This is a genomic window from Paenibacillus sanguinis 2301083 = DSM 16941 (assembly GCF_000374825.1).
Lineage (GTDB): Bacteria > Bacillota > Bacilli > Paenibacillales > Paenibacillaceae > Fontibacillus > Fontibacillus sanguinis.
In genome coordinates this window covers 349,480-407,150 of sequence record NZ_KB895376.1, presented here as the reverse complement: position 1 = coordinate 407,150, position 57,671 = coordinate 349,480, and the positions used below count along the sequence as shown (strand labels likewise).

47 protein-coding genes (1 of these 47 running past the window's edge) are annotated in these 57,671 nt (G+C 50.4%); 31 read left to right on the top strand and 16 right to left on the bottom strand.

Annotation, left to right across the window (positions count from 1 at the left end):
• Positions 1-931 carry the 3' portion of a helix-turn-helix transcriptional regulator gene (locus tag C557_RS0101925; protein WP_018750129.1) on the top strand. Its footprint begins 20 nt before the window's first position, so only the last 931 of its 951 coding nucleotides appear in the window; its start codon lies off the left edge, out of view; its stop codon occupies positions 929-931.
• 64 nt (positions 932-995) lie between these two features.
• Complete coding sequence (locus C557_RS0101920; RefSeq protein WP_018750128.1) at positions 996-1,364, top strand: VOC family protein; 369 nt, start codon at positions 996-998, stop codon at positions 1,362-1,364.
• Positions 1,365-1,452: 88 nt separating this feature from the next.
• Here C557_RS0101920 and C557_RS0101915 read toward each other — a convergent pair whose 3' ends face one another.
• The 4 genes from C557_RS0101915 to C557_RS0101900 form a co-directional block, all read right to left on the bottom strand.
• Positions 1,453-1,626, bottom strand: coding sequence for an aspartyl-phosphate phosphatase Spo0E family protein (locus C557_RS0101915; protein ID WP_018750127.1), 174 nt, complete (start codon positions 1,624-1,626; stop codon positions 1,453-1,455).
• A 78-nt stretch (positions 1,627-1,704) separates the two neighbouring features.
• A complete protein-coding gene (locus C557_RS22805; protein WP_018750126.1) occupies positions 1,705-3,072 on the bottom strand; it encodes a hypothetical protein in 1,368 nt (455 codons plus the stop codon).
• A 217-nt stretch (positions 3,073-3,289) separates the two neighbouring features.
• Entirely contained in the window at positions 3,290-4,120 is an 831-nt protein-coding gene (locus C557_RS0101905; RefSeq protein ID WP_018750125.1) for a carbohydrate ABC transporter permease, read from the bottom strand.
• Positions 4,120-5,007, bottom strand: coding sequence for a carbohydrate ABC transporter permease (locus C557_RS0101900; protein ID WP_018750124.1), 888 nt, complete (start codon positions 5,005-5,007; stop codon positions 4,120-4,122). The genes C557_RS0101905 and C557_RS0101900 overlap by 1 nt, the downstream gene beginning before the upstream one ends.
• A 188-nt stretch (positions 5,008-5,195) precedes the next feature.
• Here C557_RS0101900 and C557_RS0101895 point away from each other — a divergent pair, with 188 nt between their 5' ends.
• The 10 genes from C557_RS0101895 to menA all read left to right on the top strand — a co-directional run bounded on the left by C557_RS0101895 (position 5,196) and on the right by menA (position 19,141).
• Positions 5,196-7,025, top strand: coding sequence for a cache domain-containing sensor histidine kinase (locus C557_RS0101895; protein WP_040676285.1), 1,830 nt, complete (start codon positions 5,196-5,198; stop codon positions 7,023-7,025).
• Complete coding sequence (locus C557_RS0101890) at positions 7,018-8,667, top strand: response regulator transcription factor (RefSeq protein ID WP_018750122.1); 1,650 nt, start codon at positions 7,018-7,020, stop codon at positions 8,665-8,667. Before C557_RS0101895 ends, C557_RS0101890 begins: the two co-directional genes overlap by 8 nt.
• 149 nt (positions 8,668-8,816) lie before the next feature.
• A complete protein-coding gene (locus tag C557_RS0101885; RefSeq protein ID WP_018750121.1) occupies positions 8,817-10,145 on the top strand; it encodes an ABC transporter substrate-binding protein in 1,329 nt (442 codons plus the stop codon).
• A 97-nt stretch (positions 10,146-10,242) separates the two neighbouring features.
• Positions 10,243-12,348, top strand: a complete 2,106-nt coding sequence (locus tag C557_RS0101880) for a glycoside hydrolase family 36 protein (protein WP_018750120.1) — start codon at positions 10,243-10,245, stop codon at positions 12,346-12,348.
• Between the two features lie 159 nt (positions 12,349-12,507).
• Positions 12,508-13,485, top strand: a complete 978-nt coding sequence (locus tag C557_RS0101875; protein ID WP_018750119.1) for an aldo/keto reductase — start codon at positions 12,508-12,510, stop codon at positions 13,483-13,485.
• Positions 13,486-13,624: 139 nt separating this feature from the next.
• Positions 13,625-14,191, top strand: coding sequence for a TetR/AcrR family transcriptional regulator (locus C557_RS0101870; protein WP_018750118.1), 567 nt, complete (start codon positions 13,625-13,627; stop codon positions 14,189-14,191).
• A 191-nt stretch (positions 14,192-14,382) separates the two neighbouring features.
• Positions 14,383-15,879 carry an MDR family MFS transporter gene (locus tag C557_RS0101865; RefSeq protein ID WP_018750117.1) on the top strand — a complete coding sequence of 499 codons (1,497 nt, stop codon included), beginning with the start codon at positions 14,383-14,385 and terminating at the stop codon, positions 15,877-15,879.
• A gap of 262 nt (positions 15,880-16,141) precedes the next feature.
• Positions 16,142-17,176, top strand: a complete 1,035-nt coding sequence (gene hemH, locus C557_RS0101860) for a ferrochelatase (RefSeq protein WP_018750116.1) — start codon at positions 16,142-16,144, stop codon at positions 17,174-17,176.
• Between the two features lie 125 nt (positions 17,177-17,301).
• On the top strand, positions 17,302-17,850 hold the full coding sequence (locus tag C557_RS0101855) for a hypothetical protein (protein WP_018750115.1): 549 nt from the start codon (positions 17,302-17,304) through the stop codon (positions 17,848-17,850).
• Positions 17,851-18,196: 346 nt separating this feature from the next.
• Positions 18,197-19,141 carry a 1,4-dihydroxy-2-naphthoate polyprenyltransferase gene (menA, locus tag C557_RS0101845; RefSeq protein ID WP_018750113.1) on the top strand — a complete coding sequence of 315 codons (945 nt, stop codon included), beginning with the start codon at positions 18,197-18,199 and terminating at the stop codon, positions 19,139-19,141.
• A 93-nt stretch (positions 19,142-19,234) separates the two neighbouring features.
• Here the strand turns inward: menA and C557_RS0101840 are convergent, their stop codons facing one another.
• On the bottom strand, positions 19,235-19,741 hold the full coding sequence (locus C557_RS0101840; protein ID WP_018750112.1) for a hypothetical protein: 507 nt from the start codon (positions 19,739-19,741) through the stop codon (positions 19,235-19,237).
• A gap of 207 nt (positions 19,742-19,948) precedes the next feature.
• On the opposite strand from C557_RS0101840, the gene C557_RS25130 reads away from it, so the two are divergent.
• Positions 19,949-20,125 (top strand): hypothetical protein, encoded by a 177-nt coding sequence (locus C557_RS25130; protein ID WP_018750111.1) that lies wholly within the window; start codon positions 19,949-19,951, stop codon positions 20,123-20,125.
• Positions 20,126-20,201: 76 nt separating this feature from the next.
• Here the strand turns inward: C557_RS25130 and C557_RS0101830 are convergent, their stop codons facing one another.
• Complete coding sequence (locus tag C557_RS0101830) at positions 20,202-21,026, bottom strand: aldo/keto reductase (RefSeq protein ID WP_018750110.1); 825 nt, start codon at positions 21,024-21,026, stop codon at positions 20,202-20,204.
• A gap of 206 nt (positions 21,027-21,232) precedes the next feature.
• Between C557_RS0101830 and C557_RS0101825 the strand changes: the two genes are divergently transcribed.
• Positions 21,233-22,015: an ABC transporter ATP-binding protein gene (locus C557_RS0101825; RefSeq protein WP_026263241.1), complete on the top strand. Its 783-nt coding sequence runs from the start codon at positions 21,233-21,235 to the stop codon at positions 22,013-22,015.
• A gap of 3 nt (positions 22,016-22,018) precedes the next feature.
• A complete protein-coding gene (locus tag C557_RS0101820; RefSeq protein ID WP_018750108.1) occupies positions 22,019-23,659 on the top strand; it encodes a hypothetical protein in 1,641 nt (546 codons plus the stop codon).
• 73 nt (positions 23,660-23,732) lie between these two features.
• Here the strand turns inward: C557_RS0101820 and C557_RS0101815 are convergent, their stop codons facing one another.
• Positions 23,733-24,755, bottom strand: coding sequence for an ABC transporter substrate-binding protein (locus tag C557_RS0101815; RefSeq protein ID WP_018750107.1), 1,023 nt, complete (start codon positions 24,753-24,755; stop codon positions 23,733-23,735).
• A gap of 314 nt (positions 24,756-25,069) precedes the next feature.
• Here C557_RS0101815 and C557_RS0101810 point away from each other — a divergent pair, with 314 nt between their 5' ends.
• The 7 genes from C557_RS0101810 to C557_RS0101780 all read left to right on the top strand — a co-directional run bounded on the left by C557_RS0101810 (position 25,070) and on the right by C557_RS0101780 (position 34,226).
• The gene (locus C557_RS0101810; protein WP_018750106.1) at positions 25,070-26,479 is read left to right on the top strand and encodes a cytochrome ubiquinol oxidase subunit I; all 1,410 of its coding nucleotides are present in this window, start codon (positions 25,070-25,072) and stop codon (positions 26,477-26,479) included.
• Positions 26,466-27,482 carry a cytochrome d ubiquinol oxidase subunit II gene (gene cydB, locus C557_RS0101805; protein WP_018750105.1) on the top strand — a complete coding sequence of 339 codons (1,017 nt, stop codon included), beginning with the start codon at positions 26,466-26,468 and terminating at the stop codon, positions 27,480-27,482. Before C557_RS0101810 ends, cydB begins: the two co-directional genes overlap by 14 nt.
• The gene (gene cydD / locus C557_RS0101800) at positions 27,482-29,218 is read left to right on the top strand and encodes a thiol reductant ABC exporter subunit CydD (RefSeq protein WP_018750104.1); all 1,737 of its coding nucleotides are present in this window, start codon (positions 27,482-27,484) and stop codon (positions 29,216-29,218) included. The genes cydB and cydD overlap by 1 nt, the downstream gene beginning before the upstream one ends.
• Positions 29,215-31,110 carry an amino acid ABC transporter ATP-binding/permease protein gene (locus C557_RS0101795; protein WP_018750103.1) on the top strand — a complete coding sequence of 632 codons (1,896 nt, stop codon included), beginning with the start codon at positions 29,215-29,217 and terminating at the stop codon, positions 31,108-31,110. The genes cydD and C557_RS0101795 overlap by 4 nt, the downstream gene beginning before the upstream one ends.
• Positions 31,111-31,398: 288 nt before the next feature.
• On the top strand, positions 31,399-32,310 hold the full coding sequence (gene gltC / locus C557_RS0101790; protein WP_018750102.1) for a glutamate biosynthesis transcriptional regulator GltC: 912 nt from the start codon (positions 31,399-31,401) through the stop codon (positions 32,308-32,310).
• A 288-nt stretch (positions 32,311-32,598) separates the two neighbouring features.
• Entirely contained in the window at positions 32,599-33,033 is a 435-nt protein-coding gene (locus C557_RS0101785) for a DUF1641 domain-containing protein (RefSeq protein WP_018750101.1), read from the top strand.
• Between the two features lie 14 nt (positions 33,034-33,047).
• Positions 33,048-34,226 (top strand): NAD(P)/FAD-dependent oxidoreductase, encoded by a 1,179-nt coding sequence (locus C557_RS0101780; protein WP_018750100.1) that lies wholly within the window; start codon positions 33,048-33,050, stop codon positions 34,224-34,226.
• An 83-nt stretch (positions 34,227-34,309) separates the two neighbouring features.
• On the opposite strand, the gene gdhA is transcribed toward C557_RS0101780, so the two are convergent.
• A complete protein-coding gene (gdhA, locus tag C557_RS0101775) occupies positions 34,310-35,686 on the bottom strand; it encodes an NADP-specific glutamate dehydrogenase (protein WP_018750099.1) in 1,377 nt (458 codons plus the stop codon).
• A 976-nt stretch (positions 35,687-36,662) separates the two neighbouring features.
• Between gdhA and C557_RS0101765 the strand changes: the two genes are divergently transcribed.
• The gene (locus C557_RS0101765; protein ID WP_018750097.1) at positions 36,663-37,640 is read left to right on the top strand and encodes a Gfo/Idh/MocA family protein; all 978 of its coding nucleotides are present in this window, start codon (positions 36,663-36,665) and stop codon (positions 37,638-37,640) included.
• 82 nt (positions 37,641-37,722) lie between these two features.
• On the opposite strand, the gene C557_RS0101760 is transcribed toward C557_RS0101765, so the two are convergent.
• The 4 genes from C557_RS0101760 to C557_RS0101745 form a co-directional block, all read right to left on the bottom strand.
• Positions 37,723-39,141 (bottom strand): copper amine oxidase N-terminal domain-containing protein, encoded by a 1,419-nt coding sequence (locus tag C557_RS0101760; RefSeq protein ID WP_018750096.1) that lies wholly within the window; start codon positions 39,139-39,141, stop codon positions 37,723-37,725.
• Positions 39,142-39,182: 41 nt separating this feature from the next.
• Positions 39,183-40,571, bottom strand: coding sequence for an MBOAT family O-acyltransferase (locus tag C557_RS0101755; protein ID WP_018750095.1), 1,389 nt, complete (start codon positions 40,569-40,571; stop codon positions 39,183-39,185).
• 189 nt (positions 40,572-40,760) lie between these two features.
• Positions 40,761-41,444 carry a CidB/LrgB family autolysis modulator gene (locus tag C557_RS0101750; protein WP_018750094.1) on the bottom strand — a complete coding sequence of 228 codons (684 nt, stop codon included), beginning with the start codon at positions 41,442-41,444 and terminating at the stop codon, positions 40,761-40,763.
• Positions 41,441-41,812, bottom strand: a complete 372-nt coding sequence (locus C557_RS0101745; protein WP_026263239.1) for a CidA/LrgA family protein — start codon at positions 41,810-41,812, stop codon at positions 41,441-41,443. Before C557_RS0101745 ends, C557_RS0101750 begins: the two co-directional genes overlap by 4 nt.
• 144 nt (positions 41,813-41,956) lie before the next feature.
• Here C557_RS0101745 and cidR point away from each other — a divergent pair, with 144 nt between their 5' ends.
• The 7 genes from cidR (at position 41,957) to C557_RS0101710 (ending at position 50,578) form a co-directional block, all read left to right on the top strand.
• Positions 41,957-42,856 (top strand): cidABC operon transcriptional activator CidR, encoded by a 900-nt coding sequence (gene cidR, locus C557_RS0101740; protein ID WP_018750092.1) that lies wholly within the window; start codon positions 41,957-41,959, stop codon positions 42,854-42,856.
• Between the two features lie 144 nt (positions 42,857-43,000).
• The gene (locus C557_RS0101735; protein WP_018750091.1) at positions 43,001-44,416 is read left to right on the top strand and encodes a branched-chain amino acid transporter BcaP; all 1,416 of its coding nucleotides are present in this window, start codon (positions 43,001-43,003) and stop codon (positions 44,414-44,416) included.
• A 151-nt stretch (positions 44,417-44,567) separates the two neighbouring features.
• On the top strand, positions 44,568-45,344 hold the full coding sequence (gene pdaA / locus C557_RS0101730) for a delta-lactam-biosynthetic de-N-acetylase (RefSeq protein WP_018750090.1): 777 nt from the start codon (positions 44,568-44,570) through the stop codon (positions 45,342-45,344).
• 197 nt (positions 45,345-45,541) lie between these two features.
• Positions 45,542-46,018 (top strand): MarR family winged helix-turn-helix transcriptional regulator, encoded by a 477-nt coding sequence (locus C557_RS0101725; protein ID WP_018750089.1) that lies wholly within the window; start codon positions 45,542-45,544, stop codon positions 46,016-46,018.
• Positions 46,019-46,038: 20 nt separating this feature from the next.
• Positions 46,039-47,769 carry an ABC transporter ATP-binding protein gene (locus C557_RS0101720; protein WP_018750088.1) on the top strand — a complete coding sequence of 577 codons (1,731 nt, stop codon included), beginning with the start codon at positions 46,039-46,041 and terminating at the stop codon, positions 47,767-47,769.
• Entirely contained in the window at positions 47,766-49,658 is a 1,893-nt protein-coding gene (locus tag C557_RS0101715) for an ABC transporter ATP-binding protein (RefSeq protein ID WP_018750087.1), read from the top strand. The genes C557_RS0101720 and C557_RS0101715 overlap by 4 nt, the downstream gene beginning before the upstream one ends.
• Positions 49,659-49,774: 116 nt before the next feature.
• Positions 49,775-50,578, top strand: a complete 804-nt coding sequence (locus C557_RS0101710) for a MurR/RpiR family transcriptional regulator (RefSeq protein WP_018750086.1) — start codon at positions 49,775-49,777, stop codon at positions 50,576-50,578.
• A gap of 113 nt (positions 50,579-50,691) precedes the next feature.
• On the opposite strand, the gene C557_RS0101705 is transcribed toward C557_RS0101710, so the two are convergent.
• From C557_RS0101705 to C557_RS0101695, 3 genes are all read right to left on the bottom strand, one after another.
• Positions 50,692-51,396 (bottom strand): N-acetylmannosamine-6-phosphate 2-epimerase, encoded by a 705-nt coding sequence (locus C557_RS0101705; RefSeq protein WP_018750085.1) that lies wholly within the window; start codon positions 51,394-51,396, stop codon positions 50,692-50,694.
• 5 nt (positions 51,397-51,401) lie between these two features.
• Positions 51,402-52,976, bottom strand: coding sequence for a glucose-specific PTS transporter subunit IIBC (ptsG, locus tag C557_RS0101700; RefSeq protein WP_040676326.1), 1,575 nt, complete (start codon positions 52,974-52,976; stop codon positions 51,402-51,404).
• A 255-nt stretch (positions 52,977-53,231) separates the two neighbouring features.
• Entirely contained in the window at positions 53,232-53,945 is a 714-nt protein-coding gene (locus tag C557_RS0101695) for a Crp/Fnr family transcriptional regulator (RefSeq protein ID WP_018750083.1), read from the bottom strand.
• A gap of 191 nt (positions 53,946-54,136) precedes the next feature.
• Between C557_RS0101695 and C557_RS0101690 the strand changes: the two genes are divergently transcribed.
• Positions 54,137-54,592, top strand: coding sequence for a V4R domain-containing protein (locus C557_RS0101690; protein ID WP_018750082.1), 456 nt, complete (start codon positions 54,137-54,139; stop codon positions 54,590-54,592).
• 582 nt (positions 54,593-55,174) lie between these two features.
• On the opposite strand, the gene abc-f is transcribed toward C557_RS0101690, so the two are convergent.
• Positions 55,175-57,280 (bottom strand): ribosomal protection-like ABC-F family protein, encoded by a 2,106-nt coding sequence (gene abc-f, locus C557_RS0101685; protein ID WP_018750081.1) that lies wholly within the window; start codon positions 57,278-57,280, stop codon positions 55,175-55,177.
• Positions 57,281-57,671: the final 391 nt, after the last annotated feature.

Here is a 57,671-nt window from a genome sequence, read left to right as displayed (position 1 = left end):
TTTAGCGATTGTGATGGAGCTACAGCGAAGCAAATTGCTGACGGCCGATGCCTTGGCAGAGAGCTTGGGAGTCAGTGCAAGAACGATCTATCGCGATATGCAGGCTTTGAGTGAAGCCGGTGTTCCTGTCATGAGTGAGACCGGATCAGGATATTCCTTAATGGAAGGTTATTTTCTGCCCCCCATTAGTTTCACTGTGGATGAGGCTGTATCGCTGCTTCTGGGTGCTGAATTTATAGAAAAGCGTTTTGATCCTGCTTATCGTCACAGCGCGCGTTCTTCCCACAGAAAAATCGAAGCCCTGCTGTCTCTTCCCATCCGAGAGGAGACAAGCCGCATTCAAGGGAGCATCCGTCTGCTCCAAAAAGATGAATTGGATATCCTGACTAGGGAGAAAGTAAATCTGGGAAGCATTCGCGAGGCCATGCGGGAGGGTAAGAAATTACGGTTCACCTATCATAAAGGGGTTGCTGGAGCGGATGGAAACCGGGTTACGGTGCGCACCGTATCGCCATTCGGATTGGCACATGATGAGCAAAATGGCTGGCTCTTGCTTGCTTTCTGTGACCTGCGGGAGGACATTCGTCATTTTCGAGTTTCTCGAATCAGTGATCCTGCCCTGACGGATGATACGTTTCAACTTCCGGATAACTTTGATCTCCATTCTTATCGACCGAAGGATACCCGCAGCATCCGGGTCTGTGCCATTTTCAATCCAGCAGTCATCGATAAAGTCGAAGAAGCCAGCAACTATTACATGGAGACTACCGAGTCTAAAGAGGACGGTTACCATGTCACTTTCCGAGTGCGTCAACCGGAAGAATTGCTGTCCTGGATACTTGGATGGGGAGCGGATGTGGTAGTGACGGAGCCTGAATCCTTCAGAAAACAGGTAAGAGAAGAAATTACAAAGATGAAAGAACGCTACTGACATACTGGTGGCAATAGGGGTCTTGTACAATCAAGATATACTAATAACAAGGAGGACATTTATTATGTCAGCAATTGGACCAGATTTCATCTCACTTCAAGTGAGTAATCTTGAAGGCTCTGCAGAATTCTATCAAAACTATCTTGGACTGGTTCGCTCACAGGCGGGGCCCCCTCATGCCGTAGTCTTCGATACCAAGCCGATTACTTTTGCTCTTCGTGACCTGATTCCAGGAACGGAACTCGGTTCAGGTACTCAGCCTGGACTTGGTGTCGCTCTGTGGCTTTATGCCCCGGATACGCAAGAAATTCACGACAAGCTTGTAGCAGCAGATGTAAAGATTACATCCGAACCCATAGACGGACCCTTCGGGCGAACCTTTACCTTTGCCGATCCGGACGGTTACCTCATTACCCTTCACAGTAAAGCCTAACTAATCAGATGTAGCCAGCTCTCCATACGGTAAACAGGTGAAATAATAAAACCTGTTACTGTGAGGGGAGCTTTTTTATGTCGAGCAATTAGTGCTCAATTGAATTTTTGATGAATTGATTGTATTCATTTATGAGCTTGTCTAGCCGTACTGATTGACGAATGACATGAGGATGGCTTAATTGCCCATTATATCTTTCAGTCAGTACATGGAGTTTTTTTCTGGCAGTTTCAATACGTTTTTGCAGGCTTTGCAATTCCATATAGACATCCTCCCCATGTAATATTCTAGGGGATTATGTTAAAATCTTGTACAACTCATTAATGACAGAAGAATATTTCTATATCATGTTGCTTTCATCTAAAAATGCTGTTTTTAATTGTGTAAACCGCTGTTTCTCCTGATTACCCGCATGGTCACTGTATTCCTGGAATAAAACAACACTATTAATAATATTTCTGACACTGCTTATTCTAACGGATAATTGCAGTGCTTCCAGGACTAGATTTAATGCAGCCTTGGGATTTTTTTTGCCTCTATAGGCCGCTAAATCACAAAAGAATTGTACCGTTTTTTCTGCCATCACGGTCTCATTGTACATGCCATAGTTAGCATTAACCATGGTTGAGGAGGGGAGATATGGAGCAAACCTTTCAAGTATAGGATCAATATTATAGTTATACTGATTTGCTGCCTTGATGATGTGAGTCAAACCAACAAAAATTTCATCTGGTCTCGTTTCTATATATTTTGCATATTCTGTTAACGCTTCCTCATGCCCTGATAAGACCTTATACAAATATGTGTTAGCAGTGGCCCATTCTTTGAATTGTGAAATGATACGCTCTGCGATCTCGTCTTTCTCCCGAATCCAATTCGCACCATTTGCATAAAGCGTTACAAATTCCAACGCCTTGTTATAGTCCCCATATTGTTCATGAGCGGTGGCGCGGGCCAGATATGCATAAAGAATATAATAATATAATGGCTGTGCTGTTTGAATTAAGGATTCTTCTTTGCGGCACGACCCACCATGTAAATGATACAAAGAGGATGCCAACTGCTGTAGTTGAACTGCTAATGCCTCTACCTTGGGCCATTTATGGACCATGCCAAAAATATGCATAAGCTGCTTTAGAGCCTCTAATTGCTCCATTTCAGGCAGGCGATTGGTATAAGGCTCAAACTGCGTGGCTGCTAATAGGTTTTCTTCTAAATCTTCTCCTAATTGAAGGCTAAACAAGCGGTACCGACAAAGAGCGAGGCGCTCAGAGTGTTGATACCGTTCAGACTCGGCAACCTGTCTATAAATCAAAGCTGCTGCCTTTACCTTTTCTTGCTTGAAAAGCTGCTCAGCAATCGCAAATAAAGCGGTATTGTACTGACGATCTTCCAAAAGCCGTCCAACAACCTCTTCTATACAATCCAGCCGCTCTAGCTCAGCACAACGCAAAATAAATGGTCGAATTCGGCGTAGATTGCTGGATGAAGCAAAGCATTCCTCAATATACTCTTCGTATAAGCCGTCCTGTGGTAGCTTCATAGCGTTCGTAATAAGTTGTAGCTGCCCTAGGGAGATTGGCTTTAACCCCTTTAAAATCCGGCTTAACGTTCCTGTGTTAATGGTAGATATCTGTGAGAACCTGGATATAGACAGCTCCTCTTCTACCATATATTGTTCTAATATTTCACGTATCGATCGCTGCAAAGAAAGACCTCCAGCCTCAAATGCCATATATTAGGATGATTATTAGTTTTACAGTATACCTAAAATTAAATTGGGGTCAACTGCAATACTTAATAATAGGCTCGGTTGGTTTTAAACATGGTACTCCTCATAAACATCGAAAAATAAAAAAGCAGCCGCCGTATCAAAACGGTTAGCTGCTTTGCATTTTCATGATGTATTGTCTACGGCTCGAAAATTACCCCTTCACCGCTCCCGCCACTACGCCTTTGACGATGTATTTCTGCAAGAAGATGAAGACGATGATCGAAGGCAGGACAGCCATAACCATGGCGGTCATTGCGTATTGCCAGTCGGAGGTATATTGTCCGACGAAGGTGTAGGCGGCCAAGGTCAACGTCTTGGTGGCTGGTGACCCATTGACCATCAAGAGTGGAAGCAGGAAGTCATTCCAGATCCACATCACATCGATAATGATGATCGTGGTGGTCACCGACTTCAACAGCGGGAAGATTACGCTGAAGAATAAGCGAAAGCCGGAGGCGCCGTCTATAGTGGCACTTTCATCAATCTCTCGTGGTATGCCCTTCACGAAGCCATGGTAGATGAACAGGGCCAGCGGAGCGCCAAAACCCCAATACAGGATACCCAGCCCCCAGGTGCTATCCGACAAGTGGAAGCTCTTGGCCATTTGCAGCACGGTCAGCATGATCGATTGAAACGGAATAAGCATTGGCATAATGCAGATGAAATAAACGATCGAGCTGGCTCTGGATTTGGTGCGGGCTAATTTGTATGCCGCGATGGAAGAGATCAACACAATGCCAGCCAGACCCAATACGGTAATGACTGTATTGTTCAGGAACAGCCGCGGGTAGTTGATGAACTCCCAGACGTAGCTATAATTCTCAAAAGCCAGCTTCTTCGGCAAGGCAATGACATCAGTCATGACCTCGGAGAAGCTTTTTAGCGAGTTGTTGATGGTCAGGAATAACGGGTAGAGGAACAGGATGGACAGCAGCACCATCCCGATCTCCAAAATAATGCGGCCCACTTTGTTTTTGTTCATTATGCCTCAACCTCCCTGCGTTTGAAGATGGTAAGCTGGATGATCGTAATGATCAGCACCGCTACGAACAGAATCAAGGCCTTGGCCGTACCGTAGCCGTACAGGTTGTTCTGGAAGGTATCGCGGTAAATGTCATAAGCTACGCTGTAGGTGGTTCCGCCCGGGCCACCGCCCGTCAGGGACAGGATTACGTCGAACACCTTGATCGAGTTGGTCAGCGCCATGAAGACGGAGATGGTAATGGAAGGCGCCAGCAGTGGCAGCGTGACATTGAAGAAGCGGCGAAGCGGTCCTGCGCCGTCTACAGTAGCAGCTTCCTTAAGATCATCCGGCACCGATTGCAGACCGGCGATATAGATCACCATGTAGAAGCCGATGGACTGCCAGATGGAGACGAACAGGACGGATATGAAGGCAAGTCCCGGCTCGCCCAGCCAGCTTAAGGCGAACATTCCCCATCCGGTGCTCTCTCCAAGTGATTCAAAGCCCTGCATGAAAATAAACTTCCAGATGAAGCCGACAATAACCAGGCTGAGAATATAAGGAATGAAGAAGGCGGCTCTTAGCCAGCTTGTCGTCTTCAGCTTCATATCGAGAACCAGTGCCAGCAGAATGGCGAGTACGTTAACCAGTACGATATAGAGAATGGCATATTTGATCGTGAACCAGGCGGCACTTGTGAAGTTGGCATCGCCCATGAAGATCTGCTTGAAGTTATCCAGACCGATAAAGGTTGGATGCTTGGAGATCCCGTTCCATTTTGTCAGGGAATATCGAATCGTCATCATGAATGGATAATAAAATACGGCAACAATCGCGATCAGAATCGGCAAAGTAAAGACGCCAAACTCCAGTTTTTCCGCTCGCTTTCTCCCAAGTTTAGACATAATGCACCTCTTTTTTATGACATTTAGTGATAGACAGGGTGTTTGCTTGTTCTACACATATCGCCCTTTTCGGCTATAATGTAATTATAAAACAGCGTTTACATTGCCAAAATGGATTTAAGAAAACAGTTAAGGGTAAAAAGGTGAACTGGCTGCGCAGCGGTGGATGGGCCAGAAACGGGGGCAGTATGTCGAACTGGATCAGGCGAGTAGTGATCAGGCTTAGAGACCGGGTGTCGCGCCGATTGGTCAATAAGCTTATTCTGTTATTTACGGCAATGATTGTATTGGTCGTTGGATTGTTAACCGTTATTTCCTATCAGATGCTAGAGCGGGAATCGGTGAGCTATAGCATTGAAAGTACGACCAGCAACCTGAAGCTGGTGAATCAGAAGCTGGAGGATTATATGCAGGGTGTTGAGCAGTTCTCCTTGCCACAAATCCGATATGAAGAAATTTTACAGGCTGTGGTTAGCGAAGAGACGGAATATGCGTCAAGGATGTATCTGGAGGATTACTTGCGAGAGTTGTTCTACTCACGTAATGATCTGGAGAGCATTTATTTATATCTGATCGATCAGGGAAAGTATTATTCAATTACCAGGGAGGCCTATAACATCACCGTTCGATCCAGCTTCCGTGAAGGCATTCCGGAGCAGCCGTGGTATCAGCGGGCGATGGAAAGCTCGCGGAACCGTTCCTATCAATCCTTTATCGTCCCTGGCAGCGAATCTGGATATGGCATGAGCGAGGAGCCTAGCTTCATGGGCTATCATCGTGTGCTTCGCTCTCTTGTTACACGAGAACCGAAGGCGGTGGTCTCCTTCTACCTAAAGCCTGCTGTGAAGGATCAAATTTTGAACGATGTGCCGTTTGAGGAGGGCGAGCATCTGTTATTCCTCGGGCCGGACAATGAGCCCTTTCATGTGGACAATCTCGAATTCCTGCGGCAGCTTGAGCAGGCTCCATGGCTGGACCGTTTGGGCGAGGACCCCTTCATGAAGCCTCTGACCTGGACGGATGCAGAAGGCCACAAGTACCTGGTGGTCTATAATGTGGAGGACAGCGAGGGGTGGAAGCTGGTAAAGCCCATTCCTTATAGTAATATTTATGCTGCTGCCAATGCGACTCGGAATCTGGGATACCTCATTGGTCTGGTGTTTCTGGTCATTTCCATCGTGCTGGTGACGTTAATTTCCAATGCCATTACACGTCCGCTGAAGGATCTGTCTCTGCAGATGCGGCGGTTCAGCGAGGGAACCTTTGATGCGGAGATTCCCGTACGGGGCCGGGATGAGCTGGCTTATTTATCCCGCCATTTCAATCGGATGGTGCGGCGCACTCATGATCTCATCAATGAACGCTATAAGATGAAGCTGGTTGAGAAGAATGCGATACTCAAGGCGCTGGAGGCGGAGATTAATCCCCATTTCCTCTATAATGCCCTGCAAGCTATTTCCACTAAGGCACTGAAAAGCGGGGATGAAGAAGTGGCGGATATGGTAGATGCGCTGGCCTTAACTCTACGTTATTGCATCAGCGGCAAGGATATCGTGAACGCGCGGGAAGAATTGCGACATATTGAGCGTTATCTGGTCCTGCAGCAAGCCAGATTTGGCAGTCGCCTGCAGGTGACAGTGGAATGGGAGGAATCTTTGAAGGACCTGCAAATCCCCAAGCTGTCCATTCAGACGCTGGTGGAGAACTCCATCAAGCATGGCCTGGAGAAGGTATCGACCGGTATTGTGATCATCATTCGCGCGGAGCTAAGCGAGAGCCATGCGGTTATCTCGGTACAGGATAATGGGCCGGGCATTCCTCCGGAGCGGTTGGAGCAAATCAAGCAGTCGTTCGCCATCGTTTGGGACGAGCAGGAGGGGGAGAATATCGGACTCAAAAATTTGTATACCCGGCTAAGACTACTCTATGGGGAAGAGGCTGAACTGGCCATACGCAGCGAGGGAGCCGGTACAGAGATGATTATGTTAATACCGCGAGGGGGCAGCAGTCATGTATAAAGTGTTGATTATCGACGATGAGGAGCCTCTTCGGGAAGCGATACGCATTCTCGGCAACTGGCAGGGGCTGGAGATCGGGGAGGTATTGGAAGCCACGGACGGCAAGGCGGGCCTGGCGATGCTGGAGCAGCATAAGCCCGACATCGTTATGGTGGATATGAAGATGCCGGAGATGAACGGGGTGGAGTTCCTCAAGATCGTTGAGCAGGCCTATCCCGAGCTACTGACCATCGTCATTAGCGGGTACAATGATTTTGAGTTCACCAGACAGGCTATTCACTCCAAAGTAGTGGACTATCTACTCAAGCCGGTTAATCGTCAGGACTTGAATCAGGCCTTGCGCAAAGCCATCGATGTGCTCGCAGCCAAACGGCAGCTCCAGAGCGAATCTATTACAAGAAACATCACCTTCAATATGTCGCTGCCCAAGCTGAAGGAGAAGATCTACTTGTCCATTATCGACCGCAGCTTCAAGAAGCAGAGCAATCTGGGGTTCCTCCCTCTAATAGGAGCAGATGATCCGGATAACCGCTTCGGAGCGCTGGTGTTGCGCATTTTGAATCTGGAAGCGATCCGGGACAGTCGCTTCAATCAGGATACGGAGCTATTGCATTTTGCCGTTGCGAACGTCATTAACGAGGTGGCCGGGAATCACCTGATCTGCTTCAGCTTCGCTAATCCCAAGCAGGAGCGGGAGATCATCGCCGTTTATACCGCGCACGGTGGTTACCCCAAGGAGGTTAACTTCCGATCGGGAGAGCTGATGAAAAAGGTGGTCGCTACTTTAAGCAGCTTGTTTGGCATTTTGACGGCGGGGGGCGTCGGATCTGTCTGCGAGGATGTGCTGGCCGTAGCCGACTCCTATAAGGAGGCGGTGGACAAGATTGAATGGATTGATTTGCTCAAGCTTGAGGGGAAGGCAATCATAGGCGCCGGGGGCAGTTCACCCGTGCAGGATAGCTTCTCCTTCACCAGCCGCTTGCCCATTCTTCGCAGCGCCCTGGAGGCCGGGAACCTTAAAGCTGCCAAGACGGTCATGAGCGAATACGCCAAAAAAATAAAATCCGGCGAATCCTTCACCCTCGGGCAGGCGGACCGTACACTGCGCGAGATTATCGTTCTATTAAATGATACCGCTACTGACCTTGGCGTTCCGACAGACCGACTTCCTGGCGCCGGAGGAGAGCGGGCGCTGAGCGCGATAGGTCTGTCTACCGACTATGCTGCCTTCGAGCAATACGAAGCATTGCTATGGAGGCTGACGGCGTACTACAATGAGCAGATTCGCCGTTCGTTAGCGGGCAACAGACCATTTAACGTGGATGACATCAAGGTTTACATCGAAGATCATTATTTTGAGGATATCAAAATTTCAATGTTCACCGAGAAGTATTTTCTCAGCAGGGAATACTTGATGAAGCTGTTCAAGCAGCAATATGGTCACGGTATCCATGAATACGTTCAGAAGGTGCGGATGGAGAAGGCAACGGAACTGCTGAACGATTCTTCCTTAAAGATTCAGGAGATTTCCGAGATGCTTGGCTATAAGGATAAGAACTATTTCAGCAAGGCGTTTCGGAACTATTACGACCTGTCTCCCTCCGAATATCGTGTGCGTCAGGAGGCAGGGGTTAAAAAGTGAACTAACCCATCATTCCACTTTTTTACCCTCAAATCATCACATATCTACATTTTGTCTGTTAAATCTATTCAGTAGAATAAGGGCATGGCAGCTCAAGTGTGGCTGCTATAAGGATGTTAACAACTTCAAAGAAGCGGGGGCGTTATGAAATGAAGAAAAAGATCCTTGCCCTATCCTTCAGCCTGGTGCTGATTATGGGGCTGCTGTCAGCTTGTGGCGGGAACGGCAACAACGCTGAGGGCAATGGAGCCGGAGGCGCCAATGCTGGAGGCAATAATGCAGCAGCGGATGAATCCAAACCGGTTACCATTAACATGTTTACAGCTTCGCCCGAATACACGGATGCCTTCAACGCCTACATCAAAGAATACAAACAAGTGAAGCCCAATGTAACTATTAATCTGGAGATTATGCAGGCGGACTACAATACCGTGCTCAAATCGAGAATTGCTGCCGGAAGCACACCGGATGTCTTCCAAACAACGGCAGGCGGCGATATCGACACCTTTGCGGAGTACAGTGCCGATCTGACGAACGAGCCGCTGGCCGCAGCCATGACGGACGCTGTTCGCGCCAATATGAGCTCGACGGACGGCAAGGTGCTGGGACTGCCGGTCAAGGGCAACCTGTTCTCCCTGATTTACAACAAAGAATTGCTCGACCAAGCGGGAGTGGCCACCTTCCCGAAAACAGTGGCAGAGCTGGATGATGCCATCACCAAGCTGGAAGCCAAGGGAATTACCCCATTCGCCAATGCCTATAAGGAATGGTGGGTATGGAAGCACGTCTTCCAGCACTTCGTGAATGCAGCAGCACAAGATGCAGGGGTAACTTCACAGGAATTAGTAAGCGGATTCATTGCCGGAGATGTTAAAATCAAGGATTATCCGGTGCTCTACAACAACTTCTTCAGCTTCATCGATACGACCGTCAAGCATGGTACGGACAAACCGCTCGAACGTGACAGCAATGCTGAAGTTAGCGATTTTGCTTCCGGCAAAGCGGCCATCATGACAGGTAAAGGTGCATGGGACGAAGAAGCAATTAAGAAAATTACGCCGGACATTAAAATTGGCATCGCCGGATACCCGGTCAGCGACAAGCCGGAGCAGGCGACGATTATTACAGGTGCGGACCAAGCGTTGCGCATTAACAAGGATTCGGCCGTCGTCAAGGAGACCATTGAATTCTTCAACTGGCTCTACACTTCGGATTATGGGAAGAACTGGTTCTCTAGCGTAGCGAAAGTTATCCCTCCAATCAAGGATGCGCCGATGCCGGAACTCGATATGCCACAGCAAATGAATGAAATTTTGGCCTCTGAGCCATCGGGTGATTTGTCGATCAACTATTCGCTGGATACGTTCCATCAAAAATTCGGCGAAATTATGCAGGCCTATATTGGTGGCAGCAAAACGAAAGATCAGGCTGTGACTGAAATCGAACAGGCCTGGGTGCAACTGGGTTCCGCTCAATAAAGATTAAAGATGTACCTACGATGAACTCAGCACCATCCTCGGTGCTGAGTTCATTTTGCTATCATCAAGATCATAACGAAGCTAAGGAGGAACTACGATGTCCAGACTCATTCAACTGATGGAAAACGGTCTTCATCTGGTGCTGGAGGTGACCGCGGAGAAGGATGTGCGTTTGTTGCATTTCGGTACGGAGGAATGGGTGGATGAACTGCTGCATGAAGAACAGAAGCCAGGCTTTCGTCTCATGGAGCTGCAACTGACAGGAGAAGACCGGGGAGAACATCATGGGCGAACGCATCGTGCGAGCTACCCGGGTCTTCGCATGGCTTATGTCAGTCATACAGATATAAGAAATCAGCTTGGCCGCAAGCTGGAGCTAACCCTGTGCGATCCGGTAACTTCATTGCAAGCTGTGCAGCACTTCCAGTTCTTTGATGGGCTGCAAACGATTCGTTCCTGGGTCACACTGTTTAATGCCGGGTCAAATGCGTTGGGCGTTGAGTATGTGTCCTCCTTTGCTTTGAATGGGCTGGATAAGGAGGGACGGCAGGATCGTGACGAGAAGATGTTCCTGTCTATTCCGCATACAGGCTGGCAAAGTGAGCTGCAATGGCGGACATATCGTCTGCCGGAGTTGGGACTCTCTCATATGACGGACCGTAGTTCCAAACGGATATCCTGTAGTAATACAGGGTCCTGGTCTACGGCAGAGCATGTTCCTATGGCGGTGCTGGAGAATCGGGAAGCTGGAAACAGTCTGTTCTGGCAGATTGAGCACAACGGCTCCTGGCATTGGGAGATGTTGGACCAGAACGATTATTTGACACTGCTGATCAGCGGGCCCACCGAGCACGAAAATCACTGGTGGATATCACTTGCACCGGGTCAGTCATTTGTGAGCGTACCGGTGGCGGTCGGAGCGGTGTATGGTGGCTTTGAGCAGGCGGTTGGCCAACTGACTGCTTACCGCCGGCGTATTCGCCGCCCGAATGCTGACAATCGGGATTTGCCGATTATATTTAATGATTACATGAACTGTCTATGGGGCTCGCCAACTACAGCGAAGCTCCTGCCACTCATCGATGCCGCCGCAGAGGCAGGCTGCGAATACTTCTGCATTGACGCCGGCTGGTATGCGCCGGGTGAATGGTGGGATGGTGTAGGGGAATGGCTGCCTTCCTCCGAGCGATTCCCCGAAGGCATCAAATATGTATTGGATTATATACGGGGCAAAGGCATGGTTCCGGGGCTGTGGCTGGAGCTTGAGGTGATGGGCATCCGCAGTCCAAAGCTGGCAGAGACGGATGATAGCTGGTTCTTCATGCGGCATGGCAAGCGAATGATGGACCGCAGCCGTTATCAGCTGGATTACCGCAACCCGCAGGTCATTGCCCATGCGGATGAAGTCATTCGTCGTCTGGTGGAAGACTATGGTGTAGGCTATATCAAGATGGACTACAACATCAATGCCGGTATCGGCACCGAGCTGGCGGCGGACAGCTATGGTGATGGATTGTTGCAGCATAACCGCGCTTATCTGGCCTGGCTGGACGGGATTTTTGCCCGTTACCCCGATTTGGTTATCGAAAATTGTTCCAGCGGCGGGATGCGTATGGATTATGCCATGCTAAGCCGGTACAGTATTCAATCGACCAGCGATCAGGAGGATTACGTGAACTACGCGATGATCGCCGCAGCTTCGCCTTCGGCCCTGGCCCCCGAGCAATCAGCCATCTGGTCCTATCCGCTGCGGGAGGGGGATGATGAAGAGGTTGTCTTTAACATGGTCAATGCCTTGCTGCTGCGGGTGCACCAGAGCGGGCATCTTGCTGAGCTGAGCGCTCGCCGCCGTGCGCTGGTTAAGGAAGCGTTGGATTATTACAAGCTGATTCGCAGGGATATTCCAGAGGCCTTTCCTTTCTGGCCGCTAGGCTTGCCCAAACGGGAGGATCACTGGATGAGCCTGGGACTTCGCCGCACAGAGAAGCCGGTCATTTATTTAGCAGTATGGCGGGTTGGTGGGGACGCTTCTTCACAGGTGCTGTCACTTCCCGAGCTTAGGGGAGAGGAATTGTCCATTCGTTGTGCCTACCCGCAAAACTTCGCAGGGACATGGAACTGGGATGCCGCAGCAGGGAATCTGAAAGTAACGTTACCTCAGGCTAGAACGGCCCGACTATTTGAAATCCGGCGTGGGCAGTGAGGGTGAACCAGTTAGATAGGGAGATAGCTTAATAGGAGACGGCAGACTTTTATCCAACCGCCCATCTGGTATATAATGGTTGTGGACTTCATCCAGACAAGTTTTGGGCAATAGGTCAAGCTAAGCACCTGATATCAAAACATTGAGGAGGCTGCAGTCATGAAGTATACGAGCTTGGGAAGAACCGGTTTAAAGGTAAGCCGTCTGTGCTTGGGCACGATGAATTTCGGCCCTACCACCGAGGAGAAGGAAGCATTCAGAATTATGGATGCGGCGCTTGATGCAGGCGTCAACTTCTTCGATACAGCGAATGTGTACGGTGGGACGCCGCATCGCGGGTGGACCGAGGAAATTATCGGACGTTGGTTCGCCCAAGGCGGCGGACGCAGGGAGAAGGTTGTGCTGGCCACCAAAGTATACGGCGGCATGGGCGACGCGGAGACGGATCCGAATGGGGGGCCCGGCTTGTCGGCCTATAAGATTCGCCGTCATCTGGAGGACTCGCTGCGCCGGCTTGGCACGGACCACATCGAACTGTATCAGATGCATCATATTGACCGGAACGTGAGCTGGGACGAGCTATGGCATGCTTTTGAAATCGCCCAGCATCAAGGGAAGATCGGTTACGTCGGGTCTAGCAACTTCGCTGGGCGCGACTTGGTGAAGGCTCAATACGAAGCTAAGGCTGGGGGACGGCTGGGATTGGTCTCTGAGCAGCATAAGTATAGCCTGCTGTGCCGTTTGCCGGAGCTGGAGGTGTTGCCTGCTGCCGAAGAGCTGGGCATTGGCGTTATTCCATGGAGCCCGCTGGACGGCGGTGTTCTTGGCGGGAATCTGAATCCGCAGCCTGGCTCCAGAACGGCCAAGCAAGCAGAGCGGGTGGAGAAGCTGCGTCCGCAGCTAGAGAAGTTCTCCAAGCTGTGCAAGGAATTAGGTGAATCGGAAGCCACGATTGCCTTGGCCTGGACACTGGCCCATCCCGCTGTGACCGCCCCGATTATCGGGCCACGCACACTGGAGCAATTCGAGGAATCCTTGCGGGTAGTCGAGGTGGAATTGACCAGCGAGACATTGCAAGCGATCGACGAGATTTTCCCGGGTCCTGGAGGCGAAGCTCCAAGGGCGTATGCCTGGTAAGCTGATTTTTGATTCGCTGTGCACGATATAAATACTCCATAAACTGTGAGGCGGGCAAGTGTTGACACTTGGCTCGCCTTTCGTATATTATCATGTAGACTGATCGGTCTAATTCCACGAAAGAAAGAGGAAGAGCGGTATGTCCACTGAGAACCCAACGCGCCGGCTACTGATCGAAACGACGGCCAAATTGTTGCAAAATCAAGGCTACAACGCTACCGGCTTGAATCAGATTACTCAGCTTAGCGGTGCGCCCAAAGGATCGTTATACTACCACTTTCCTGATGGCAAGGAACAGTTGGCTTGTGAAGCTGTGGGTCACACGAAGAAGGTAACGCTGGCTGGTCTGTGCGCCGCACTTAATGCTTCGCCCGATGCAGTGACTGCCGTACAAGGACTTTTTACCTTCATTGCCGACAAATATGATCAGGATGCGGATTTAGGCATTCCGGTTGGCATTGTGGCGCATGAGACGGCAAGAAATAATGAGAACATTCGTCAAGCTTGCTGTGGTGTGTATCATGCCTGGATTGAGGAATTTGAGAAGAAGTTCAATAGCTGTGGCTATGGGGCGGAGGAGGCTGCTGATTTGGCGGTGGTAATCAACGGCATGGTAGAAGGGGCTATCATTATGTGTCTGACGCAAAAAAGCAGTGACCCGTTGCGTACGACGGCGAAGCTGATCCCGCGATTGTTCAAGGTATAGGCATAAGCAATATTAATTTAAATTTTATATATAGAACGGTCTAATAGACAAAGTGGCAAAGCCCAGGCTAGGTTGTTATGCGATACATTTCGCTGGTGGCCTCCCTGTTCATATACACATACAGAGTAAGTAGAGAAATAGAGAGAAGAGAGATTTAACTACAATAGGATAGTTTGGAGGTACCCTGTACAATGAATATGTCAACGCAAGCTGCATCACAAGGAGCGGGACTTGAGGGGATCAAGCGTCTTCCCATTACAATTGCCCTGGTGATCGGGGCCTTCGTGTCCATTTTGAATGAAACCTTGCTGAATGTAGCTTTTACGGATTTAATGCACGAGTTTCAGGTTGGGCCATCCACCATACAATGGCTGTCTACCTCTTATATGCTGGTGATTGGTATCCTTGTGCCTATTACGGCGCTGTTAATGCAATGGTTTACAACAAGACAAATGTTCTTATCCGCCATGCTGTTATTCCTGGTCGGTACCATCGTCTGCGGCATAGCTCCTTCATTTAGTGTGCTGCTGCTGGGCCGGGTGATTCAGGCTATCGGCACGGGGCTGCTGCTGCCGGTGATGATGAATACCATGATTTCAATCTATCCTCCTGAAAAAAGAGGCACGGCCATGGGTACCATCGGGCTGGTTATTATGTTTGGTCCTGCTATCGGCCCGACGATATCCGGGTTAATTCTGGATGCCTTCGATTGGCGCTGGTTATTTTATCTGGTGGTTCCGCTGGTTGTGTTCTCCATTCTGTTTGGTGCAGCGTATCTGCGTAATGTATCCGAGATTACGAGACCCAAGGTGGATATTGTCTCCATTCTGTTGTCTACGGCGGGCTTCGGCGGTATTGTGTACGGCTTTAGCAGTGCAGGCGAGGGTGAAGGCTGGTCCAGCCCTATCGTCTATACTTGTCTGATTGTCGGCTTTGTATCGTTGATTCTGTTCGTTTGGCGGCAGTTGAAGGTGGCTGAGCCTACACTCGATGTCCGGGTGTTCAAATATCCGATGTTTGCCTTATCGGCAGCTTTACTGATGGTAATGATGATGACGTTGTTCTCCACGATGATCATTCTGCCGATGTATCTGCAAGGTGCCCTGATGATGGTTCCATTTGTGGCGGGGCTGGTCCTGCTTCCCGGTGGGATCGTTAATGGATTGATGTCGCCGATAGCCGGCCGACTGTTCGATAAGTTCGGTCCACGAGGATTGATTACACCCGGGTTGCTGATCGTGGTCACAACGATTTGGTTCATGCGTGGCCTAGAGACGACGACCCCTGTTGGGACGGTCATCGGACTTCATATTGCACTGCTCGTAGGTATATCCCTGGTCATGATGCCTGGACAGACGACAGGGCTTAACCAATTGCCGCGCAGACTATATCCGCACGGTACGGCCATTATGAACACGCTGCAACAGGTATCCGGAGCGATCGGAACGGCATTGTTCATGGGGATCTTCTCCAACGGGCAGGTTCGTTATCTGGCAGGCGTGGCTGACCCGGAGTCGGTCACAGAGAAGGCAAATGCTCTGGTGTTCGGCTTGCATAGCTCATTTAGTATTTCCATGTACGTCGGCATCGTGGCACTTTTGATCGGTTTCTTCTTGCGTCGTACCGAGGCGCCGGTAGAAACGCCGCTGAAGCCGGAGTTCAAACCGGAAGTGAAGACAGAGGGATAAGCTTGGCTGAATTCAAGATTCAACGCTGGACTTACCTCCTGAATCACTTTGTGATTCAAAAATGACTTTTTGAACTGCTTTTATAAGGGTCGCTTCTCAGGCCGCTGACACCGGCTTGAGAAGCGACCCCTTTGGCGTCTGAACCGATTTGTACCGCAGACATTTGTGAACATTTTGGAAATGTTAGCTGCGGGAGTTGAACATGCGTGGGGGAACGGGGATGATGGATAGAGGATATGACAGACTGGAGTGAACCCGTGATATGAAGAAGTCCAGCCTCATCGGTGTGCTGCTGGCACAGATTGGTACGCCTTCCGCTCCGACAGCAAAGGCGGTGCGCCCTTATTTACATCGTTTTCTCTCGGACCGACGAGTCATTGACTATTCGCCACTGCTGTGGCAGCCGCTATTGTGCGGCATGATCTTGACTGTCCGCCCCCGCAAGTCGGCCAAGCTCTACCGGCAGATTTGGACCAGGCAAGGCTCGCCTCTGCTACTTCATTCACTGCGCCAGCAGGAGGGCTTGCAGCAGAGACTGGGTGGTGTATACAAGGTCGAGCTTGGCTTTGCCTACAGCAATCCCGATATCCGTGAAGCTATGCACCGTCTGGAAGCGGCGGGAGCAGAGCGTATTCTGGTGCTGCCGCTCTTCCCGCAATACTCGTCCACGACGACCGCTGCCGTTTACGATGCGGCCTGCTTCGCCGCGCTTGGGAAGAGCCGGAGCCATGGTTCTTCCGCGAAAAGATTCGTGCCCGCTCTGCGCCTGGCCGAAGCGTTCTTTGACCACCCCGGCTATATCCGCGCGATGCAGGAGCACCTGGCTGAGCAAGCGAGGGGCCTGGCGGAGCCGCCAGAGCGATTCGTGCTCAGCTTCCATGGCATTCCGCAGCGGTATGCGGATACCGGCGACCCGTATCCCCAGCAGTGTCAGGAGACAGCACAGCGGCTGGCTGAAGCGATGGGCTGGTCGCCCGAGCGATGGGCGATAGCTTATCAGTCACGGTTTGGACCGGAGCCCTGGCTGGGGCCTACTACGGAGGAAGTGCTTCGCGGCTTCACCGAACGTGACGCAGCGCGGACCATGGTCTTCGCGCCAGGCTTTGCCGCCGATTGTCTGGAGACAATATATGAGCTGGGCGTGGAGGCTCGGCATCATCTGATGTCCGATGCAGCCGGCTCCCTGAACACCTCGCCTGCTGAGTTTCGTCTAGCCCCTTGCCTGAACGACCATCCGGCGTGGCTGGATTTTCTGGCGGATTTCGCTCGGGATAGCACTGCTGGCTGGGGAGGATAAAAAGATTTTGTTACCCGATTTAACCTGTGTGAGACCCTTTTAAGATCTAATAATCATATAATAAGGAAGCAGGGCATACCTTCAATCTGAGTGCCTAAACATGTAGACAGGAAAGGCGGAGCAAGATGAAGAATGGATTGCTGGCAGTAGTTCCTTTGCTTCTGATGATGATGTTTTCTTCGGTGGATGCCAGACTGGCAACGCCGGGATGGATGCAGGCCGAGCCCGAAGTAGCGACAGCCGCTCTATTCGTGGAGGCTCCTGATTCTCTCTCGGTCACCGTCTATCTGCATGATGTGCAGATGAGTCAGAGGGGCGGAGTGTTGCTGGCAGACCCTATCCAGTGGTATGAAGGTGAGCAGGCAGGTAGAGTATTTGCAGAGCGCGAGCCGGATGCAGGGATCGACGGCCCGCCTGACGGGTATTACATTGTGAATGACACAGAGGAACAGATCACTTATTCCGTAGCTCCGGATGCCGAGGTGCGCCTGCAAATTTATGATCGGACCAAGCAAGGTGGGGATATGAACATTCAGTGGAATGAGGCTGTATCTCCGCACCAGTTCAGCAAGCTGTTCCATCAGAGGGAACGACTTGATTTGGGATGGTTCCCTTATCATTTGACCATCACCGAGGGGCAGGTTGTGCGAATCGTGCAGCAGTACATTCCGTAAGGATTGAAAGGCGATGCCTATTCAATTATTCGTGAATCGTTGCTGGAGCGGCCTGCTGCTCTGGAAGCACAGAAGGAATTGGCATATTCAACCGATGCCGAGGAGGTACAGGGTTAAAGCAATAAGACAAGAGGACTGAAGTCCACCGATAGCCAAAGGGCCCCCTGATAGACAGGCTGATATGATTTCGCAGCTTGTTTGTCGATGGGAGGCCTTTTTGTAGGGGTAAGAAACCAATATAGAGTAGCAAGTGAATCAAAAATAAGATATTCTTTGTTAAGTAATGCACAAGCTAGGTGTGGGCCATGTTCCTGCACAAATTACATACAGAGGATGATGGGAAGACATGATGACCAAATTTCTCAGGCTGGTCGAAATTCAGACCAAGGCTGCCAGCCTGATACCACTAATGATGGGGACCTTGTATGCGGTGTACCGGTTCCACACCTTTCAGCCCGGACACTTCGCCTTGATGCTGCTGTCCCTGCTGACCTTCGACATGACAACAACGGCTATTAATAACTACTATGATTATAAAAAAGCTTCCCGCAAGCACGGCTATGGGTATGAGACGCATAATCCGATCGTTAAATACGGGATGAACCCGCATGCGGTACTAGCCCTGATCATCTTGATGTTCGCGGTTGCCGTAGCTGCCGGAATTATGTTGTTCCTGCAGACGGGTTGGCTGCTGCTGTTGCTGGGAGGATTGTCATTTGCCGTAGGCATTTTGTATTCCTTTGGCCCTATTCCTATTTCTCGCATGCCGCTAGGGGAAATTTTTTCAGGTTTATTCATGGGATTTGTCATTATTTTCGTATCGGCCTACGTGCATGCAGGAGACAAGCTGGCTTCCTTGACGCTGGAGGGCGGGGCGATCACGCTGCAAATTCAATTACTTGAAGTGCTGCTGATCTTCCTGATCTCCATCCCCGCGATCTTCGGCATTGCGAATATTATGTTGGCCAACAATATCTGTGATATGGAGGAGGATGTCGAGAACAAGCGTTACACCTTACCGGTCTACATTGGCAAACCGGCGGCATTGCTGCTATTCAGACTGATGTATTATGCGGCTTATGCCGACTTGATCATTCTGATGTTCTTGGGCGTCCATCCGTTGATTCTAGTGATTGTATTGGCAACCGTTGTTCCGGTACATCGCAATATCAAGCAGTTCTCCCAGCAGCCGAGCAAGCAATTCACCTTTCGGCTGGCAGTCCAAAATTTCATTTTGACCAATATGACACGAATCGTTGCCTTGGGCCTGGCCGTTATATTCACTTTATAAGAAAAGAACCTTCAAGACCACTTGCTCTAAAGTGAAGTGTGGTCATGAAGGTTCTTCAGCTTTCTGCTGGATTTTTACCTGCGGCGAGTTGTCTTAACGCTTTTTAGGGGCCAGCATCACGCCAGCACCGATAGCAATCAAGGCAATCGCAAGTACGGGTTGACCAAAGATGAGACGGTTATACAGTGATCCCAGGGAAAAGACGGCAAAGAACAAAAGAGAAAGTGCGGTCAGGATATTAATGGGGATCAGCAAGTATTTGTTCCGGTTGCCAAACCAGTAGAATTCAAATAAGCCAACAGCTGGGGCCAGAATGAAGCCGGGCCATAGATATTCCCAGCTATCAAACAGGGTAGCAAGCTGGCAAACGAGGCCAACGGTGAATAAAATCCCTCCAGGAATCAACAGCCCTATAGCTCTGCGTTCCGACATGGAGAAGTACATCCAGTGAAATAACAGACCAAGCGGAATGATAAACAGTGTGGCCCAGAAGGTGCCGAACAGTGTGCCCGCGCTGATGGCTTCCTTGCGGAAGAACAGAAGATACACTCCTAACAGCATCAGTGCGGGCCCAATCCATGCTTTCTTATTCAAATTCATTATTCCAAATCTCCTTTGCGTATGTACTCACTTGCTAAAGCATACTATAAAAGCCAAAATACGGCTTCGGTCTCTGGGGAAGTCGCAGACTGGACCTAAGTCCAGTCTGTCCCAAGCATAAAAAACCAGACACCAAGAAACGCTAAAGCAAGGGAATTGAAGCGCAACGTTTCCATTCCATAAATGACCCAGGAGGTTGAACAAACTATGAAGCATGATCAGCGTAAACCTAATTCAGGCAACAGCAATAATGGCGATGTCCCTACAGCGGATAATGGTGGGGAGGCCAGGAATGGCAGGAAGGCCCAGATAAAAAATCACCGCAGCGAAAATGGAGAAACGCTTGATGAATTTATTACCGGAAAGGATTTATATGAGGGCTGAATATCTTGTTGCGTAGAGTAAAAAAACACGGGCTGCCGGGGAATTATTCCCCAGCAGCCCGCTTTATGACCGTGGATTAACGTACATGCATATCGTTAGGGTGAGAGCCCTTGCGACGATTTTTATTCAGATCGTTGATTTGTTCCATATCTTCAGCAGCCAACTCAAAGTCAAAGACGTTGAGATTCTCTTCCATTCTGGATGGAGTGACGGATTTGGGGATGACGATGGTTTGATTCTGTAAATGCCAGCGCAGCACAACCTGAGCAGCCGTCTTGCCGTGAGCCTTGGCAATTTGCTGGATCACCTCATCCGCAAGCACTTCGCCACCTTGATCGAGCGGACTCCAGGCTTCTACGAAGATATCGTGCTTGGCACAGAAGGCTTTCAATTCATTTTGCGCCAGATATGGATGGCATTCGACCTGATTCAGTGCAGGCTTGATGTCGGTTTCACTCATTAAGCGCTCCAAGTGCTCAATTTCAAAGTTGCACACACCGATGGCTTTGGTCCGTCCATCCCGATACAGCTTCTCCAGCGCCTTGTAAGTATCTACATATTGATCGAATTTTGGAGTAGGCCAATGTATCAGATACAGGTCTATATAGTCCAGACCCAGCCTTTCCAGACTTTCGTCGAAGGCGCGAAGCGTTTGATCGTAACCCTGATCTGCATTCCATACCTTAGTTGTGATGAACAACTTCTCCCGGGCTATTCCGGAATCCTTGATGGCTTGTCCAACACCTGATTCATTACGATAGATCATGGCCGTATCGATAGAGGTGTAACCTGTTTCTAATGCTTTGCCCACGGCGGCAGCCGCTTCTTCATTGGGTACCTTCCATACACCGAAGCCGAGCTGCGGCATGCGAAGACCATTATTCAAAGTGACGAATTGCATATGCAACACTCCTTTTTATGTACAGAATTTACAGTGGATGGATAAGACCCAGCGGTCTCCACCCATTTGCGATGTGAGTATAACATGGTCAATATCGGTTTGCAAATGGCTCCGAACGGGAGCTCCGAACGGGAGCAAGCTGCCGGATTGGCTAAGCTGATATGGTAAAATAGGATAGGTGAGAGGAGTTGAAAATATTGACGAGGCTGAGCAGAGAACCGGTCATTCGCCTGGTTGATTTGCAGATGAGCTATGGAAGCAAGCAGGTGCTGAATGGCGTTGATCTTGAAGTGTATCCAGGACAAATTATCGGTTATATCGGTCCGAACGGAGCAGGTAAAAGCACTACGGTTAAAATCATGCTTGGCCTGGTGGAAGGATATCGCGGCGAGGTGCTTGTGTTTGGACAAGACCCCAAGCAAGGTGGCGTCGATTACAAGAGACGAATTGGCTATGTGCCTGAAGTGGCAGAAATGTACGAGGCCTTGACAGCCTGCGAATATTTGACGTTTATCGGTGAGCTGTACGGACTGACTGTGGATGAAGCAGAGAGTAAGGCACGTCGCATGTTGCATATCTTCGGCCTGGAGGGTGTATTCCATAATCGAATTTCTACCTTCTCCAAAGGGGTGCGGCAGAAGGTGCTGCTGACATCCAGCTTATTGCACAATCCTGATGTCCTGTTTCTGGATGAACCACTCAGCGGACTTGATGCCAACAGCGTGATGGTGGTGAAAGAGATGCTGGCTCTGCTGGCGGCACAGGGGAAAGCCATTTTTTATTCCTCACATATTATGGACGTAGTGGAGAAGATCAGCAGCCGAATTGTGCTGCTTGATGATGGGCGCATTATGGCGGACGGCAGCTTTGAAGAGTTGAAGGAACGCAGCCAAGAGGGCTCGCTGGAGCAAATTTTTAATCAAATGACGGGATTTAACGACCATCAGAATATCGCCGCACAGTTAGTATCCATCGTCCAAGAGGTGTAGCGGATGAAAGAGATGAGAACACTTCGGGTGCTTGACCGTTTTGCGGGCCTGTTTGAACGAGTGGGTGTGGACTATGCCGTCATGCGGCGTATTCTACAGGTGAAGCTGACAATGGATGGGCGAAGAGTACCTGTATTGTCTGGCGGATCGAAGAAGAATCAGCAGGACACCCCGGATGAGAGTAATCAATTTCTTCGCTCGTTGTGGTTATATGTACTGTTTGGCGGGTTCAGTTCAGTGCTGCTGCTGGCGGGGGACAATTATATTTTTCAAACCAGCTTGTTATTCGGTATCATGATGTTTATGATCATGACCTCAATGATCTCTGACTTCTCAACAGTGCTGCTGGATATCCGGGACCGGAATATTCTTGCGACCAAGCCGGTTAGTAAACGGACAATCACGATGGCCAAGATGATCCATATTTTCATTTATTTATTTTTTATCACCGGGGCGGTTGCAATTATTCCCCTGGCGGTAGGTTTGGTGAAGCATGGAATTTTGTTTTTGTTGATCTTCTTGCTGGAACTGATACTGATGAACTTGCTGATCGTTGTGCTGACTGCGCTGCTGTATTTAACGGTGTTGCGTTTGTTTGACGGGGAGAAGCTGAAGGATATTATCAATTATGTTCAGATTGGCTTAACCATTGCAATCACCGTGGGCTATCAGGTGCTAATTCGTTTGTTTGACTTTACAGCTATAGACATTGCGTTCAAGCCCGCTTGGTGGCAGGTGCTATTGCCGCCCGCGTGGGCAGGTGCGGCCTTTCAGGTGCTGCTTCGTCCGGGAACGGCAACGGATGCCTTTATCGGATTGGCCGTGCTCTCGGTGGTCGTTCCACTGGTGGCCTTCTTTGTCTATCTGAAGCTGATGCCCGCGCTGGAGCGAAACTTGCAGAAGCTGGCGGAACCGGATTCGCGTAGCGAGTCTAAAGGGGGAGGCGTGGTGCGGCGTATAGCTAATTTGCTATGCTCAACGCCCCAAGAGCGCGCGTTCTTCCGATTTGCCTGGACGATGCTGGGGACGGAACGGGACTTCAAGTTGAAGGTGTATCCAACGCTAGGCTTTTCTATTATTTTCCCCTTTATCTTTCTGTTCTCGGGCAACTTTCAGTGGGACAATATGGGGTCTAGCGAGTCTCGCGCCTACCTGCTGATTTATTTCAGCGGTATGATGCTGCCGACAATTATCAAGATGCTGGGGTATTCCAGCCAATATAAAGCAGCCTGGATCTATTATACAGCTCCGCTGGAGAACATGAATCCTGCCTACAAAGGCACATTGCTGGCTTGTCTTATTCGATTGATGCTTCCTTTATTTATTTTCCAGGCAGTTGTGTTTACGGTGTTGTTTGGAGCGGGGATTCTTCCCGATTTGATTATTGTGGGAGTGGCTCTGCAATTCTATGCGATCATGAGCTTCCTGGTTATAAGCAAAGGGCTGCCTTTTTCGGCTCCCTTCGAGTCCATGCAGCAGCAGAGTGGTTTCTTGCGAAACATGGGATTGTTGTTATTCCTCGGGGTCCTGGCCCTGCTGCATCTGGCAGCTTTGCTGATCCCATACGGTGCTATCATCTATGGTGTGCTGCTTATTGCCGTAACCTGGGCAGGCTGGCGCAAAGCTTTCTCTCTCGTCAAGTAACTGCACTTAGTCCATATATAAAATAATACAGGCCCTGCCGGAATACTCTGGCAAGGGCCTGTTCGGCTTGAAGTTATGGGGATACGATGCTGTTCAGAATATCATCGATGATCCGACTGTTGGCTACCACCCCGGTATACAGCCAGCTAGAATCCCTCGCATTCTCATAGACATGTCCATTCTTCACGGCAGGAATGCCCGACCAGATGGGATCGGCTTGCATTTGTTCCTTGGTCATGCTCGTATCATTGATAATAAATAAGTAGTCTGCCTCCAGTTCGGCCAGAACCTCCTTGGAGATAGGATTCCAGTTGGCTTCAGCGGCTTTAGAAATTTCATGTACCTGCGCTGGAACCTTCATGCCCAGATCACTGTAAATAACGTCGCCACTGGACAGCTTCTCATTAACGATAAAGTTGTTCTTTTCTGTCATCCAGATGACAGCCGCCGATACATCACCAAGTTTCTGTTGAATGCTCTCCTTGGCTTGCGTAGCTTTGGCCTCATATTCGTCCAATGCCTTCTGTGCTTCCTCAGATTTGTTCAAGACATCTCCTATGACCAGCAATTCCTTACGCCAATCATTGTTCTGTTCTGCTCCAACTACATACGTAGGTGCGATTTTGGAATATTGCTCATATTTGTCCCCAGTGGCCATGTCTGCGCTATCGAGAATGATCAAATCGGGATCAAAGCTCATGACCGCTTCAAAAGGAAGGTCGAAGGGAACCGGTGGAACATCCTTCAGTGAATCTTGCAAATAAGCCTGCAAGGATGTGCCATCACCAATGGACCATTGAGCCACGGGCGTAACGCCCAGGGCTACCAAGTGATCCTCCAGGTAAGAAGCTAATACGCGCTGCGGATGAGCAGGCACAGCAACCTTGTTGCCGAGACCGTCGGTTACTTCACGTTCGGCAGCCTCTGAATCGGCGGGGTTTTGGTTTGCATTTTGCTCCCCGGCGGTATTGCTGGCAGAGCTGGCATCATTTCCGGTGGCTGGCGTCGTTGTATCCTTGCTTCCACACGCACCCACAATGAGAGTTAGTCCTAGCAGCAAGGCTAAAGCTAACATAAATTTTGCATTTCTCTTCATAACATATTCTCCCCTATCACTCGACGATAATGATAATTATTATCAGATAATATAGTGATTTATGCAAGCTTGTTCTTAACAGGACAGATCGCTTGGTTTTACGGAATAAGTGAGGGCGGGGTTAGTCACAAAAATGTCAAAAGTTGGTGGGGTCTAAAAAATACTGTAATGGCGCGGTTTTTACGTCATACAAGATCATTGTGACATTTATCATGTGATTTCTGTCACAAAATTATTGCAATTTTTGCGTTCGTTTTTATTGCCTGGTGATAGAATTCACATTAGATAATAATTATTAGAAAGTAGGGAAAGAAATGCTCGATCCGGTTATGCTTGCACGCCTTCAGTTTGCAATCACCACGATTTTTCATTTCTTCTTCGTTCCCTTGTCTATCGGTCTGGTACTCCTGATCGCGATTATGGAGACGATGTATGTGGTGAAAGGAAAAGAACAATACAAACGGATGGCCAAGTTCTGGGGGAAACTATTCCTAATCAATTTTGCGGTAGGGGTCGTGACGGGGATTCTTCAGGAGTTCCAGTTCGGGATGAACTGGTCGGATTACTCCAGATTTGTAGGAGATGTGTTTGGGGCACCACTTGCTGTGGAGGCGCTGTTCGCCTTCTTTATGGAATCGACGTTTATCGGATTATGGATTTTTGGCTGGGACCGCTTGTCGAAGAAGGTTCACTTGCTGTGTATTTGGTTGGTAGCTCTGGGAACGACGGTATCGGCGTTCTGGATTCTGGCCGCTAACTCCTTTATGCAGCGTCCGGTTGGATTTGAGATCAATAATGGACGTGCGGAGATGAATGACTTCTTTGCTTTGCTGGGCAACGGCCAGCTATGGGTTGAATTTCCGCATACGGTGCTCGGAGCCTTTGCTACAGGAGCTTTTCTGATTGCTGGCGTTAGCGCCTACAAGCTGCTAAAACGCCACGATGCCGAATTTTTCAAGAAATCATTTAACATCGCTATTATTGTAGCGCTTGTCTCATCTTTTGCCACAGCGTTGTTCGGGCATCAACAAGCACAATACCTTGTTGAGACGCAGCCGATGAAGATGGCTGCTACGGAAGGGTTATGGGGCGAGTCCGGAGACCCGGCACCCTGGACGGTTTATGCGCACATCGATTCCGCTGGCGGGAAGAACGACTTTGAAATCAAAATTCCTTACCTGCTTAGCTTCTTGTCCTACAGTAAGTTCTCGGGTGAGGTCAAAGGCATGAACGAATTGCAGGCTGAATATGAACAGACCTATGGTCCAGGGGATTATATTCCTCCCGTACGGACGACCTTCTGGAGCTTCCGCATCATGGTTGCAGCCGGCAGCTTGATGATTGTGCTGGGCTTGTACGGAACGTATCTGGCTTGGCGGAAGAAGCTGGATCGTCCTAACAAATGGTTCTATCGCATTATGCTGTGGTCGATCTCACTGCCGTTTATCGCCAACACTTCGGGCTGGATCATGACGGAGATCGGGCGCCAGCCATGGACGGTCTTTGGGCTGATGCAGACCAAGGATAGTATTTCACCCTCGGTTACCGGAGGTCAAATCCTGTTCTCGCTGATTGCTTTTACGGCTATTTATGCTGTGCTGGGCGCAGTAATGACTTACTTGTTCGTCAAGGTTATTAAGAAAGGACCAAATGACGAGGAAAATGACGGCTCCGAAACTTCGCAGGACCCGTTCGGCAAGGAGGGTTATCATGTTGTCTCTTAATGAGCTATGGTTTGTGTTGGTGGCTGTGTTGTTTGTCGGTTTCTTCTTCCTGGAGGGCTTTGACTTTGGAATTGGCATGAGCACGCGGTTCCTGGCTAAAAACGACATGGAGCGCCGGGTACTCATTAATTCCATTGGACCGTTCTGGGATGCCAACGAGGTATGGCTGATAACCGCAGGCGGGGCGATGTTCGCCGCCTTCCCGAACTGGTATGCCACGATGTTCAGCGGTTTTTATACGCCGCTTGTTGTACTGCTGCTGGCTTTGATTGCTAGAGGTGTTGCCTTTGAATTCCGGGGCAAGGTTGGCAATGAGAAGTGGAAGTCTACGTGGGATGCCGCGATTTTCTTCGGCAGCTTGCTGCCTCCATTCTTGCTCGGCGTGGTGTTCTCCGGGATGTTGAAGGGCTTGCCGATCGGTGCAGATATGGAAATGCGAGCAGGCTTGTTCGATATGGTCAACCTGTATACAGTGGTCGGGGGCATTACCATCGTTATGCTGTGCCTTGTACATGGCTTATTGTTTGCTTCCTTGCGTACGACCGGCAGCTTGCAGCAACGGGCCAATAAATTGGCTGGCAAGCTGCTGATTCCACTGGCTGTAATCCTTGTTATCTTCGGGACGCTTACATTTTTTGAGACCGATGTATTTAAAATTCGTGGCGTTTTGCTAGGTGTTGTAGCTATACTGGGGGTAGTGGCTCTTTTGCTGGCAGGTTGGTTTATTGCCAAGCAGCGGGATGGCTGGGCCTTCGGAATGACCGGAACGTTGATTGCGCTAGCGATTTCCGCAGTATTCATCGGGTTGTTCCCGCGCGTGATGGTGAGTTCGCTTAGCGAAGCCTTCTCCCTGACGATTCATAACGCTGCGTCCGGCCAGTATTCATTGAAGGTCATGACCATTGTGGCCTTAAGTTTGCTGCCGTTCGTGCTTGGCTATCAGATCTGGAGTTACTTCGTATTTCACAAACGTGTACATGAGAAGGAGCATTTGGAATATTAATGGGCCGTGGTTTAATGAAACTTCAAGGCATCAAGCCGGTCATGGTAATCATGGCCTTGCTGACTCTAATTCAAAGTGTTGCCATTATCGGGCAGGCTAAATGGCTGGCGGAGATCATCTCCGCCCTGTTTGCCGGAGCCAAGCTGCAGGAACAAGCCGGCGGGGCCGGTTTGTTCCTGCTTGCTTTTATCATTAGACAATTATGTGGAATGATGCAGCAAAAGACCGCGTACTCCTTCGCCGAGCGGACGGGGCGTGACCTGCGCAAGCAGGTGCTGGACAAGCTGTTTGAGCTGGGGCCGCGCTTTGCAGGGAAGGAAGGCACGGGTAATCTGGTTACGCTCGTACTGGAGGGTGTGACCAAGTACCGCAATTATTTGGAGCTGTTCCTGCCGCGTATGCTGGCCACCGGGGTAACGCCGATATTGGTGCTGGCTTATGTGTTTATGTTGGATGTGGCTTCCGGAGTAATTCTATTTATTACAATGCCAATATTGATCGTGTTCATGATTCTGGTTGGACTGGCTGCCCGCAAGCAGACGGAACGCCAATTGAAATCGTACCGTACCTTGTCCAATCACTTTGTAGATTCGTTACGAGGCTTGGAAACGCTCAAATTTCTGGGCCGCAGTAAAACGCATGAAGCTTCCATTGCCAAGGTGAGCGACTCCTACCGTCTGGCAACGCTGCGTACGCTGCGAGTGGCCTTTCTTTCTTCCTTCGCCCTGGACTTCTTCACGATGCTGTCTGTCGCTTCGGTGGCGGTCAGCCTGGGGCTGCGTCTGGTCAATGGGGATATGGCATTGCTTCCTGCATTAACTGTGCTGATTCTGGCTCCAGAATATTTTTTGCCGGTCCGAATGGTTGGCGCAGATTTCCATGCGACCCTGGACGGGAAGGAAGCGGGTGAAGCAATGAACGCGATTGTAGCAGCCGGGATGGAGGAAGCGGATCGAGCCGCCACTGTACCACCGGAAGCAATCACCGAGTGGACAGAGGAAAGCGTGCTTCGTTTGCAGGGGATTGGTGTGACTCATGAGAGAGGCGGGAAGTCTTCTTTGGAGGAAGTTGAGCTGGATTTTACCGGCATGGGGAAGATTGGCATCATTGGCGAGAGCGGGGCAGGCAAATCGACGCTGATCGACGTTCTCGGCGGCTTCTTGCGCCCAAGCTCCGGCGGCTTTGAGCTGAACGGGGTGCCGCTTGGCGATTTGACCTCGACCGGCTGGCGGCAGCAAATCACCTATATTCCGCAGAGTCCCTATATATTCAGCCATACGTTAGCGGAAAATATTCGCTTTAACGCTCCAGAGGCTTCCCTGGCGGAGGTGGAGCGTGCGGCAGTTGCGGCTGGGCTGGGAGGTCTGGTGGACAGTCTGCCAAAAGGACTGGATGAACCCATTGGCGGAGGCGGCCGTTCTCTTAGCGGCGGTCAGGAACAGCGCATAGCCCTGGCCCGTGCCCTGCTAAGCCGTAGACCGATTATTTTGCTCGACGAACCAACCGCTCATTTGGACATTGAGACGGAATATGAATTGAAGAGCGCCATGCTGCCTCTATTTGAAGGGAAGCTGGTCATCCTTGCTACGCATCGGCTCCACTGGATGCGGCAAATGGATCGAATTGTAGTTATGGAGCAGGGGCATGTGGCGGAGACGGGCACCCATGAGGAACTGCTGGCCCTTCGAGGAGCTTACTATGCTATGGTCACAGCGCAGCGGGAGGAGATCATATGAACCGGCAATCCTGGATTCGTCCTTATTTTCGTATCTACAGCGGACGTTTAGCTCTCTACTTGCTGCTGGGTACGCTAACGCTGCTGGCAGCGGCGATGCTGATGTTTACCTCCGGCTTCCTGATTTCCAAGTCTGCGCTACAGCCCTATAATATCTTGCTTGTGTACGTGCCGATTGTAGGGGTGCGAACCTTTGGAATCAGCCGTGCGGTCATTCACTATGTCGAACGGTTAGTGGGGCATGATACGGTGCTGAGAATTCTGGCCCGGATGCGGGTGCGCCTGTACCGTGTGCTAGAGCCTCAGGCTTTATTCTTGCGTTCGCGTTACCGTACCGGAGATATTTTGGGAGCGCTGGCTGATGATATTGAGCAATTGCAAAATGTATATATTCGTACCGTATTTCCAAGCGTAGTAGCGCTCATTTTGTATGCGGCTGTAGTGATTGCCATAGGGATGTTCGACGCTACGTTTGCCCTGCTGCTGGCGGCTTATTTGTTAGTATTGGTCTTCTTGCTCCCATATTTCTCGTTATGGCTGACTCGCCGTCTGAACGAGGAAGTGAAACGGGAGCGCAATGGCTTGTATCAGACATTAACCGATGCCGTCATGGGCATTGGGGATTGGATGATCAGCGGCCGCTCTGCGGAGTTCCTTGCCGCCTACGAGCAGGATGAGGCAGCGGTGGCCCGCAAAGACCGCCGCCTGCGGTCCTGGGCGCGTTGGCGCAGCTTGATAGGCCAGCTTGTAGTGGGGCTGATCGCGGTGTCGATGGTGTATTGGGCAGGCGGCCAGGCGCTGGAAGGACAGATGGACGTCACGCTGATCGCAGCGTTCGTGCTGACCGTCTTCCCGCTGGCAGACGCCTTCTTGCCCGTCTCCGAAGCGGTGGAGCGCACGCCGCAATACCGCGTGTCGCTGGAACGCCTCGCGCGCATTGCGAGCGGGGGCGGCGAGGCGGCCGCGGGGGGAGACGCTGGCGGCAGCGCTGGTTCTGGCGCTGCGCCACTGGACCCGGCTGCGGGAACACGCGAGCCGGACTTGGTTGGCCATGGCGACGCAGGCTCGCCCGGCACGCCTGACGGCGAGGCGGCGCATTCAGCCGCGCCGGAGCCCACCGCGGCGGGCATGGCGGTAGCCTTCGCCGCGCCCGCGCCAAGCGCAGCTGCGCTGCGCCTGGACGGCGTACGCTTCGCTTACGCCGGGCACGACGACGCCTCGGTAGACGGCGTGTCGCTGGACATCCCGCAGGGCAAGCGGGTGGCGGTGATCGGGCGCAGTGGCGCCGGCAAGTCGACGCTGCTGAAGCTGATCCAGGGGGCGCTTGCCCCAAATGCCGGGACGGTGACGATTAATGGCGTATCCGCGTCCGCCTGGGGCGACCGGGTGGCGGAGGTCATCTCCGTCCTGAATCAAAGCCCCCATCTGTTCGACACGACGGTGGCGAACAATATCCGCCTTGGCCGGGCCGAGGCCACGGACGAGGAAGTGCTGCGCGCCGCGGAAGCCGCGCAGCTTGGCCCGCTCATCGCTGCGCTGCCGAAGGGCCTGGATACGCCGATGCGCGAAACGGGACAACGCTTCTCTGGCGGAGAACGGCAGCGCGTAGCCCTGGCTCGCGTGCTGCTTCAGGATACGCCGGTGCTGATTCTGGATGAGCCAACGGTTGGGCTAGACCCTCGGACCGAGCGTGAACTGTTGTCTACGGTCTTCCGTACGACGCAAGGCAAGTCGCTGATTTGGGTGACGCATCATCTGGTAGGTGCAGAGCAGATGGACGAAGTGATCTTTATGGAGCATGGTCATATTGTCATGCGCGGCACTCATGCCGAACTGTTAGAGAAGGAGCCGAGATACCGTAATCTTTATCGGCTGGACCGTCCGGAAGCCTAGGACGCTAGTGGTGAAGAAGAATAGCAGCTGAGCTACATGCTTAATTGTTGAACTATTAAAAAGGCGGTGCAGGAGGAAGACCTGTACCGCCTTTTCGCGCGCTCATTTCGTCAAGAAAAGGGAAATCGCTTTCTTGGCTTTCGTTTCCCGGGTGAAGTCGATATAATGATATTTAAACTATTTACACGGAATGTGAAGTTGCTTAGACTCCGAACGGACTTGGAATAATTTTGGAAGAGTCAGGATCATTCTATAGTTAGTGAAAATGAGCAAGCGGGGGTGAAGGGAATGGAGCTGCGGCAAATTCAATATTTTATCGAAACGGCCAAGCTGGAGCATGTCACTGAGGCATCTTATGCGCTGCATGTGTCGCAGTCGGCGGTGAGCAGGCAGATCTTCAAGCTGGAATCCGAGCTTGGGGTAGATTTGTTCGTTCATGAAGGGCGCAAGGTGAAATTGACGCCGATAGGACGGCAGTTCCTGAGACGAATGGAACAGCTGATGAAGCTGATCGAGCAGGCACAGCAGGAGATCGATGAATATCTTGACCCGGAACGCGGGACCGTGAGAATCGGATTCCCTAGCAGCTTGGCGGCTAATATGGTGCCCTCTGTCGTATCGGCCTTCCGCCGCCTTCATCCACAGGTGCACTTTCAATTACAGCATGGGTCATACCGGGAGCTGCTTGATGGGGTGATTGGCGGAGAGATGAACCTGGCGATGATGGGGCCGGTTCCGAAGAAGGAACCGCAGGTAAAGAGTGAGGTGCTCTTCCGGGAGAAGTTCAAGGCCCTCCTACCCGCAGGACATCGTCTGGCCAATCAAGCCTCCATCAAGCTTAGTGACCTGAAGGACGATGGGTTTGTGCTGTTTCCCCAAGGGTTTATTTTGCGGGAGATCGTCGTGGAGGCGTGCGAGCAGCTAGGCTTTCAACCCAAGGTATCCTTTGAGGGAGATGACCTGGATGCCCTCAAGGGGCTGGTCTCCGCTGACCTGGGGTTGACGTTGCTGCCGGAAATTGCACTAGGAGAGCATATTCCTTCTTCTATCGTGTCTTTGCCGATCCAAGAGCCGGAGGTCATTCGCGATGTCGGGGTTATTATTCCGGCAAGCCGGGAGTTATCTCCTACGGAAAAACTGTTTTATGAATTTTTAAAGCTGGTATCGCCGCAAGAACTGGGTCTTAATGCATATAAATAATATAAAATAATTGGATGCCGTGAAAAATATCACTTTCATGGTTCTTTTTTGTTGAATTTATGTTACAATTTTAAAAGTATTGGTTCAAGGTGTTTGTCAGTGCTTTGATGTGCAATTTTTCACTAGCTTGCCGCATATTTAGAAATATCGCAAGTATATAAGCTGAACTAATTAATAGACATTTTCTCGTCTGCTGTCTAGCCTAGCTCAGAAGCTCAGCTTATATAGAAACATCAGATTCACAATTCGGCCAGCTAGTCCCTACACTATGTTAAAGGAGAATGGGATATGTCAGAAACGATTACAGAATCCAAGATCGAGCCAAGTACCACCGCTGCCGGTCAGCAGGAGCTGCTGGAACAGCTATCGAAGCCAGAGGTGCAGCAATCGCTGAATGCATTGGTAGAACAGCTTCCCAAGATTAACGAGATGCTGGGTGCACTGACCCAAACCTATGATTTCGCTAAATCGATAGCCACGGATGAAGTGTTGAAGAATGATATCGTTGGCGGGTTTGCCGAAGTGGCTGGACCGGCTGTAGGCAAGGTGAAGCAGGTAGCGGCCAACGTTATCGAGGCAAAGGATCGTGCGGAGGCCAGTCAAGAGACGATCGGCTTGTTCGGGCTGATGAAGATGCTCAAGGACCCGCAAGCTCAGAAGCTATTTCGCTTTATGAACGCCTATCTGCAAGTGTCCGGTGAACGGGACAGCCAACAAAAATAACGGGGGATACGACGATGTCAAAACATATTCTGATTTTGGGTGCTGGCTACGGCGGAGTGCTTAGCGCTTTGACCGTTCGCAAATATATGGATAAGTCGCAAGCGCGGGTGACGGTAGTGAACCAATATCCGACGCATCAGATCATTACCGAGCTTCACCGTTTAGCGGCAGGGAGCGTGTCTGAACGTGCGGTTGCGTTACCGCTGGAGAAATTGTTCAAGGGCAAGGATATCGATCTGCGGATCGGCAAGGTGGAGAGCTTCTCTGTAGACAATAAGGAGGTGAAGCTTTCGGACGGCACCTTGTTATCCTACGATGCTCTGGTGGTGGGTCTGGGCAGTACCACAGCCTATTTCGGCATTCCTGGGCTGGAGCAATACAGCATGGTGTTGAAATCAGCGGAGGACGCGGATAAAATCCATCGGCATATTGAAGCGCGGATTCGTGAATATGCCGTGTCCGGCAATGAAGCTGATGCTACCATTCTGATCGGTGGCGGCGGATTGACGGGTGTGGAATTAGTCGGAGAAATTGCCGATAAACTACCGGAGCTGACCAAGAAATACGGTGTTCCGCGTGAAGCGATCAAGCTAATGCTTGTGGAAGCGGGACCGAAAATTTTGCCGGTGCTGCCGGACGTTCTGATTCAGCGGGCAACAGCCAGCCTGGAGAAGCGTGGGGTTACGTTCCTGACAGGGCTGCCAGTAACCAATGTAGAGGGCAATGCTATCGATTTGAAGGATGGGCAAAAAGTAGTCGCCAATACGTTTGTCTGGACTGGCGGCGTGCAGGGCCATCCATTGGTGGGGCAATCGGGTCTGGAGGTTAACCGCGGTCGTGCCTCGGTTAATGATCAACTGCAATCCGTATCCCATCCCGATGTATTTGTTGCAGGCGATAGCGCTGTGTATATGGGGCCAGACGGTCGGCCATATCCGCCAACAGCTCAAATTGCCTGGCAAATGGGTGAGCTGATTGGATATAACTTGTTTGCCCAGCTTACAGGCAAACCTCTGGAGAGCTTCCACCCTGTCAACTCGGGAACACTGGCGAGCCTGGGCCGCAAGGATGCCGTGGCAACCATCGGAGCGAACAACACGCAATTGCGCGGGTTGCCGGCAACGCTAATGAAGGAAGCAAGCAATATTCGCTATTTGTCTCATATTCATGCGCTCGACGCATTGGCATATTAGTTTTATACATTTAAAGGGCCCATCCTCCAGTAGAATTCATCGCTTTGGAGGATGGCCTTTATTTTGATCAGAATGCTATGTTACTAAACGATGCCGTGTGCCAGCATGGCATTGGCTACCTTCAGGAAGCCGGCGATGTTGGAGCCAACCACGAGATTACCCGCATGACCGTACTCTTCCGCAGCATGAACACTGTTGCGGTAAATATTTTTCATGATGTCCTTCAGCTTGTCGTCAACTTCCTCAAAGGTCCAGGAGAGTCTTGCGCTGTTCTGGGACATCTCTAGCGCGGAGACGGCTACGCCCCCGGCATTAGCGGCCTTGGCAGGCCCGAAGTATACATCGTTCTTCAGATACACTTCGATTGCTTCCAAAGACGAAGGCATGTTCGCGCCCTCGGCTACGTATTTGACTCCACCAGCTACAAGCTGCTTGGCTGAGGTTTCATCGATCTCGTTTTGCGTTGCACAAGGCAAGGCGATATCACAAGGAATGCTCCAGATGCTGCGGCAGCCTTCCACATATTTGGCGGCCCTATGCTCGTTGACATATTCCTTGATCCGTTTTCTTTCCACTTCTTTCAACCGTTTGACGGTATCCAGGTTAATGCCGTTAGAATCATAGATATATCCGTTTGAATCGCTGCAAGCTACGACTTTGGCGCCGAATTGCTGCGCTTTTTCAATGGCATAAATCGATACATTGCCTGAGCCCGAGACAACCACCGTTTTGCCTGCAAAGCTCTCGCCCCGGCTGGCCAGCATTTCTGCTGTAAAATATACCAAACCGTAGCCCGTCGCTTCTGTACGGGTCAGACTTCCGCCGTAAGGCAAGCCCTTGCCGGTCAGAACGCCGGTCTCATTCCCATAAAGGCGTTTATATTGTCCAAACATATAGCCAATCTCCCGCGCGCCAACGCCGATATCCCCCGCAGGAATGTCGGTATCCGGGCCGATGTATTTGGATAACTCAGTCATGAAGCTTTGGGTAAAGCGCATGACCTCCAGGTCGGATTTACCTTTAGGATCGAAGTCCGATCCGCCTTTGCCGCCGCCAATCGGCAGGCCGGTCAAGGAGTTCTTGAAAATTTGCTCGAAGCCAAGAAATTTGATAATACTTGCATTCACGGACGGATGGAAGCGAAGGCCCCCCTTGTAGGGTCCGATGGCGCTGCTGAATTGGACGCGGAAGCCGCGATTGACTTGTACTTTGCCTTGATCATCGACCCATGGCACACGGAACGTAATCAATCTTTCCGGTTCAACGAGACGTTCCAGGATGCCTTGCTCCTGAAATTTCGGATGTTTTGCGAACACGGGAACCAGCGAATCGAGAATTTCTTTGACGGCTTGATGAAATTCATGCTCTCCCGGGTTTCTTTGCTGTACCGCTTGATACACTTGCTCTACATAATGGCGCGCGCTGTCCAAATTCACTTCGCGCTGCTGCGTAATCGTCATGCCAAGCTCCACCTTTCTCTGTCCAAAATGAAGATGAGTACGTTCACCTTTTCACGATAATTATGACCTTTATTGTAATATTGATGTAAGCTTTAAACAAAGCTAATTTGAGATCAAGTTGATGATCTGGTGAGATGAACTATGTAGCGAGATGCAAAAAAACACCTCCAAGTGACTTCCAAGTGGCCCCATATCGTTAAGGTATGGCAGCTGGCGCTTGAAGGTGTTGAGCCAATCAATGACTGAACTCGTTAAGTGTGATGGGACAGACGGTTGTGGACAGCAAACAGGTGCACGAGTGAGCACGAGTGGGAAATCCTCAGACTGTCGAGAAAGTTGGTTTTCCGTACATCTCGCATAGAAGAGCCCTTAGCCTATAAGGGTTCTTCTCCATAGAAATGCTACGTTACGCCCTTTCTCAAAAGTCTGGAAATCCTCCCGCTAATTTGCCCAAAAGAGCTATTTTTTGATCTTTAGCTGGAAAACCTCCCTATAAATCGGCGGATTAGGCCCAATTCGAGCGATAGGAGCCACATTATATGGAGGAATTCCTGCTAATTAACAGGAGTCGCGAAAAAACCAAGTTTTATATGGAGGAATTCCCGCTAATTATCCCAAATCGCGGCGGAAAACTAAATTTCGGCTCTGCAAATTCCCCTCGACCAGGCAACTTCCAGCGAAATTTAACATACATTTACGTTTTCCCTCCCATTACAGCAGCGATCGTGTGTGATACAGCAGCGATCCAGGCATGAGCAATAGAGCATGAGCAATAGAGCATGAGCAATAGGGCATGAGCAATAGAGCATGAGCAATAGAGCATGAGCAATAGGGCATGAGCAATAGGGCATGAGCAATAAAGCACGAGCAATAGACACGAGCAATAGAGTACGAGCAATAGAGTCTTGAGCTTCCGGTGAGGAAGCGTTATCTTTAGGAGGTAAGAAAACGCAATCATACACAAGGAGGATGGCACATGGCACTACATATCGGAATCATTGGCACAGGCTGGTTCAGCAAGGTACATGGAGATATTTTGGCCGCGATGGACGGGGTCCGGATCAAAGCCGTAAGTGGAACAAGTGCAGCGAAGGCACAGGCACTGGCCGATCGTTACCCGGGAGCCATCGGCTTTGGCAGCTTGACGGATATGCTTGATGCGCAAAAGCTGGATGCTGTCTACATCTGTGTCCCCCCAATGGCACATGGCGAGCTCGAAGCTCAATTGATTGAACGGGGCATTCCCTTCTTTGTAGAGAAGCCGCTGGCAGCGGATCTCGATACGCCTTTGAGAATTCTGGATAAGCTGCAGCAACAACCTTTAATCCATGCGGTAGGTTATCATTTGCGTTACAAGGAATCCATTCGCAAGTTGAAAGAGACCTTGGAGGGACGAACTATCGGCATGGCGCTGGGAACCTGGATGGGCGATATGCCGCAGGTCGCCTGGTGGAGAGATTTACAGGGCTCGGGTGGACAATTTGTGGAGCAAACTACGCATATCGTCGATTTGCTGCGCTATACGGCAGGAGAGGTGGAGGAAGTGTATGCCGCCTTTGGCAGCCGCTTAATGCACCAGGTCCACGACAATGTAACTGTTCCCGATGTGGGGACGGTGACGATGAAGTTGAAGAGTGGGGCTGTGGCAACGGTATCCAATACCTGCATCTTGCCAGGCGGAGTAAATGAGGTTGGACTGCATTTGTATACGGATATGGGCATCCTCGACTGGCAGCCGCAGCAACTGGAAGTAGTGGCTCCGCACCAGAAAACAATCTATCATATGCAGGACGATCCTTATGTCGCGGAGACAGAGGCCTTCATTCATGCCTTGCGCACCGGGGATACGTCCAGCATCCTGTCGGATTACGCCGATGCCGTAAAGACCCAGCGCGTTACTTGTGCGGCGTTGGAGTCGGCTTCCACAGGCAAGCCGGTGCAATTGAACCAATAAAGAAGATAGTCCCCGAAAACAAAGCGAAATCATACAAGGCTCCTTTCCACTATGGAAAAGGAGCCTTGTTCATGCTGGCTGTTTAATTCAGTGTAATATTGTAGGTTACCAGATAAGCATTCTGTTTCGACCGATCTACTTCTACGGTGCCCCGAAGCAGATGAATGATTTGGATCAACGGACCTGTCAGCCGGTTATTGTAGATTTTGGCCGGGGCCTCCAGCTTGGTTTCCTGACCGTTCACTGTAGCGGTGGATGCACCCACGGCAATAGAGACTTTCTGGTCATCATGCGTCAGATACACGGTCTTTTCCCCGGCATCATAGTTGAAGTCGATTCCTGCCGCCAGGGCAAAATCCTTCAGTGGTACACGTATCTGATCCCTTGCGGAGGGAGGAAGCTCCTCGAAGGCAACCTGCTTGCCGTTCACGTTGACGTCAACGGAGAACACAGAGCCTTGCTCGTCGATGATCAGGTTCTGAATTTGTTCCTCCAGCCTGCGATTGTTCTCATCTACATTTGCCGCAGTGACGAGATGTGATCCGGCGGCGATCTCCTCTGCTATAAGGCGATTGATAGCCCCGGAGTGGTGCGACAAGTCCTTGTACTCATCCAGATTGTAAGTAATCGAGCTGTCGCTTTGGAAGTCATGGACCTGTACATTATGGAATGCACTGAAGCGCTCGAACATATATTTCTTCATCTCAAGCTGATTGGCGAACCGCTGAGGGTTGAGATCGTACCACATTTGCTGGCGCAATATGGAGTACGGCGGATAGTATATCATAAATTGAATATCCGGATGGGCTTTAATCAGGCTGATTACATTTTCCTCAAAGTTCTGTTTGACCACATTGATGGGAGGTTCGTTAGCTGCTTCAAGCTGCTCAGCCAAACGCGCCTCATGCCACTTGGCGAACACCTTATCCAAGTCATAGGTTGCATCGGCATCCCAATTGTTCAGCATGTCGAGATTTCGCAAAGCGGTTAAGTAGTTCTTCGGTACCAACCATTCGGCGAACGCATGCTTTACGTTAGAAATATTAAAAAGATATTTATAATCATTCCAGATATTGTTGTCATACAGATAGAATGGAAAATTGGCTTCATCCCGCACTTCATTGGTGCGGAAGGAGAAGTAATCGATACCCCAGAGCACCTTCTGCACTTGACCGGTTCCGATAGCGACATCGGCGATCATACGCTGCTCCTTGGCGGTTGATCCCTCGATCGAGAGCTTCATAACGTCGCCACCCAGGATGTTTTCAACCTCTGAAGGAACAAAGTTCTCTGTCATGGAGCTGCCGAGGATCAGGGTATCATAAGTATAATTTTTGGCCAGGCCCGGATTCTGGTAACGCTGCTGCTTGCTGAAGAGCGGAGTGTAGGCCGCTTTCCGGTAGAGCTGCAATGGGTCTATTGCGAAGACAAGCGTTCCGACCAGAGTGACAAATAGCAGGGTAAAGCCTATAAACCAGGCGACAAAGCGAAGGTTCTTCAAGTCGTGATCTCCTTTTTTCAGGGTGTGAGGTTGGGCGTGTCCTAGAAGGTGAAATATAAAAATTCACTGACCTGATTAAAATACAGGAGAGAGAACACGAACAGTCCGGCAATGATAGCAGCATACTTGACGGTAGGCTTGAAGCGCGTTGTCCACTCCATCGAATTGCGGACGAACAGCGCGATAGCAGCGGCTGCGATAACGTATAGTACTTGACTGGCTAAATCTATAGAAAAGTGAAGCTGGTGCAAGCTGATCATTCCGCGAAATACCTTCAGGGCGTCATCCCATGTTTTAGCCCGGAAGAACACCCAGGTCGCATTGATGAACAGGAAGGTAATCAGCCAGCCGCACCAGCGGGGCAAGGTGATGCCTGTTCTCCGCCATAGCCGATGTAATACCTGAGCTATCCCGTGCAGCAATCCCCAAATGATAAAGGTCCAGCCTGCACCATGCCAGAAGCCGCCAATCAGAAAGGTAGCAATCAAATTGAAATAAGTACGGGCGGTTCCCTTGCGGTTGCCGCCAAGTGGAATGTAAATGTAGTCCTTCAGGAAGCGACTTAGGGTCATATGCCAGCGACTCCAGAAATCTTGAATGCTGACAGCCTTATAAGGAGAATTAAAGTTAACAGGCAGCTTGATATTGAATAATAGCGCGATGCCAATCGCCATGTCCGAATATCCGCTAAAGTCGAAATAGAGCTGGAAGGTATAGGCGAGTGATGTGGTCCAGGCTTCGATAAAGCCAAGCCCAGAAGAAACATCAAAGCCCTGTGTAGCAATTGGAGCCAGCGCATCAGCAATCACGACCTTCTTGAACAGGCCGATGCAGAAGACGAACAGGCCGCGGGCTACGTTGCCCGGAATGATGTGTTTGCTGCGGGCGCGGTCAAACTGTGGCATCATTTCTTTATGATGCAGAATGGGGCCGGCGATCAGGTGAGGGTAGAACGTTACGAACAGCACGTAGCTGACGATGCTGTATTCCTTGGCATTGCCCCGATAAGCATCGACCAGGTAGGCGATTTGCGTAAAGGTAAAGAAGCTGATTCCCAGTGGCAAGGCCAACTCCAGCAATCGGATATGTGAATCAAACAAGGAGTTGACGTTGGTAATGAAGAAATCGGCGTATTTATAGTAGCCCAAGAGCAGCAGGTTGCCAATAATTCCAGCAGCCAGCAACGCCTTTCGCAGCTTTAACGGCTTGGCAGTTGAATGGCTGATCGTCCGTCCCATCACATAGTTGAAGGCGATGGAGGCGAGAATTAACGGCAGAGATTTAATGCTCCAATAGCTGTAAAAGAATAAAGAGGCTAGAGCCAGCCATAGCTTGCCGACCAATGGAGGGCAAAACCGATTCAGCAGGAAATATACGATAAAGGAAATTGGCCAAAAAACGAAGATGAATTCATAGGAATTAAATAACAAGGATGGAAGCTCCCCTCTTGCCGCAGTAGTTTTAACCAAATAATAATATAACAGATACAAAAACACGACAATGTTTTTTATAAGGCAGTTCAACTCTTTTAAGGCATATTGGAATAAAAAAGGAGACCCTGACGTTAATCGGGGTCTGAGGAGAAAAATACCTATTTAAAATTTAGGAGGAACCTGGAGTTAAAAATGCAGTAACGACATCATCAGAGGTGCCACACTAAGTGTGAACAGGGCGGCCAGTATCATAGAGATACTGGAGATGGTGCCGGTGAGTGAACTCAATTCAAAGGCGATAGAGGTCCCGGTGCCGTGGGCGCTGGTGCCGAACAGAACGCCACGTGCGACCTCGCCTTCAATACGGAATAGCTTCATCACCCAAGGTCCCAGCATAGCTCCAAGCAGCCCGGTCAGGATGACGAAGACAGCTGTAATATTGGGAACGCCGCCGATCACCTGAGATACGCTCATGGCGATCGGCGTAGTTACGGAGCGGGGAATCAGGCTGGTAATCAGCTCGCTATCCAGATGCATCCATTCCGCCAGCAAGGCAGACGAGAACATAGCAACCATCGAGCCACTCAAGACACTAATGAAAATCTCCACCGCATGTTTTTTTAATACGTTATAGTATTTATAAAGCGGTACGGCAAAAGCGATGGTAGCGGGCTGGAGCATATTGCTCAGCCATTTGCCTCCGGAATGATAGGATTCATATGGAACCTTTGCCCATAACAGGACGGCTACAAGCACGATAGGCGTCACCAGCAGGGGGGACAAGTAGATTTTGGGCCGGACTTTATAAAGCCGGGTGGACAAGCGATAGACGACCAATGTAAAGATGAGGTATAGCAGCCCTGTGATCATAAGACTTGGTGCTCCTTTCGTTTCGCGATGCGGGAGGCGATCAGTCCGGAGCTGACCATCACGATGATGGTGCTGGAGACCACAACGACCAGAATCCGCAGGCCTTCGCTTTCAAGCAAGGGAATATATTGCATCACGCCAACAGCGGAAGGGATGAAGAAGAGCAATAATTCGGCGAGCAGCCAATTGGCGCCCTGTTCAATCCACGATAATTTGACGACCTTCGTCTTCAAGAGAATGAATAATACAGCAATTCCCAGAATGGAACCGGGAATCGGTATATGGAGAAGCTCCACAATAGCGTTCATGGCGATAGAGACAAAGAACAGGATGCTGACTTGCAGGATGATGTTGCCAATCGTTTTCATTCGATGCATGGGAGCAGCTCCTTTCTGTTTATGGTTGGTAATGAAATCTTACAACGATTATTTTCATGAGTAAAATGAATATACTGAATGATTATCATTCCGTTTTGTTATCTATACATAATAAATGTAAAGGAGTGCAAGCCTGTGGATATTCGGCAAATGCAATACCTTATTGAAGTAGCCCGGCTAGGAAGCTTTACGAAGGCCGCTCAAGCGTTATATATCACTCAGCCCACAATCAGCAAGACGGTAAAGGCGATGGAGGAAGAGCTGGGCGTAGTGCTGTTCGACCGGGTCGGGAAGAAAATAGAGCTGACTGATGCGGGACAGATTATCGTGTCACAGGCGCAGCAAATCGTTACTTCCTTTCAGAATTTGATGGCTGAACTGGATGATCTGCGAAATATGAAGAAGGGACATATCCGAATTGGGCTTCCTCCCATGGTAGGCTCCAGCTTTTTTCCGAAGGTGATCGGGGAGTTTCACCAGCGCTATCCGGAAATTACCATTCAATTGTTCGAGGATGGGGCCAAAAAGGTGGAGCAGGGGGTCGCTAGCGGGGCTCTTGATGTGGGCGTCGCCGTCCTGCCTACCGTAGAGGAGGAGCTAAGCTACTTTCCATTTGTGGAAGAGAAATTGAACCTGGTGGTGCATCCTACCCACCCTTTGGCGGAGCGGGCCAGTGCAGACCTGGCCGAGCTGGTGCAGGATGGATTTGTGCTGTTTCGCGAGGACTTTACTCTGCATGACCGGATCATTAGTGAATGCGCCAAGGCCGGTTTTCAGCCCCATGTTATTTATGAAAGCTCACAATGGGATTTAATTAGTGAAATGGTGGCGGTAGGGCTGGGCATTACCTTGCTGCCGGAAACGATCTGCCGCGAAATTGATGACGAGGGTGTGCGAATTATTCCACTCGTCAAGCCAGTCATTCCCTGGAAACTGGGGATTGTCTGGCGCGATGACCGTTATCTTTCTTTTGCTACGAGGGAATGGATTCGCTTTGCAAGAGAAGTGCTGTTGCCCCGGGAAGAGGAGGCTTAAAATGCGCTTGTGATTGGATCGGGTTACCAATAATTTAAAAATATTCACAAATAAAATGTGAGATGGTTACTTGTACAATTCGGAAAGGGTGCCTATAATTAGCGAAATGAATTGCTAAAATTGACATTAGGGGACAGATATTTGATGAGCTTGCTACGAAAAAAATCGATTGCTTCCATGCTGATGGAGAAGCAGTCGGCCGGTTCCGGTGGTTTGAAGAAGGAACTGGGCGTGTTCGACCTGACCATGCTGGGAGTAGGCTGCGTGGTGGGGACGGGGATATTTGTACTGACGGGCGTTGCCGCGGCGCAGCATGCCGGTCCGGGCCTTATCCTATCCTTTGTATTGGCGGGAATTGTTTGTGCATTCTGCGCCTTATGTTATGCCGAATTTGCTTCGATGGTACCGGTCTCAGGGAGCGCCTATACCTACAGCTATGCCACCTTCGGTGAATTGATAGCCTGGATTCTCGGCTGGGACCTGATTCTGGAATATGGCTTTGCCGCCTCGATGGTGGCCAGTGGTTGGTCGGGGTATTTTCAGGGCCTGATCTCGGGTCTTGGCTTTACGATACCTCCTGCAATCAGCAGTGCGTTTGACCCGGCCAATGGGACATATATCGACCTTCCGGCCATTCTGATCGTGTTGGCATTAACCTTTATCGTTTCCCGGGGCTCCAAGGAGTCCTCAAGGTTGAACTCGATTATGGTTATCGTCAAGGTCGCCGTTATCATTTTGTTTATTGTCGTAGGCGCCTTTTACGTGAAGCCGGGCAACTGGCAGCCGTTTATGCCGTTTGGCTTCAGCGGTGTGGTGACCGGGGCGGCAACAGCTTTCCTGTCTTATATCGGTTTTGATGCGGTGGCGACGGCTGCCGAAGAAGTGAAGAACCCGCAGAAGGATCTGCCACGCGGTATTCTGTGGTCGCTGGTCATCTGCTCCATACTCTATGTACTGGTGACGGCTGTGCTGACAGGTATTGTACCTTATCAATTGCTGGATGTGAAGAATCCGGTTGCTTTCGCCTTGCAGTATATCAATCAGACCTGGGTGGCAGGCTTCATCTCACTCGGGGCGATCGTAGGGATTACTACCGTACTCTTCGTGCTTTTGTTCGGGCAAACCCGGCTGTTGTATGCGATCGGCCGCGACGGCCTGCTGCCAAAGCGGTTGGCTAAGCTGAATCCCAAGACCGGGGCTCCTGCAAGCAGCACGTGGGTAACGGGAATCGTTGTTGCGATTTTTTCCGGCCTGATTCCGCTGAACAAGCTGGCCGACCTGGTTAGCATCGGTACCTTGTTCGCCTTCATTTCCGTTTCGCTGGGTGTTGTTATCCTGCGTCGCGTGCGCCCGGATCTGAAACGTTCCTTCAAGGTACCTCTGGTGCCATGGATTCCGCTGCTGGCCGTAGCAACCTGTGGTTACTTGCTGATCAGTCTGCCAGGCATTACCTGGATTGCCTTCCTGATATGGATGGCCATTGGCCTGGTCATTTATTTTAGCTATGGATACAAGCATAGCGAGCTATCGGGAGAGGCAAGCCGTACAGCTGGGAAATAAGCTTAGCTCCAAGCAGAATAAGCTCCATTGAGGAAATCCTCTACCAGCCTTCGAGACCTGGTTTCGAGCGCATGGCAGGGGATTTTTTTTGCATATTTCTGTCCTGTCCTGCAAATAGTATGGGCGATATTATGTGAAGGGAGCGCCAGCTTTGAAACTTGCTTTGATTTGCTCGCTGTTGGCCAGTTTGCTATTTGGCCTGGAACCCTCTGCTCCGGTATTTGCCGATGGTGCCCATCACTTTGGGTTCAAGAAGAGTGTGGAAGGACGGCTACCCTCGATTAATGAGGAGGGCTTCAAGGACATCATTGACAAGAACGGAGCGATTTTTCTTGGCGACACTACGCGCAAGGAGCTCTTTCTGACTTTTGATAACGGCTATGAGAATGGGTACACAGCCTCTATTCTTGATACTCTAAAGGCCAAGAAGGTGCCGGCGATCTTCTTTGTAACCGGTCATTATGTCAAGACGCAGCCTGAATTGCTGAAGCGGATGAAGGCAGAGGGACATTTGATCGGGAACCATTCCTGGAGCCACCCGGACATGACCACCATCTCCGATGAGCAAATTAGGGAGGAGCTGGATAAGGTGAAGAGTGCAGCAGCCAAAGTTACGGGACAAACGGAGATGCTCTATCTTCGTCCGCCGCGCGGGATATTCAGTGACCGTACGTTGCGAGTAACCCGGGAACTCGGATATATTAATGTCTTCTGGTCCGCTGCCTACAAGGATTGGGATGTCAATGCCCAGAAGGGTGCTGACTATGCCTACCAGAAGGTAGTATCTCAACTCCACCCCGGTGCGGTCCTGTTGCTGCATGCTATATCGAAGGACAATGCAGAGGCATTGGGCGCCATCATTGATGAGGCTCATAGGCAGGGCTATGAGTTCAAGAGCCTGGATGCGCTCCGCCAGCCGCATCCGTAACACCGAGTCGTGGGAGACCGCAGTCGTCAGGGCTTTTTCCTGGCGGGTGTGGTCTTTTTTTACCTGAATGATATGCCCATAGTTTGTCCAAATTTTGCCGACGCTTGATTTTGCCGGGCTTACCCTCTTATAATTAGTAATGCAAATTAATAGCATAGCTAATTATTAAATAATGAAAATAAAAGGGGGGATGTTGCTTGTTTATCGGCAAGGATCCGCAAACACAGCGATTGTTTAATGCGTTCCATCGCTTCCGGAAGCTGGATATGAGGCGAATGATGTCGCCATCGGATAAATATAAGCCAAGCGAAGTTCGGCTATTGTTCGTTATTGCTCATGGGCTGGAGATGGATGAGCGCGGTGTGAAGATGTCAGAGCTTAGCGCGATGTTGGAGGTGGCTTCCCCTACAGTGACGCCGTTGATTCGCAGTCTGGAGGAACATGGACTGGTGCTGCGACGCAACGATGAGGAAGACCGGCGAGCGGTAAGAGTTTTATTGACGGATCAAGGTAGAGCCGTGCTTGAGGAAACGGCCAGGAAGCGATCTGAACAGCTTAGGGGCCTTGTTAATTATTTGGGGCCGGAGAAGAGCAAGCAGCTTAGTGAGTTGTTAGAGCAAGTATATACGTATATAGAATTGCAAGTGAAAGACAATCAAGCAGACAAAGACTAGAACATGTGGAGTGATGGGAAATGATTAAGCTTTTCCGTAATTTAAAGCCCTACCGCTTGATGGTAGCGGCCGTGCTGGTGTTGGTGTTCTTCCAGACCTTATCCGAATTATATTTACCAACATTAATGGCCGATATCGTGGACAAGGGTGTAGTGAATGGGGATACGCCCTATATATGGCGTGTTGGCGGCTTGATGCTGCTTGTGGCGTTAGGTGGCATGATCTGCTCTATAGCGGCCAGCCTCTACTCATCCAAGGCGGCAACCGGCTTTGGTAAATTACTGCGGGACAAAGTATTTAAGCATGCCTCCAATTTCTCATTGGAGGAGTTCGACAAGATTGGTACCGCGTCGCTGATTACACGGACTACCAATGATATTAACCAGGTTCAGCAAGTGCTGATCATGATGCTGCGAATGATGGTTATGGCGCCGATGATGTGTTTGGGCGGCATTCTGATGGCTGTTTCCAAGGACGCTACGCTGTCTTTGATTCTCGTTGTGGTTTTGCCTGTGCTGGCCTTGGCAATCTGGATCATCGCCAGAAAAGGAATGCCGTTATTCAAGGCGATTCAGAAGAAAATAGACAAGTTGAACCTGGTCATGCGCGAAAGCTTGATCGGCATTCGGGTTATTCGATCATTTAACCGTACTGATTATGAGAGCAAACGCTTTGACGAAGCCAACCTGGATTTAACTGACATTTCGATTAAAGTCAATAAAATTATGGCGTTTATGATGCCGGTGATGATGCTGGTGATGAATTTATCTTCCGTGGCGATCATTTGGTTTGGAGGCTTGCGAATTGATGCCGGGCATATGCAGGTAGGGGACCTGATGGCCTTTCTGCAATATGCCATGCAAATCATGTTCTCCCTTGTGATGGTATCGATGATGTTTGTCATGATTCCACGGGCTGCGGCTTCGGCTGTTCGGATCAATGAGGTACTGGACATGGAGCCTGTTATTAAAGATCCGGCTACCGGGAAAACGCCCAAAGCAGGCCAACGTGGTCTGGTGGAATTCGATCATGTCTCCTTTAGCTACCCGGGGGCTGAGCAGCCTGCGGTACAGAATATTTCGTTCACTGCCAAGCCGGGCCAGGTAACGGCGATTATCGGCGGCACCGGCTCCGGTAAATCCACGCTAATCAGCTTGATTCCAAGGTTCTATGATGTGCAGGAGGGAAGTGTTCGGGTAGGTGGCTTGGATATTCGCGACCTGACCCAGGAGGAACTGCGGAGCAAGATTGGCTTCGTGCCGCAGAAGGCGGTGTTATTCTCCGGCACAATCAGTGAGAATATTCGATACGGCAAGGAGGACGCCAGTGACGAGGAAGTACGTCATGCCGCACATATTGCTCAGGCGAGCGACTTTATTGGCAATATGGAGGAAGGCTTCAACTCGCTGATTGCTCAAGGCGGCACGAACGTATCGGGTGGTCAGAAGCAGCGCTTGTCCATTGCTCGGGCGCTGGTGCGTCCTGCGGAGATTTACATCTTCGACGATAGCTTCTCGGCATTGGACTTCAAGACCGATGCCAAGCTGCGGGCGGCGTTGAAGAAGGAAACGAAAGAGTCCACGGTGATGATCGTAGCTCAGCGGGTGAGCACGGTGCTGGATGCCGATCAAATCATCGTGATGCACGAAGGTCAAATCGTAGGCATCGGCAGCCACAGAGAGTTGATGGAAACTTGTGAGGTTTATCAGGAAATTGTCCGTTCGCAGCTTTCAGAGGAGGAGATCGCATGAGCCAGGAACAAAAGGGAAGAAAACGCGGATTTGGTGGACCTGGCGGCAAACACGGCGGTCCCGGAGGACCAAGCATGGCAATGCCGGTAGAAAAAGCCAAGGATTTCAAAGGCACATTAAAACGGCTGGTTCAGTATTTGAAGCCACATCGTTTATATTTATTCGCCGTCCTGGTGATGGCCATCTTAAGTACAATATTCAGCATTTTTAGCCCGAAAGTGATGGGGAAGGCGACAACCAAGCTGTTTGAAGGCATCGTTGCCAAGTTCCAGGGAATTCCGGGAGCGGAGATAGATTTTCAATATATTTGGCAAATTATTATGATTTTGATTGGGCTTTATGTGCTTAGTGCTCTCTTTAGTTATATACAGCAGTATCTGATGGCTGGAGTGGCTCAGAAGACCGTATATGATTTGCGGCGGGATGTGAACGTCAAGCTGAACAAGCTGCCGCTGAAATATTTTGATGCCCGGACTCATGGCGACATTTTGAGCCGGGTTACGAATGATGTTGATAATATCAGTACCACGCTCCAGCAGAGCTTAACCCAATTGATTACGTCGATGCTGACGATCATCGGGGTTATCGTGATGATGCTGTCAATCAGTCCGTTATTGACACTGATTGCCGTGTTAACACTGCCTATAAGCATTATTGCGATTACCTCGGTTGCCAAGCATTCACAGAAGCAGTTTGTTCGTCAGCAGAAAGAGCTGGGACAACTCAATGGTCACGTAGAGGAAATGTATACAGGACACAAAATTGTGAAGGCCTTTGGCCGCGAAGGAAAATCGTTGGAGCAATTCGATGAAATCAATGAACGTTTGTATGAGTCGGGCTGGAAAGCGCAGTTTATCTCCGGGGTAATTATGCCAATCATGAGCTTTATCGGTAACATTGGCTACGTATTGATCTCGGTGGTCGGGGGTATCCTGGTCACCAAGCGTTCGATTGAAATCGGGGATGTGCAGGCCTTTATCCAATATGCCCGTCAATTTACGATGCCGATTACACAAACGGCGAATATTGCCAACATTATTCAGTCTACCGTTGCTTCGGCGGAACGGGTATTCGAGATTCTGGATGAGGAGGAAGAGGTTCCGGAAGCGGCGAAGCCTGCTGTGCTGAAACAACCTCAAGGCAATGTTGTTTTCGAGCATGTGCGGTTCGGATATGACAGCGAGCAGACGCTGATTGAGGACATGAATATCAATGTTCACAATGGGCAAACCATTGCCATTGTAGGTCCGACCGGGGCAGGGAAAACGACATTGATCAACCTGCTGATGCGCTTCTACGAGCTTAACGGCGGTTCTATTACCGTGGATGGTGTGAATATCGCCGAGATGAAGCGTGGAGATTTGCGCAGTATGTTCGGTATGGTATTGCAGGATACGTGGTTGTTCAACGGCACGATTCGCGATAATATTGCCTACGGTCGTGAAGGAGCTACCGATGAAGAAGTTGTGCGTGCTGCCAAAACAGCCTATGCCGATCACTTTATCCGTACCTTGCCGGACGGCTATAATACCGTGCTGAATGAGGAAGCCTCTAATATCTCGCAGGGGCAAAAACAGTTGTTGACCATTGCCCGCGCGATTTTGGCGGATCCGGCTATTCTTATACTGGACGAGGCAACCAGCAGCGTTGACACACGGACCGAGTTGCATATCCAGCAGGCGATGAATGAGCTGATGAAAGGGAGAACCAGCTTTGTGATTGCCCACCGCTTGTCCACGATCAAGGATGCCGATCTTATTCTCGTGATGAACCACGGTTCGGTCATTGAACAAGGTACGCATGAGGAATTGCTGGAACTGGGCGGCTTCTACGCCGATCTGTACAACAGTCAGTTCACCCGCGGTGAATTTGAACCTGAGGCGGGTTAATTCATGATCAGCAGGAGCACTGGTGGATGGGATGGCAGGATTGATGATTTGGCTTGCAGGAAGTAGACTAAGGAAGAGAACCATGCAAAGCAACCTGTTTCAGAAAGGGGCTCTTTATGTCTCCCAGTATCATTGATATCCTGCAGCTTGAATATCAACGTTTTTCAGCTAAAGAAAAGGAAATAGCTAACTATGTGATCCGCAATAAATCGTCCATTAACAATATTAACATCAGGGATTTAGCTGAACATACGAATACATTCATGTCAACCATCACTAGATTTTGTAAAAAAGTAGGCTGTTCCACCTTTGTTGATTTCAAAATTCAGCTTAGTCGAGAAGTTCAGCAGCCTCATCCACACTCGGATTTTTTCAGAAGAGCGCAGCAGATTCATAACGAAGTTATTAATAAAACGGCTGAGATGCTGGATACGGCTAATATTGAGCAGGTTGTTCAGTATTTGAAGCGGGCCCGCCGCATTTATGTATACGGTCTGGGAAGCTCAGGTCTGTCCGCATTAGAGTTTAAATACAGATTGATGAGAATGGATATGGTCATTGATGCAGTCACTGACTCACACATGATGCTGATGAGCGCTGCTTTGCTGGGAGAAGGCGATCTGGTCATTGGCTTATCCAATTCAGGCCGAACGCTGGAGGTTAGCGATGCTTTAAGGGAAGCCAAGCGGAGAGGGAGCACGATCGTTGGCATCACTAATTTTGATCATACCCCGTTATCCGATATTTCAGATTTGTGCATCTTTACCCCGAATGTCGAGCGAAGCGGGGACGGTAATTTTATCAACAGCCAGTTAGCCATTATATATATTCTGGACATCATCTCGCTTCTGCTGCTTGAGGATACCAGATTGTATAAGGCGCGGCAGCTTACCTTGCAGACTCTGTATTCCAGAGAATAAGAAAAAACAGTCAATCAGGTTTGAACGGCACCCGAAGTGATGGGCCAGGATGTACCTTGGCGGGTGTAGTTCAATACCGTTGACTGTTTTTTTATGCTGTCTGTTAAATCAAATTAGGAAGGCTGCTGCCATTTTGTAATTTCAGATACAAACCGTTGTGTAATCTGTTGAGGACGGGTAATGGCTCCCCCAACAACAACACAGTAGGCCCCCAGCTTCAGGCATTGAACCGCCATCTCGGGGGTGATCACGTTTCCTTCCGCAACAACAGGGACTTGCACGCTAGCCAGAATCTCCTTCAAGGCGGCAAAGTCATGGTCATAAAGCTTGATTCCGGCCGACTCCTCCGTATATCCGACCAATGTCGAGGAGATCAGGTCAAAACCGAGCTGCTCCGCATACCGGGCTTCCTCCTTGGTGGATATATCCGCCATAATTAGAAGCTCGGGATATTTGGAACGAATCTCCTTCACAAATTCCTCCAGTGACTTGCCATCTGGACGTGCTCGCAAGGTAGCATCCACAGCAACAATCTCCGGCCGGGCCTCTGCCAGTTCATCGATCTCCCTGATCGTTGGTGTAATAAATACAGCATGGTTTCCATAATTTCTCTTCACAATACCAATGACGGGAAGATCGACCTGCTTTTTAATTTCCTTCACATCAGCTGCCGTATTTGCGCGAATACCTACGGCTCCGCCCTCCTTGGCCGCGATGGCCATTCTCCCCATAATCATCGAGCTATGAAGCGGCTCTTCCTCTAAAGCCTGGCAGGATACGATGAGACCGCCCTTTAGGCCTAATTCATCCAGATTCATTTTAATTACTCCGTTTCCATAATTTCTTCGATTTCATTTTTAATTACTGTGACCTGTGGCCCATAAATGACCTGAACTCCATTGCCTACCAGAAGTACTCCCTTGGCTCCGGTGGCGCTAAGGGCTTCCTTGCGGACCTTATCTACATCTTTAACTGTTACGCGCAGCCGGGTGGCGCAGCAATCCAACTCATCGATATTGTCCTTGCCGCCAAGTCCGTTCAGAATGGCGACAGGTCGTTCCTTCCCCTGTAAGCCTGATGAGGCGGCAGTGGCCGAGCCTGATTCATTAACGTCCTGCTCGGATGCTCCATCATCTTCACGTCCAGCCGTCTTCAGATTCAACTTGCTAATCAAAATCCGGAAGGTGAAGTAATACAGGAGGAACCAAATAACCCCGATGATCGGCACGATAACCCAATTGGTCTTGGCATTCCCCTGAAGGATTCCGAACAGGATAAAGTCGATCAACCCGCCGGAGAATGTTTGCCCGACGGTAATTTCAAATATATGTGAGAGCATAAAGGCCAATCCATCAAAGAAGGCATGGATGACATATAGAAGGGGAGCAACAAACAGAAATGAAAATTCCAGCGGCTCCGTAATCCCGGTCAGGAATGAGGTGAGTGCCGCAGACAGCATCAGACCGCCAACTACCTTCTTGCGCTCGGGTTTGGCTGTATGGTAAATAGCTAAAGCTGCTCCCAGCAGACCGAACATCATCGTGATGAATCGCCCTGACATGAAACGCGATGTGCCAGAGAAGAACTTTTCAGTTGAGGGGTCTCCCAGTTGAGCAAAGAAAATATTTTGAGTGCCCTCGTAAACCTTCCCGGCAATCTCCATCGTTCCTCCAAGGCCCGTCTGCCAGAAGGGGAGATAGAAGATATGATGCAGTCCCAGCGGGCCAAGCATTCTCAGAATGAACCCATAAAACAGCGTTCCGATATATCCGGTTCTGTCCACCAGACTTCCCAGCTGGGCGATACCAAGCTGAATGGTTGGCCAGATCAGGAACAAAATAATACCGACGAAAATCGCGGCAAAAGACGAAACAATAGGGATGAAGCGAGAGCCTCCGAAAAATCCGAGGAATTGAGGCAATTCTATCTTGTTATAGCGATTATGCAGCCAGGCGGTAACCAGACCGATGATAATACCGCCAAGCACACCGGTTTGCAGGGTTTGAATCCCTAGCACCATGCCCTGACCGGCTTTAGCGAGCTGATCGGAAGCCAGCTTCCCTGAATTGACTAGCATGGCATTAATAGACGCATTCATGACAAGGTAGGCAAGGCCCGCTGCCAAGCCGGCGGTTCCCTTATCTCCTCTGGCTAGGCCGACAGCCACACCAATCGCAAAGATCAATGCCAGATTATCGAAAACAATGCTTCCCGCACTGCTCATCACCGTAAACACTTGCTGCAGCCAGGTGATTTGCAAGAAAGGATATGTGCTAATCGTATTGGCGTTGGACAGCGCTCCTCCAATTCCCAGCAAAAGACCAGCCGCAGGCAAGACCGCAATAGGCAGCATAAATGATTTGCCAAACTTTTGAGCCTTTTCAAAATATTGCTTCATGATGATATTCACTCCCTGGAATACTATTTTCAAATAAATAATAATTATGAAAATAATTTTCGTCAACATAATTTTAAATCGCTTTCATAGCATGTCAAGTTTGGCGCTGCAATGCTGTGTACGATTTTGGTCTATTATGTTCGGGAATACAGCACCATGATACTGTTTTCCAAAAGGAAGGGTCAGGTCCAGGAATGGTGTCTAATTAAGCGTAGGCAGTTTTGGGCAGGGGATACTGGATACTTGTTGCACGGCCTAGACATCCCCTGCCAAGCGATGCAAAGCGGGGATGTCGAGAAGACGGAGCTTGCGTCCTGTGACGGAGAGCACCCCTTCTTGGCTAAGCTGCTTTAGCTTGCGACTAAGTGTTTCCGGTGTTGCGCCAATCAGTCCGGCCAGCTCCTTTTTGGATACGGGCAGGATAAACTCATCGGAAGAGAGGGCGGTCTTCTGACGGAAGTACAGCAACATCTTGGCTAATCTCCGGTCAGCCTCCAGCAAAGTCAGTACAGCAGCCCAAGCGTCGGCTTCCTCTAATTGTGCGCTCAGGGCGGTCATAAAACGGGCTGCCGTATCGGTGTCCCTGCGTAGAACATTCAGGAAATCGCTGCGGTGGATCCGGCAAACTCCGGTCGTATCGGCAGCATAGGCACTGGCATAATGCGGCTTCTCCTGCAATAGGGCAAATTGCCCGAAGAAATCACCGGGGAACAGCAAGCGAATGATGTGCTCCTTGCCGTTATCCTCCAGCTTGGTCAGCTTAATGATTCCTTGATTCACAACATATAGTGATTCGGAACGATCTCCCTCCCGGAAGATCAGCTCTCCCTTGCGGTATTGGGCAGTTCGCATTACCGAATGAAGCAGTTCTGCCTCACTGCTGTGTAGTCCGGCGAATACCGGAACATGAGCCAGACAAGAGGGATGATTATGATGGGGAGGCTGGAGGTGGCAAGCACAGGATTTCATGCGAATTCCTTCCTTTCCGGTTATTTATGCAGCATTAATTCAACCCTATCAGTGGCTGAAATTACCCCAAGTGATTTATATCACAAATTAGATGGCGAATTCTTGATGTGAGTCAAGGCTTGCTCCGGACAAGTATGGAAAAATGAACCTATCAATGATCTGAAACTATAGGGCTAGAAAGGGGAACTATCATGAAAAGCTTCACATTTGAGGATTTGCGTCATATTGACCGGGCCACGCTTGGAGGTGAGGTGCCGCTGGAGCTGTTCCGGGCCATCCGGCTGATCGGGATGCAGCAGGGGCTGCCGCTGGAGGGCAAGGGAACAACTGCATCAATTGGCCGCAAGATTGGAGAAAAGCTGCCCGTGAACACGTTGGAGGAACTGTTGGCTTTATTTGCGGAATTGCGTATCGGTTTGCCGCATGTAATTGAGCGCACGGAGAGACTGATTCGTATCGTCGTGGACGACTGCTTTTGCAAGGGACTTCCGCTTATTGAAGAGAAGAAGGTCTGTGACCTGGAAGGTGCTATCCTGGAAGGAGCACTGGGGCGTATCCTGAACCAAAAGGTCAGTGTGCGGGAGACCAAGTGTAATGTGTGTGGGGATGAGCATTGCGAGTACGAAGTCCGGATTTATGCTAATTAGGTTCAGAGTTGAATTGAATGGGTGACAGTCGTTAAAAATGTGATAAAAAATGTGGCAGACAAGCGATCGAGTAGCCGGTGGGGTGCAGAGGCAGAAACAGCGAGTATAAGTCTATGCCAGATATGAATTAATGGGAAAAAGTCCCTATAATTCGCATGGATTGGGGCGTTCATAGAGCTTAGCAGGAAATGCTCCCTATAATTCAGGTGATTATCGGCATTTACGGCGGAAACAGGTAAATTAACATGATGATTTCCCGCTAAACGGAGAAAAATCGAGATTTGCGGGAAATTAGCTGGAGGATTTCAGACTGTCGAGAAAGGGCGTAACGTACCATTTCTATGGAAAAGAACCCCATAGACTAAGGGCTCTTTTATCCGAGATGTACGGAAAACCAACTTTCTCAACAATCTGAGGATTTCCCATAGCTGGGCGATTGCTAACCCAGCTATGCTGGGGCTCCAGCGGGGCAGTGGCTTGCTAGGGAGAAAAGAAGAAGGCGGCATCCAAAGCTATACAAGCTTTGGGTGCCACCTTCTTTGGGGTTGACTAGGGTGAGCGGGAGCTGAAATGTCGCTCGCCCTAGTCATCCAGCAGCGCTACGTACTGTGTAAGTAGCGCATCGACGCGAAGCTGCTGGGCATTGCGAAGCTCCAGCAGCTCCGCGAGCCGCACGGCGTCGCAGGCCACCGCCGGGGCCTGCATCGCCGCCTCTGCCGCCGCCAGCTCCGCTTCGGCGGCGGCGATGTCGGCCTCCAGCTTGCGCACGGAGGCCGGATTCGCGGGCGGGCGCGCCCCGCTTCCCGCGCGCCCGCCCTGGGCCTCGCCGCCTGTGGCCCGCGTCACAGGCGAAGGCGTCCCCGGCGCAGCTGCCGCTGGCTTGCTGCGCCCGTCAGGCACGGCGCCTGCGTCGCTGGCGCCGCCGGCCCAGGCCGCCTGTTCTGCGGGGCCAGTCGGCCTCCCGCTCTTCCGGGCCGGTTCGCCCCCGGCTCGGGCAGCCTCCTTCCGGGCCAGTTCAGCCCGGAAATCATCGTACCCGCCCGGGGTGACGCCGAGGCGCCCACCCTCCAGCGCCCAGACCTGACTCGCTACTTTGTTGATAAAGTAGCGGTCATGGGACACCGCCAGCAGTGTGCCGGTGTACTCTTCCAACGCTTCCTCCAGCGCTTCGCGGGCATCGATATCCAGATGGTTCGTTGGCTCGTCGAGCATCAGCAGATTTGGCTTCTGATGCATCAATACAGCCAGGCGCAGCCGAGTCCACTCGCCGCCAGACAAGCGGCTGACCTTCTTGAATACGTCCGCTCCGTAGAATAGAAAACGGGCCAATTGACCGCGAGCCTCGCCGGTCTCAATACCGATGTGGTCCCGGAAGAATTCCAGCACGGTCTCTTCATGACCTGCCGGTGCAGCCTGCTGGGCCAGGTAGCCGGGTTCCACACGCGAGCCTAGCTGCACCTGGCCTTCCTGCGGTGGCTCGGTCCCCAGAATATTTTTTAAGAGCGTGCTCTTCCCTGTTCCGTTAGCTCCAATTAGCACGGCTGCTTCGCCATAACGAAGAGTATGGGTCAGCTCGCGGTACAGCCAGCGGCCTCCTCGGCAAGCGCCAACCTCGCGAAGTATAATCGCGTCCTTCCCTGAGCGGTCTCCTTGTTGAAGCTGCAGGTCAATGCGCTGTCGCTCCAGAATCGGCCTTTTGAGCTTGGTCATTCGATCCAGCGCCTTTTGCATCGAGGCGGCCCGGCGGTGAAATCCAGCATTTGGCGGATTGGAACGATTGCCCCACTCAATCAACTGCTTGATCGATTCCTGCATCTTTTTTATTTTCTTTTGCTGCTCCTGATAATCCGCGAATTGCTGCAGCAGTCGTTGTTCTTTTTCTTCCTTGTATGCACTGTAATTGCCAAAATAGGTGAAGGCTTCTCCATCCTCCAGCTCCACGATTTTCTCAGTTACCGCATCCAGGAAAAAACGATCATGCGAGATGACCACCGTAGTGCCGGGGAAGCTGCGCACAAAGCCCTCCAGCCATTCCGTTGCAGCCATGTCGAGGTGATTGGTGGGCTCGTCAAGCAGCAGCAAATCCGGATTCCGCAGCAGCATGACCGCAAGGCCAACCTTTGTTTTCTCACCGCCAGATAAAGAGGCGAAGCCACGCCCGAAATGCTCTTCCGTAATACCAAGGCCCAAGGCGATGCGCAGGATGGAGGCTTCCATCTCATATCCGCCACCACGCTCGAAGGCTTCTTGCAGCACGCCGTATTGGCGTAGAAGTTCATCCAGTGTAAGAGGTGCCGAACCGAAGGCTCCACCAGATTGTGCAGCCGTTATCCCGTTGTCTTCACCGGCTGCAAGGGACATTCTGGACATTTCAGCTTCCAGCCGCTTCATCTCAGCCTGCACTTGGCGCAAATCGTCGTAGGCTCCAAGTAGAACATCATAGACCGTATCCTCCCGGCGATAATCCGGGATTTGCGCCAAGGTTCCGATGCGGACATTCCTGCGAATGTGAATTTGCCCTTGATCCGGCGGCTCGCTCCCCGCCAGCAGCCTCATCAGGGTCGTTTTGCCCGTGCCGTTGCGGCCGATGAGGCCAACCGTCTCACCGCTTTTGATTTCAAACGTAACGCTACCAAGCACCAGCTCGGCGCCATAATATTTCTGAACATGCTGACATTGGATCATCATGGGTGTATTCTCCTTCATTCCCATGCCGTCCAGCCCTGATCCTGTCGTTAGTTAAATACAAGCAAATGCCATCAGGAGCAGCGAATGCTCTGAGGTGTTTGTATAAAAATAAAGAAGGCAGCAGGAAATCCTGCTGCCTTCTTGGATTCACGGACAGTGAAGTTAAGGTAGGAGCGGCATTTCGCAATTTGTTATGGATATCGAATTTGTAAAAAAGGACAGACTTCTCCCGTAATGAGCTGTCACATTAACAATGCCAAACATTGCCAGCGGCAGTTGGCTCAATCGATTCCACGCAAATTTGCGATCCACACTCCTCACCTCCTTCACAAATAGTTCTTTTTATTATAGTTGCTAAACGGAGGGAAAGCAAGCAGCAGGGAGCCTATTC

Bases quoted from the DNA above. Each gene is read 5' to 3' on its own strand.
- ptsG (WP_040676326.1), bottom strand. From the start codon at position 52,976: ATGAAGCAATATTTTGAAAAGGCTCAAAAGTTTGGCAAATCATTTATG.
- C557_RS0101710 (WP_018750086.1), top strand. From the start codon at position 49,775: ATGTCTCCCAGTATCATTGATATCCTGCAGCTTGAATATCAACGTTTT.
- C557_RS0101895 (WP_040676285.1), top strand. From the start codon at position 5,196: ATGTCGAACTGGATCAGGCGAGTAGTGATCAGGCTTAGAGACCGGGTG.
- C557_RS0101840 (WP_018750112.1), bottom strand. From the start codon at position 19,741: ATGAATTTGAATAAGAAAGCATGGATTGGGCCCGCACTGATGCTGTTA.
- C557_RS0101830 (WP_018750110.1), bottom strand. From the start codon at position 21,026: ATGCAATTCGTCACTTTGAATAATGGTCTTCGCATGCCGCAGCTCGGC.
- C557_RS0101855 (WP_018750115.1), top strand. From the start codon at position 17,302: ATGAAGAATGGATTGCTGGCAGTAGTTCCTTTGCTTCTGATGATGATG.
- C557_RS0101885 (WP_018750121.1), top strand. From the start codon at position 8,817: ATGAAGAAAAAGATCCTTGCCCTATCCTTCAGCCTGGTGCTGATTATG.
- C557_RS0101765 (WP_018750097.1), top strand. From the start codon at position 36,663: ATGGCACTACATATCGGAATCATTGGCACAGGCTGGTTCAGCAAGGTA.
- C557_RS0101815 (WP_018750107.1), bottom strand. From the start codon at position 24,755: ATGAAGAGAAATGCAAAATTTATGTTAGCTTTAGCCTTGCTGCTAGGA.
- C557_RS0101705 (WP_018750085.1), bottom strand. From the start codon at position 51,396: ATGAATCTGGATGAATTAGGCCTAAAGGGCGGTCTCATCGTATCCTGC.
- C557_RS0101690 (WP_018750082.1), top strand. From the start codon at position 54,137: ATGAAAAGCTTCACATTTGAGGATTTGCGTCATATTGACCGGGCCACG.
- C557_RS0101820 (WP_018750108.1), top strand. From the start codon at position 22,019: ATGAAAGAGATGAGAACACTTCGGGTGCTTGACCGTTTTGCGGGCCTG.
- C557_RS0101735 (WP_018750091.1), top strand. From the start codon at position 43,001: ATGAGCTTGCTACGAAAAAAATCGATTGCTTCCATGCTGATGGAGAAG.
- gdhA (WP_018750099.1), bottom strand. From the start codon at position 35,686: ATGACGATTACGCAGCAGCGCGAAGTGAATTTGGACAGCGCGCGCCAT.
- C557_RS0101865 (WP_018750117.1), top strand. From the start codon at position 14,383: ATGAATATGTCAACGCAAGCTGCATCACAAGGAGCGGGACTTGAGGGG.
- C557_RS0101920 (WP_018750128.1), top strand. From the start codon at position 996: ATGTCAGCAATTGGACCAGATTTCATCTCACTTCAAGTGAGTAATCTT.
- C557_RS0101890 (WP_018750122.1), top strand. From the start codon at position 7,018: ATGTATAAAGTGTTGATTATCGACGATGAGGAGCCTCTTCGGGAAGCG.
- C557_RS0101785 (WP_018750101.1), top strand. From the start codon at position 32,599: ATGTCAGAAACGATTACAGAATCCAAGATCGAGCCAAGTACCACCGCT.
- C557_RS0101695 (WP_018750083.1), bottom strand. From the start codon at position 53,945: ATGAAATCCTGTGCTTGCCACCTCCAGCCTCCCCATCATAATCATCCC.
- C557_RS0101870 (WP_018750118.1), top strand. From the start codon at position 13,625: ATGTCCACTGAGAACCCAACGCGCCGGCTACTGATCGAAACGACGGCC.
- abc-f (WP_018750081.1), bottom strand. From the start codon at position 57,280: ATGATGATCCAATGTCAGCATGTTCAGAAATATTATGGCGCCGAGCTG.
- cydB (WP_018750105.1), top strand. From the start codon at position 26,466: ATGTTGTCTCTTAATGAGCTATGGTTTGTGTTGGTGGCTGTGTTGTTT.
- hemH (WP_018750116.1), top strand. From the start codon at position 16,142: ATGAAGAAGTCCAGCCTCATCGGTGTGCTGCTGGCACAGATTGGTACG.
- C557_RS0101745 (WP_026263239.1), bottom strand. From the start codon at position 41,812: ATGAAAACGATTGGCAACATCATCCTGCAAGTCAGCATCCTGTTCTTT.
- menA (WP_018750113.1), top strand. From the start codon at position 18,197: ATGATGACCAAATTTCTCAGGCTGGTCGAAATTCAGACCAAGGCTGCC.
- C557_RS0101720 (WP_018750088.1), top strand. From the start codon at position 46,039: ATGATTAAGCTTTTCCGTAATTTAAAGCCCTACCGCTTGATGGTAGCG.
- C557_RS0101915 (WP_018750127.1), bottom strand. From the start codon at position 1,626: ATGGAATTGCAAAGCCTGCAAAAACGTATTGAAACTGCCAGAAAAAAA.
- C557_RS0101795 (WP_018750103.1), top strand. From the start codon at position 29,215: ATGAACCGGCAATCCTGGATTCGTCCTTATTTTCGTATCTACAGCGGA.
- C557_RS0101900 (WP_018750124.1), bottom strand. From the start codon at position 5,007: ATGTCTAAACTTGGGAGAAAGCGAGCGGAAAAACTGGAGTTTGGCGTC.
- C557_RS0101780 (WP_018750100.1), top strand. From the start codon at position 33,048: ATGTCAAAACATATTCTGATTTTGGGTGCTGGCTACGGCGGAGTGCTT.
- gltC (WP_018750102.1), top strand. From the start codon at position 31,399: ATGGAGCTGCGGCAAATTCAATATTTTATCGAAACGGCCAAGCTGGAG.
- C557_RS0101875 (WP_018750119.1), top strand. From the start codon at position 12,508: ATGAAGTATACGAGCTTGGGAAGAACCGGTTTAAAGGTAAGCCGTCTG.
- cydD (WP_018750104.1), top strand. From the start codon at position 27,482: ATGGGCCGTGGTTTAATGAAACTTCAAGGCATCAAGCCGGTCATGGTA.
- C557_RS0101810 (WP_018750106.1), top strand. From the start codon at position 25,070: ATGCTCGATCCGGTTATGCTTGCACGCCTTCAGTTTGCAATCACCACG.
- C557_RS0101880 (WP_018750120.1), top strand. From the start codon at position 10,243: ATGTCCAGACTCATTCAACTGATGGAAAACGGTCTTCATCTGGTGCTG.
- C557_RS0101750 (WP_018750094.1), bottom strand. From the start codon at position 41,444: ATGATCACAGGGCTGCTATACCTCATCTTTACATTGGTCGTCTATCGC.
- C557_RS25130 (WP_018750111.1), top strand. From the start codon at position 19,949: ATGAAGCATGATCAGCGTAAACCTAATTCAGGCAACAGCAATAATGGC.
- C557_RS0101715 (WP_018750087.1), top strand. From the start codon at position 47,766: ATGAGCCAGGAACAAAAGGGAAGAAAACGCGGATTTGGTGGACCTGGC.
- C557_RS0101905 (WP_018750125.1), bottom strand. From the start codon at position 4,120: ATGAACAAAAACAAAGTGGGCCGCATTATTTTGGAGATCGGGATGGTG.